At 71.4% G+C, this 50,509-nt stretch carries 51 protein-coding genes and 1 pseudogene; 37 read left to right on the forward strand and 15 right to left on the reverse strand.

From position 1 onward, the window contains the following. Positions 1-91: 91 nt before the first annotated feature. The 7 genes from BMZ92_RS33820 to BMZ92_RS33850 form a co-directional block, all read right to left on the reverse strand. Entirely contained in the window at positions 92-1,006 is a 915-nt protein-coding gene (locus tag BMZ92_RS33820) for a formyltetrahydrofolate deformylase (RefSeq protein WP_091516204.1), read from the reverse strand. Between the two features lie 24 nt (positions 1,007-1,030). After that, positions 1,031-1,660 carry a maleylpyruvate isomerase family mycothiol-dependent enzyme gene (locus BMZ92_RS33825; protein ID WP_245783413.1) on the reverse strand — a complete coding sequence of 210 codons (630 nt, stop codon included), beginning with the start codon at positions 1,658-1,660 and terminating at the stop codon, positions 1,031-1,033. Next, on the reverse strand, positions 1,632-2,348 hold the full coding sequence (locus BMZ92_RS33830) for a DedA family protein (RefSeq protein ID WP_143250012.1): 717 nt from the start codon (positions 2,346-2,348) through the stop codon (positions 1,632-1,634). The genes BMZ92_RS33825 and BMZ92_RS33830 overlap by 29 nt, the downstream gene beginning before the upstream one ends. After that, entirely contained in the window at positions 2,341-3,039 is a 699-nt protein-coding gene (locus tag BMZ92_RS33835) for a lysophospholipid acyltransferase family protein (RefSeq protein ID WP_177228991.1), read from the reverse strand. Before BMZ92_RS33835 ends, BMZ92_RS33830 begins: the two co-directional genes overlap by 8 nt. A gap of 68 nt (positions 3,040-3,107) precedes the next feature. Beyond that, positions 3,108-3,815, reverse strand: coding sequence for a GNAT family N-acetyltransferase (locus BMZ92_RS33840; protein ID WP_091516209.1), 708 nt, complete (start codon positions 3,813-3,815; stop codon positions 3,108-3,110). Between the two features lie 118 nt (positions 3,816-3,933). After that, complete coding sequence (locus tag BMZ92_RS33845) at positions 3,934-4,725, reverse strand: SAM-dependent methyltransferase (RefSeq protein WP_091516212.1); 792 nt, start codon at positions 4,723-4,725, stop codon at positions 3,934-3,936. Further along, positions 4,704-5,204, reverse strand: a complete 501-nt coding sequence (locus tag BMZ92_RS33850) for a DUF2505 domain-containing protein (protein ID WP_091516213.1) — start codon at positions 5,202-5,204, stop codon at positions 4,704-4,706. Before BMZ92_RS33850 ends, BMZ92_RS33845 begins: the two co-directional genes overlap by 22 nt. Positions 5,205-5,230: 26 nt before the next feature. On the opposite strand from BMZ92_RS33850, the gene BMZ92_RS33855 reads away from it, so the two are divergent. Then, positions 5,231-6,241, forward strand: coding sequence for a UDP-N-acetylmuramate dehydrogenase (locus BMZ92_RS33855; protein WP_091516216.1), 1,011 nt, complete (start codon positions 5,231-5,233; stop codon positions 6,239-6,241). On the opposite strand, the gene BMZ92_RS33860 is transcribed toward BMZ92_RS33855, so the two are convergent. Beyond that, positions 6,233-6,967, reverse strand: coding sequence for an SDR family oxidoreductase (locus tag BMZ92_RS33860; protein ID WP_091516217.1), 735 nt, complete (start codon positions 6,965-6,967; stop codon positions 6,233-6,235). The two genes, BMZ92_RS33855 and BMZ92_RS33860, sit on opposite strands and share 9 nt — an antisense overlap. Before the next feature lie 56 nt (positions 6,968-7,023). On the opposite strand from BMZ92_RS33860, the gene BMZ92_RS33865 reads away from it, so the two are divergent. The 4 genes from BMZ92_RS33865 to BMZ92_RS33880 all read left to right on the forward strand — a co-directional run bounded on the left by BMZ92_RS33865 (position 7,024) and on the right by BMZ92_RS33880 (position 11,472). Further along, positions 7,024-8,193 (forward strand): L,D-transpeptidase, encoded by a 1,170-nt coding sequence (locus BMZ92_RS33865; protein ID WP_091516220.1) that lies wholly within the window; start codon positions 7,024-7,026, stop codon positions 8,191-8,193. Between the two features lie 114 nt (positions 8,194-8,307). Then, the gene (mshA, locus tag BMZ92_RS33870) at positions 8,308-9,606 is read left to right on the forward strand and encodes a D-inositol-3-phosphate glycosyltransferase (RefSeq protein WP_425425896.1); all 1,299 of its coding nucleotides are present in this window, start codon (positions 8,308-8,310) and stop codon (positions 9,604-9,606) included. After that, positions 9,603-10,115, forward strand: coding sequence for a type III secretion system chaperone family protein (locus BMZ92_RS33875; protein ID WP_091516223.1), 513 nt, complete (start codon positions 9,603-9,605; stop codon positions 10,113-10,115). Before mshA ends, BMZ92_RS33875 begins: the two co-directional genes overlap by 4 nt. 616 nt (positions 10,116-10,731) lie before the next feature. Then, positions 10,732-11,472: a phosphoglyceromutase gene (locus BMZ92_RS33880; RefSeq protein ID WP_091516226.1), complete on the forward strand. Its 741-nt coding sequence runs from the start codon at positions 10,732-10,734 to the stop codon at positions 11,470-11,472. 37 nt (positions 11,473-11,509) lie between these two features. Here the strand turns inward: BMZ92_RS33880 and BMZ92_RS33885 are convergent, their stop codons facing one another. After that, positions 11,510-12,133 carry a helix-turn-helix domain-containing protein gene (locus BMZ92_RS33885; protein ID WP_091516228.1) on the reverse strand — a complete coding sequence of 208 codons (624 nt, stop codon included), beginning with the start codon at positions 12,131-12,133 and terminating at the stop codon, positions 11,510-11,512. Between the two features lie 66 nt (positions 12,134-12,199). Here BMZ92_RS33885 and BMZ92_RS33890 point away from each other — a divergent pair, with 66 nt between their 5' ends. From BMZ92_RS33890 to BMZ92_RS33950, 13 genes are all read left to right on the forward strand, one after another. Then, entirely contained in the window at positions 12,200-13,066 is an 867-nt protein-coding gene (locus BMZ92_RS33890) for an oxidoreductase (protein ID WP_091516231.1), read from the forward strand. 133 nt (positions 13,067-13,199) lie between these two features. Continuing rightward, complete coding sequence (locus BMZ92_RS33895; RefSeq protein ID WP_091516233.1) at positions 13,200-14,399, forward strand: sensor histidine kinase; 1,200 nt, start codon at positions 13,200-13,202, stop codon at positions 14,397-14,399. Then, positions 14,396-15,085, forward strand: coding sequence for a response regulator transcription factor (locus tag BMZ92_RS33900; RefSeq protein ID WP_091516236.1), 690 nt, complete (start codon positions 14,396-14,398; stop codon positions 15,083-15,085). The genes BMZ92_RS33895 and BMZ92_RS33900 overlap by 4 nt, the downstream gene beginning before the upstream one ends. A gap of 27 nt (positions 15,086-15,112) precedes the next feature. Continuing rightward, positions 15,113-16,120, forward strand: a complete 1,008-nt coding sequence (locus BMZ92_RS33905; protein ID WP_091516240.1) for a Ppx/GppA phosphatase family protein — start codon at positions 15,113-15,115, stop codon at positions 16,118-16,120. A gap of 121 nt (positions 16,121-16,241) precedes the next feature. Continuing rightward, positions 16,242-18,056 carry a hypothetical protein gene (locus BMZ92_RS37700; protein WP_177228993.1) on the forward strand — a complete coding sequence of 605 codons (1,815 nt, stop codon included), beginning with the start codon at positions 16,242-16,244 and terminating at the stop codon, positions 18,054-18,056. Next, positions 18,053-18,841 carry a sugar phosphate isomerase/epimerase family protein gene (locus BMZ92_RS33915; protein WP_281245249.1) on the forward strand — a complete coding sequence of 263 codons (789 nt, stop codon included), beginning with the start codon at positions 18,053-18,055 and terminating at the stop codon, positions 18,839-18,841. The genes BMZ92_RS37700 and BMZ92_RS33915 overlap by 4 nt, the downstream gene beginning before the upstream one ends. An 81-nt stretch (positions 18,842-18,922) precedes the next feature. Continuing rightward, the gene (locus BMZ92_RS33920) at positions 18,923-19,849 is read left to right on the forward strand and encodes a proline dehydrogenase family protein (protein WP_091516242.1); all 927 of its coding nucleotides are present in this window, start codon (positions 18,923-18,925) and stop codon (positions 19,847-19,849) included. Continuing rightward, entirely contained in the window at positions 19,846-20,673 is an 828-nt protein-coding gene (locus BMZ92_RS33925; protein ID WP_177228994.1) for a thioesterase family protein, read from the forward strand. Before BMZ92_RS33920 ends, BMZ92_RS33925 begins: the two co-directional genes overlap by 4 nt. Positions 20,674-20,682: 9 nt before the next feature. Further along, complete coding sequence (proC, locus tag BMZ92_RS33930) at positions 20,683-21,480, forward strand: pyrroline-5-carboxylate reductase (protein ID WP_091516248.1); 798 nt, start codon at positions 20,683-20,685, stop codon at positions 21,478-21,480. A gap of 235 nt (positions 21,481-21,715) precedes the next feature. Then, positions 21,716-21,928 carry a helix-turn-helix domain-containing protein gene (locus BMZ92_RS33935; RefSeq protein ID WP_091516249.1) on the forward strand — a complete coding sequence of 71 codons (213 nt, stop codon included), beginning with the start codon at positions 21,716-21,718 and terminating at the stop codon, positions 21,926-21,928. 125 nt (positions 21,929-22,053) lie between these two features. Beyond that, positions 22,054-22,155: a 30S ribosomal protein bS22 gene (locus BMZ92_RS33940; protein WP_017986394.1), complete on the forward strand. Its 102-nt coding sequence runs from the start codon at positions 22,054-22,056 to the stop codon at positions 22,153-22,155. Between the two features lie 176 nt (positions 22,156-22,331). Further along, positions 22,332-23,375, forward strand: a complete 1,044-nt coding sequence (locus BMZ92_RS33945; RefSeq protein ID WP_091516252.1) for an NAD-dependent epimerase/dehydratase family protein — start codon at positions 22,332-22,334, stop codon at positions 23,373-23,375. Between the two features lie 25 nt (positions 23,376-23,400). Next, complete coding sequence (locus BMZ92_RS33950) at positions 23,401-24,336, forward strand: lysophospholipid acyltransferase family protein (protein WP_177228995.1); 936 nt, start codon at positions 23,401-23,403, stop codon at positions 24,334-24,336. A gap of 3 nt (positions 24,337-24,339) precedes the next feature. Here the strand turns inward: BMZ92_RS33950 and BMZ92_RS33955 are convergent, their stop codons facing one another. Next, positions 24,340-24,903, reverse strand: coding sequence for a TetR/AcrR family transcriptional regulator (locus tag BMZ92_RS33955; RefSeq protein WP_091516258.1), 564 nt, complete (start codon positions 24,901-24,903; stop codon positions 24,340-24,342). Positions 24,904-24,940: 37 nt separating this feature from the next. Between BMZ92_RS33955 and BMZ92_RS33960 the strand changes: the two genes are divergently transcribed. Next, positions 24,941-25,999, forward strand: a complete 1,059-nt coding sequence (locus tag BMZ92_RS33960) for an epoxide hydrolase family protein (protein ID WP_091516259.1) — start codon at positions 24,941-24,943, stop codon at positions 25,997-25,999. Here BMZ92_RS33960 and BMZ92_RS33965 read toward each other — a convergent pair. Genes BMZ92_RS33965 through BMZ92_RS33980 form a run of 4 tightly spaced genes read right to left on the reverse strand, consistent with a single transcriptional unit; the run spans position 25,952 to position 29,850 of the window. Next, the gene (locus BMZ92_RS33965; protein WP_091516262.1) at positions 25,952-27,142 is read right to left on the reverse strand and encodes an MFS transporter; all 1,191 of its coding nucleotides are present in this window, start codon (positions 27,140-27,142) and stop codon (positions 25,952-25,954) included. The genes BMZ92_RS33960 and BMZ92_RS33965 overlap by 48 nt on opposite strands. Before the next feature lie 46 nt (positions 27,143-27,188). Continuing rightward, complete coding sequence (locus tag BMZ92_RS33970) at positions 27,189-28,091, reverse strand: HAD family hydrolase (RefSeq protein ID WP_091516264.1); 903 nt, start codon at positions 28,089-28,091, stop codon at positions 27,189-27,191. Between the two features lie 53 nt (positions 28,092-28,144). Next, positions 28,145-29,164, reverse strand: a complete 1,020-nt coding sequence (locus tag BMZ92_RS33975) for a DUF5667 domain-containing protein (protein WP_091516266.1) — start codon at positions 29,162-29,164, stop codon at positions 28,145-28,147. Between the two features lie 38 nt (positions 29,165-29,202). After that, entirely contained in the window at positions 29,203-29,850 is a 648-nt protein-coding gene (locus tag BMZ92_RS33980; protein ID WP_346055552.1) for a sigma-70 family RNA polymerase sigma factor, read from the reverse strand. Positions 29,851-30,005: 155 nt separating this feature from the next. On the opposite strand from BMZ92_RS33980, the gene BMZ92_RS33985 reads away from it, so the two are divergent. From BMZ92_RS33985 to BMZ92_RS34015, 7 genes and pseudogenes are all read left to right on the forward strand, one after another. Next, positions 30,006-31,469, forward strand: a complete 1,464-nt coding sequence (locus BMZ92_RS33985; RefSeq protein ID WP_091516271.1) for an AMP-binding protein — start codon at positions 30,006-30,008, stop codon at positions 31,467-31,469. Then, complete coding sequence (locus BMZ92_RS33990) at positions 31,466-31,714, forward strand: glutaredoxin family protein (RefSeq protein WP_091516274.1); 249 nt, start codon at positions 31,466-31,468, stop codon at positions 31,712-31,714. Before BMZ92_RS33985 ends, BMZ92_RS33990 begins: the two co-directional genes overlap by 4 nt. A gap of 41 nt (positions 31,715-31,755) precedes the next feature. Beyond that, positions 31,756-33,260: pseudogene (locus BMZ92_RS33995) on the forward strand (molybdopterin-dependent oxidoreductase). 185 nt (positions 33,261-33,445) lie between these two features. Then, on the forward strand, positions 33,446-34,222 hold the full coding sequence (locus BMZ92_RS34000; protein WP_091516313.1) for a redox-sensing transcriptional repressor Rex: 777 nt from the start codon (positions 33,446-33,448) through the stop codon (positions 34,220-34,222). Further along, on the forward strand, positions 34,223-35,542 hold the full coding sequence (locus BMZ92_RS34005) for a glutamyl-tRNA reductase (RefSeq protein ID WP_091516275.1): 1,320 nt from the start codon (positions 34,223-34,225) through the stop codon (positions 35,540-35,542). It begins immediately after the preceding gene. After that, positions 35,539-36,495, forward strand: coding sequence for a hydroxymethylbilane synthase (gene hemC, locus BMZ92_RS34010; protein ID WP_177228996.1), 957 nt, complete (start codon positions 35,539-35,541; stop codon positions 36,493-36,495). The genes BMZ92_RS34005 and hemC overlap by 4 nt, the downstream gene beginning before the upstream one ends. Before the next feature lie 31 nt (positions 36,496-36,526). After that, complete coding sequence (locus tag BMZ92_RS34015) at positions 36,527-38,059, forward strand: bifunctional uroporphyrinogen-III C-methyltransferase/uroporphyrinogen-III synthase (protein WP_091516277.1); 1,533 nt, start codon at positions 36,527-36,529, stop codon at positions 38,057-38,059. Positions 38,060-38,121: 62 nt separating this feature from the next. Here BMZ92_RS34015 and BMZ92_RS34020 read toward each other — a convergent pair whose 3' ends face one another. Further along, positions 38,122-40,926 carry an alpha-L-rhamnosidase gene (locus BMZ92_RS34020; protein WP_091516280.1) on the reverse strand — a complete coding sequence of 935 codons (2,805 nt, stop codon included), beginning with the start codon at positions 40,924-40,926 and terminating at the stop codon, positions 38,122-38,124. 177 nt (positions 40,927-41,103) lie between these two features. Here BMZ92_RS34020 and hemB point away from each other — a divergent pair, with 177 nt between their 5' ends. Genes hemB through BMZ92_RS34075 form a run of 11 tightly spaced genes read left to right on the forward strand, consistent with a single transcriptional unit; the run spans position 41,104 to position 50,328 of the window. Beyond that, a complete protein-coding gene (gene hemB, locus BMZ92_RS34025; RefSeq protein ID WP_091516281.1) occupies positions 41,104-42,075 on the forward strand; it encodes a porphobilinogen synthase in 972 nt (323 codons plus the stop codon). 9 nt (positions 42,076-42,084) lie between these two features. Next, positions 42,085-42,600 (forward strand): hypothetical protein, encoded by a 516-nt coding sequence (locus BMZ92_RS34030; protein ID WP_245783415.1) that lies wholly within the window; start codon positions 42,085-42,087, stop codon positions 42,598-42,600. Continuing rightward, positions 42,597-43,016, forward strand: a complete 420-nt coding sequence (locus BMZ92_RS34035) for a DUF3093 family protein (protein ID WP_091516283.1) — start codon at positions 42,597-42,599, stop codon at positions 43,014-43,016. The genes BMZ92_RS34030 and BMZ92_RS34035 overlap by 4 nt, the downstream gene beginning before the upstream one ends. Before the next feature lie 13 nt (positions 43,017-43,029). Further along, on the forward strand, positions 43,030-43,350 hold the full coding sequence (locus tag BMZ92_RS34040; protein ID WP_143250011.1) for a hypothetical protein: 321 nt from the start codon (positions 43,030-43,032) through the stop codon (positions 43,348-43,350). An 11-nt stretch (positions 43,351-43,361) separates the two neighbouring features. Beyond that, positions 43,362-44,663, forward strand: coding sequence for a glutamate-1-semialdehyde 2,1-aminomutase (gene hemL, locus BMZ92_RS34045; RefSeq protein ID WP_091516287.1), 1,302 nt, complete (start codon positions 43,362-43,364; stop codon positions 44,661-44,663). Beyond that, a complete protein-coding gene (locus BMZ92_RS34050) occupies positions 44,660-45,286 on the forward strand; it encodes a histidine phosphatase family protein (protein ID WP_091516289.1) in 627 nt (208 codons plus the stop codon). The genes hemL and BMZ92_RS34050 overlap by 4 nt, the downstream gene beginning before the upstream one ends. Beyond that, the gene (locus tag BMZ92_RS34055; RefSeq protein ID WP_091516292.1) at positions 45,283-45,855 is read left to right on the forward strand and encodes a TlpA disulfide reductase family protein; all 573 of its coding nucleotides are present in this window, start codon (positions 45,283-45,285) and stop codon (positions 45,853-45,855) included. The genes BMZ92_RS34050 and BMZ92_RS34055 overlap by 4 nt, the downstream gene beginning before the upstream one ends. A 48-nt stretch (positions 45,856-45,903) precedes the next feature. Continuing rightward, positions 45,904-46,677, forward strand: coding sequence for a cytochrome c biogenesis CcdA family protein (locus tag BMZ92_RS34060; RefSeq protein ID WP_091516293.1), 774 nt, complete (start codon positions 45,904-45,906; stop codon positions 46,675-46,677). Beyond that, positions 46,674-48,281, forward strand: a complete 1,608-nt coding sequence (resB, locus tag BMZ92_RS34065) for a cytochrome c biogenesis protein ResB (protein ID WP_091516296.1) — start codon at positions 46,674-46,676, stop codon at positions 48,279-48,281. The genes BMZ92_RS34060 and resB overlap by 4 nt, the downstream gene beginning before the upstream one ends. A gap of 2 nt (positions 48,282-48,283) precedes the next feature. After that, the gene (gene ccsB, locus BMZ92_RS34070) at positions 48,284-49,255 is read left to right on the forward strand and encodes a c-type cytochrome biogenesis protein CcsB (RefSeq protein WP_091516299.1); all 972 of its coding nucleotides are present in this window, start codon (positions 48,284-48,286) and stop codon (positions 49,253-49,255) included. Beyond that, positions 49,255-50,328, forward strand: a complete 1,074-nt coding sequence (locus BMZ92_RS34075; protein ID WP_091516301.1) for a MinD/ParA family ATP-binding protein — start codon at positions 49,255-49,257, stop codon at positions 50,326-50,328. Before ccsB ends, BMZ92_RS34075 begins: the two co-directional genes overlap by 1 nt. The last annotated feature ends 181 nt before the right edge of the window (positions 50,329-50,509 follow it).

Here is a 50,509-nt window from a genome sequence, read left to right on the forward strand (position 1 = left end):
GCTCCACTTCACAACCGGAGGCCTTCACCTGTCAGCACGACAGGCCACCAACGGTCACCTCAACCCGGGACAACGTCCCTGAACATCACACCTAGAAGACGACCGTGCGGTTGCCGTGCACCAGGACGCGGTCCTCCAGGTGCCAGCGCAGCCCGCGGGCCAGGGTGATCTTCTCGATGTCACGGCCCTTGCGCACCAGGTCGGGCACCGTGTCGCCGTGGTCGACTCGGATGACGTCCTGCTCGATGATGGGGCCCGCGTCGAGGTCGGCGGTCACGTAGTGGCACGTCGCGCCGATCAGCTTCACCCCGCGCCGGTGCGCCTGGTGGTAGGGCCGCGCCCCGATGAACGACGGCAGGAAGCTGTGGTGGATGTTGATCGCCCGGCCCGCCCACGCCGCGCACAACTCCGGCGGCAGGATCTGCATGAACCGCGCCAGGACGATCGCATGCGGGTCGTGCTCCTCGACGAGCTTGCGCACCTCCGCGAAGGCCGCGGCCTTATGGCCAGCCCCTCGCCCACCACCACCCTCAACGGAGGCGCTCCGCGCCGCAGGGTCCTCTCGAGGAAAGGGCACATGATGGAACGGGATTCCATGGGCGCGGGTGATGTCCGCCAGCGTCTCGTGGTTGCCGATCACCGCGCGCACGTCGACGTCCAGCTCGCCGGACGCGACGCGGCCGAGCAGGTCGTACAGGCAGTGCCCGTCCTTCGACACCAGGATCACGACGCGGCGGCGCACCGCCGTGTCCTCGACCCGCCAGTTCGACTCCGCCGACAACGACGACGCGACCTCGCCGAAGCGCGCACGCAGCTGGTCCACGTCGTAGGGCAGCGAGTCCGCGCGCACCTCCTGCCGCGTGAAGAACCAGCCGGTGTCCGGGTCGGTGTGGTAGGCCGCCTCGACGATCCAGCCGCCCGCGTCGGCGAGGAAGGAGGAGATGCGGGCGACGATGCCGGTGCGGTCGGGACAGCCGAAGGTGATCACATAACGTCGTTCGGACACCCGGTCATCATCCCCCGCCGCAGCTCACGGCGCCGCGAGGGGCTCCAACAGCTCGGTGCTCCCGGTGACGACGGCACTGCTCGGCCGCCCCCACACCCGGCGGTACACGGCGTCCGCGGGTCCGGCGATCGTCACGTCACCGGCGACGACCTCCGCCGTGATCTCCGGTGGCATGCCTGAAGACAACCGGACCGCCCACGCACGGTCCACATCGGTCGCATGCACTACGGCGACGCCCGAATGCGCCGACTTCGACCAGTCCCGGCGCGTCGGCACCATCCAGGCGATCAGCTCGTCGACCCCGTCCGCCGCGAATTCGGGGTCGAAGACCAGCGGCGGCTCGGCGGTGAGCGCGTGCTCGGCGTCCAGCCGGTGGATCGCCGCCTCGTGCGCCTGCCGCCGCGCCCACGAGCGCGCGACCTGCGGGTACCGGGTGAACGGCAGCCAGGCCGGGGTCTCCGGGTCGGCGAGGCCGGTGAGCATCTCCTCGCGCCGCTCGTCCCACCAGGGCAGCAGCTCCTCCCAGTCGCGGGGCGGCCGGTCGGCCTCGACCTGCCGTCCGCTCGGGTCGGCCAGTGCGTTGACCACCCACGACTGCACACGGGCGAGGTGCGCGACGAGCCTGCTAACGGTCCACCCCGGGCAGGTGGGCACGGGCGCGTCCGGGCCCGCTGCCGACGCGGCCGATCGCAGTGCGTCGCAGTGGACCCGGATCGTCTTCAGGTAGTCGTCGTGCTGCATACCGGGAGCGTATTCGGCGGGCGACCTCCAGCACAGCCACCAGCAGCAGGCCGATGCCGAACGACAGCAGCAGCCCCTTGGCGGGCTCGTCGGCGAACTTCGTGCCGCCCACCGCGCCAATACACACGCTGTATACAGCCCAAATACCGGTTCCGAGCGCGTCGTATGCGATGAAGCGCGCCCAGGAAACCCCCATGCTGCCGGTCGCCAGCCCACTTGCCACGCGGCCTCCGGGCAGGTAGCGCGCGGCGACGATCAACAGGGCGCCGCGCCGCTCCACCTGGCTCCGGGCCCACTCGTACCGCGCCTGCCCGCGCTCGCCCCGCTGCAGCCGGGCCAGCATGCGCGGACCCGCGCGGCGGCCGATCCAGTGCGACAGGCAGTCCCCGGCGAACGCCCCCACCGCCGCCATCGCGACCAGCAGTGCCAACCTCGGCACGTCCGGCCCCAGCAGCACCGCGACCGTCACCACCGTCGTCTCGCTCGGCATGAACGGCAGCAGCGCGTCCAGCGCCGCCACCGCGAACACCAGCACCCACAGCCAGGGGGAGCTGAGCGTGTCCCGCAGCAGCTCGGTGATGTGGTTCAGCGCCTCAAGCATGGACGACCTGCCGGGTGGTGGCCTCCGCTCGGGCGGCCAGCTCACGCCGGGTGCCGTCGGGTTCGAAGGGTTCGTGGGCGATCAGCCGCACCGTGAGGTCGTCGGTGTGCACCACGCGGCGCAGCGACGCCAGCAACGTGTCCTCGCCGACGAACGCCGCGACCGTGCTCGGTTCACCGTCCTGCCGGTACTCGAAGGTCACCGGCCGGATCGGCGCCCCCGCGTCGATCGCGGCCTGGAACGCGGCCCGCCGGAACGTGCCGCCCCCGCAGCGCCCGCACCACGTCGTGCCCTCGGGGAACACCAGCACCGACCGGCCGGAGCGCAGCGTGTCGGCCAGGCTCGCCACCACCTGCGGCAGCCGGCGCAGCTCGTCGCGGGCCACGAACGCGGTGCCCGAGCGCCGCGCGAGGTCCCCGATGACCGGCCAGCCCGCGATCTCCGCCTTCGCCAGGAACCCCGGGGGTTCCACGGCGAGCGCGGCCACGATGTCCAGCCACGACACGTGGTTGCCGACGATGAGCGTGCCGCGCCCGCCGGGCGCGCTGAGCCGGTCGGTGTCCGTGGCCAAGTCGACCCCCAGTTCCGTGAGCAGCCGGCGCGCGGTCGCACGCAGCTCACCCCGGCGGACGGCGGAGGGGAGCCCCGCCAGCGTGGAACCGACGCCCCGCCACCGTCGCACCGCTTGCATTGTGGTCACCCCAGGTCGCGTGGAGGTGACGCAGCGCGGTGTACACGGTGAACACACGGCCCACGCGTTCACCTGCCGTCTCCGAAGAAGTAACGCCGGTAGCGCTCGCCGACCTGGTCGAACGACAGCAGCGTGAAGAAGTCGGCGACGCCGAACTCCGCGTCGTGCGCGGGCGGGCCGCAGACCCACGCGCCCAGCCGCAGGTAGCCGCGCAGCAACGGCGGCACGTCCGCGTAGGTGGGCCGATTCCCGTTGCGGGGCAACGGCAACCACGGGTGGTGTGGTTCGACACGCAGTTCCGGCGGCGGGAGGTGCCGCGCCCGTGCCAGCTCCCACGTGCCGGCCGCCGTGGCACCGCCGTCCGCGAGGGACACAGACGCGCAGCCGGCCAGGTGGCGGTAGCCCTCCGCCATCGCGTACCGGCCGAGCGTCGCCCACATCAGGTTGATCACCGCGCCGGTCCGGTGCGCGGGGTGCACGCAGGAGCGGCCGATCTCGACGAGGTCCGGCCGCAGCGGCCGCAGCGCGTCAAGGGCGAATTCGCTTTGCGAATAAAGGGTTTCACTGCGTCCCGGGGGGAGGAGCCGGTAGGTGCCCACCACTTCGCCCCGGTGCGAGACCGCGAGGTGCTCGCAGATCTCGTCGAACTCGTCGCGGTCCTCGGCGACCCCGAACTCGGCCGAGAACACCTTCCGCCGCAGTTCCTGGCAGCCTGCCACCAAGGCCGGGTCCCTGGTCACGACTGCTTCGTACCCCGTGTCGATGAGCGTCGTCATGCGGCGATCGTGTCGGAGCCGCACGACTCGTGAACAGCGTTTTGCCCGATGTTCGGGGTAACTTCCGGGTTCGCCCGTACTGGCTGCCCGCTGGGAAAGAGTAGGGCTTTCCCCCTTTTTACCGCGGCGCGACCGTGTGCCAGGGCACCGTCAGTTCGCCGAGGCGCCAGCGCTTCGGGCCGTCGAGCACCGGCCAGCCGCGTGCGCGGAGCATGCGCACGGTCTCCAGCCAGCGGAACCGCGCGCCGAACGCGCCGTGCGGGGCGGCCGCGGCCCAGCAACTGTCCACAAGCGACAGAAAGTCGTGCACGGGTTCGCCGGGAACGTTGCGGTGGATGAGCGCCTTGGGCAGACGTTCGGCCACTGTGGACGGACGGTCGAGCGAACCCAGCCGCACGGACAACGTCAGGGTCACCGGCCCGTCCGCCGACAGTGTCACCCACGAGCACAGCCGCCCGATCTCGTCGCACGTGCCCTCGACGAGCAGGCCGCCCGGGGCGAGCCGGTCGAGGACCAGCTTCCACGCGCCGGGCACCTCTTCCTCGGCGTACTGGCGCAGCACGTTGAAGGCCCGCACGACGACCGGCCTGGTGCCGGCCAGTTCGAACCCACCCTGCCGGAAGTCCAGCCACGGCGGGTCGGCGGCCGGCAGGGCGGCGGCCACCCGCTCCGGATCGAGTTCCAGCCCCAGCACGCGCACCCGCGGGTGGACGGCCCGCAACCGCGTGGCGAGTTCGACCGTCGTCACTCCGTACGCGCCGTACCCGAGGTCCACCACCAACGGGTCGTCCGCGTGCCGCAGCAGGGTGGACACGCGTGGCGAAGCGGTGAGCCAGCGGTCGACCCGGCGCAGGCGGTTGGGGTTGGTGGTGCCTCGGGTGGGGTTGCCTAGGGGTTTCTCTCGAGCCACTGCGCGGACAGCTCGACCTCGCGCCGCAGCAGCTTGGTGATCTGATCCGCGACGAAGCCCTCCAGCTTGCCCCCGACCAGCGGGATGCGGATCTTCACCTCCCCGGTCGCGCGCAGCACGGTCTTCCCGCCCTCGGCACCGATCTCGGTGCGGACGTTGATCTCGCCGGGCACGCCGCTCACCGTGCCCCTGGCCGTCCCGGTGTAGCTGCCGCCCGAGCGGGTCCAGGTCTCCTGCCGGTCCACGGCCAGGTCCCCGCTGTGCAGGTTGCGCACGATCGACGGCAGCTTGTCGGCCGCCACGCCCTGGCGCAGCGTGAACCGCACCCCGTCGGCGGTGGGGGCGTAGTCGAGCAGCGCGGCGTTCTGCCCGCCGATCTCGGCCAGCCGCGCCCGCAGCGCGGGCTCGCTGGTCTGGGCGGCGTACACCTCGTCCACGCCCTGCGAGAACTCGGCGTGGTGCTCGATACGGGAGGCCATGACCGCAGACAGTACCGTTTGGAGCCGTGACCCGAGTCGAAACCCGGACCGCCCTGGCCGAGCACACGACCCTGCGGCTGGGCGGCCCCGCCCGCGAGTTCGTCGTCGCCGAGACCACGGAAGACCTGCTGAGCGCGGTGCGCGGGACGCGAGGGCCCGTGCTGCTGCTCGGCGGCGGCTCGAACCTGGTGATCGGCGACGCCGGGTTCGACGGCACTGTCGTGAAGATCGCGACGAGCGGCTGGCGGGTCGACGGCACCGAGGTCGAGGTGGCCGCGGGGCAGAACTGGGACGAGTTCGTGGCCGCGATGGTCGACGCGGGGCTCGGCGGGCTGGAGTGCCTGTCCGGCATCCCGGGCTCGGTGGGCGCGACGCCGATCCAGAACGTCGGCGCCTACGGCTGCGAGGTCGCGGACCTGCTGACCTCGATCGAGTGCTACGACCGGCGCGTCGGCGAGGTCCGCACGATGACCGCGGACGAGCTGGGCTTCGCCTACCGCACGAGCGTGCTCAAGGGCACCGACGCCGGGATCGTGCTGAGCGTGCGGTTCGCCCTGCGCGAGGACGGCCTGTCCGCCCCGATCCGCTACGCCGAGCTGGCGCGCAAGCTCGGCGTGGAGCTCGGGGCGCGGGTGCCCGCCGCGCAGGCCCGCGAGGCCGTGCTGGAGCTGCGCCGTGGCAAGGGCATGGTGCTCGACGCCGGCGACCACGACACGTGGAGCGCCGGCTCGTTCTTCACGAACCCCATCGTCGCCGAGGACGTGCTCGCCGACGTCGAGATGCCGCGCTACCCGGCCGACGGCGGCGTGAAGCTGTCCGCCGCCTGGCTCATCGAGCACGCCGGCTTCGGCAAGGGCTACGCCGGGCCCGGCGGCCGCGTGTCGCTGTCGTCGAAGCACACGCTGGCGCTGACCAACCGCGGCGGCGCGACCACCGCCGACCTGCTGGCGCTGGCCCGCGAGGTGCGGGACGGGGTCCGGGCGCGGTTCGGGGTGACCCTGCACCCGGAGCCCCTGCTGATCAACTGCTCACTCTGAGCGGTAGGAGCGCGAACCGTCGAGCTGCGCCCGCGGCTTGAGCACGATCGAGTCCAGGTTCACGTGCGACGGCCGGGTCGCGGCGAACGCGATGACCTCCGCCACGTCCTGCGCGGTCAACGGCGTCAGGCCCTGGTAGACCTTCGCGGCGCGCTCGGTGTCGCCGTCGAACCGGTTGGCCGAGAAGTCGGTCTCGACCATGCCGGGGATGATCTCCGTGAACCGCACCGGCTGGCCGAGGTGCTCCGAGCGCAGCGTGCGGTGCAGCGCCGACTGCGCGTGCTTCGCCGACGTGTAGCCGGAGCCGCCGTCGTACACCTCGTGGCCCGCGATCGACGTGACGGTGACCACGTGCCCGTCGCCGGATTCGACGAGCTTGGGCAGCAGCGCCTTGGTCATCCGCAGCGTGCCCAGCACGTTCGTCTCCCACATCCACCGCCAGTGGTCCTCGTCGGCGTCGACCACGCGCTCCAGGCCCTTGGCGCCGCCCGCGTTGTTGACGAGGAGGTGGCATTCTGGGATCAGCTGGACAAAAGCGGCAACCGAGGCGGGATCCGTGACGTCCAGTTGGTGTGCGGTACCGGACAGCTCCGCGGCCACCTTCTCCAGGCGGTCGAGGCGGCGGGCACCGAGCACGACGTGGAACCCGGCTTCGGCCAGTGCGCGGGCGGTGGCTTCGCCGATGCCCGCGCTGGCCCCGGTGACGACTGCGGTTCGTTGGCTCATGCCGCCATCCTCGCAAGCGGGGGGTCCGGCTCTGGGAGTGCGGGAGGTTGTGCGAAGTGGTGGACAGGCGTGCGGTGGTCAAGGCGGCACTGGCGGCGAGCGCTGCGGCGTTCGCCGCGGCGTGCAGCGGGGGCTCCGGCGGCGGGGGGAACACCGACGGCGGCGGGCGGGCGAGCGAGGCCGCGCCCGTGGCCAAGCTCACGGCGGAACCGGCGGCCGACGCCAAGGAGGTGCCCGTCCGCCAGCCGGTCACGGTCCGCGTCACCGGCGGCTCGCTGACCGAGGTCGTGCTCACCAACGCCGACGGCAAAGCGGTCGCGGGGTCCTTCAACCCCGACCGCACGGTGTGGACCAGCAGCGAGGTGCTGGGTTACGGCAAGACCTACCGCTACGCGGCGAAGGCGACCGGGAGCGACGGCAAGACCGCCGAGCTCTCGGGCGGCTTCACCACGATCAACCCGGCGCAGCAGATCCGGGTCACCGTGAACCCCACCGACAACGCCGAGGTCGGCGTCGCGATGCCGGTGAGCGTGAAGTTCAGCGGTGACGTGACGAACAAGGCCGAGGTCGAGAAGGCGCTCAAGATCCGGACGAGCAAGGACGTCGAGGGCTCGTGGGGCTGGCTGTCCGACCGGCAGGTCGACTTCCGGCCGAAGGAGTACTGGCCTGCGAACACGCAGGTCACCGTGGCGGCGGAGCTGTACGGCATGGACCTCGGCGGCGGCCGGTACGCGCGCGCCGACGTGACGACGGAGTTCAGGATCGGGCGCAACCAGGTCGTGAAGATCCACACCCCCGACCACGTGATGAACGTCTACCGCAACGGGGCCAAGGTCAAGAGCTACCCGTGCAGCAACGGGCTCGACTCGGACGTGAACCTCAACACGCCCAACGGCACGTTCATCATCATGACCAAGGAACCGTCGGCGATCTTCGACAACGCCCGCTACGGCTACACCAACGTCAACAAGAAGTGGGCGTGCCGGATCTCCAACCACGGCGAGTTCATCCACGAGAACCAGGACAACGCGGCCAACATCGGCAGGCGGAACACCTCGCACGGCTGCGTCAACCTGCTGGAGGCCGACGCGAAGGACTACTTCGACTCGGCGCTGATCGGCGACCCCGTGGAGATCACCGGCTCCCGGCTCGCCGGCCCCGTCACCTCGGACGTCATGGACTGGCTGGTGTCCTGGCCGGCCTGGCGGGCGAAGTCCGCGCTGTAGCCGCGTTGCCCGTTGGGGAAGATGGCGGGGGCATGCCGTGTTGCGTCCAGGGGCGGCCTCCGCCCCGTGGCGGACAGCAGGACACAACGGGAGTGAACCAGGGTGACGATCTCGCTGCGCGGGTCTCGGCGGAACTCGGCGATCTGGCCGCGCAGGGTCGCGGTGCTGTCGGTGCACACCTCGCCGTTGGAGCAACCGGGCACGGGCGACGCGGGCGGGATGAACGTATACATCACGCATACAGCCGTTGAAATGGCCAATCGCGGCATTTCGGTCGAGGTGTTCACGCGGGCCACGTCGTCGGACCAGCCGCCGGCCGCGGAGCTGGCGCCCGGCGTGCTGGTGCGGCACATCCCCGCGGGCCCGTTCGAACCGCTGGGCCGTGACGAGCTGCCGGCGCAGCTGTGCGCGTTCACGTCGGGTGTGCTGCGGGCCGAGGCGTTCCACGAGCCCGGCTACTACGACGTGATCCACTCGCACTACTGGTTGTCCGGGCAGGTCGGCTGGCTCGCGCGGGACCGCTGGGGCGTACCGCTCGTGCACACCGCGCACACGCTCGCGAAGGTCAAGAACGCCGCGCTCGCCGAGGGCGACAAACCGGAGCCGCGGACGCGCGTGTTCGGCGAGGAGCAGGTGGTCGCCGAGGCGGACTGCCTCGTGGCGAACACGCCCGTCGAGGCGCGCCAGCTGGTCAGCCTGTACGACGCCGATCCGCACTCCGTGCACATCGTGGCGCCCGGGGTGGACCTGGAGCGCTTCACACCGGGCTCGCGGGACGCGGCGCGCGACCGCTTCGGGCTGCCGCGCGACGCCGTGGTGCTCGCGTTCGCAGGTCGTATACAACCGCTGAAAGCGCCGGACGTGCTGTTGCACGCGGCCGCGCACCTGCTCCAGCGGCGGCCGGGGCTGCGGGACCGGCTGGTCGTGCTCGTCGTCGGCGGTCCGTCGGGGACGGGTCTGGAACAGCCGCAGGCACTGCGGGAACTGGCGGTGGCGCTGGGCATCGAGGGGCAGACGCGGTTCCTGCCGCCGCAGCCGGGGGAGCGGCTGGCCGAGGTTTACCGCGCGGCGGACGTGGTAGCTGTGCCCAGTTACAACGAGTCGTTCGGCCTGGTGGCGCTGGAGGCGCAGGCTTGCGGCACCCCGGTGGTCGCCGCGGAGGTCGGCGGGTTGCCGGTGGCCGTGGCACACGGGGTTTCCGGGCTGCTGGTGCCGTCGCACGCGGCGCAGGACTGGGCGGCCGCGCTCGCGAGCGTCGCGCTGCGGCCGGACCGGCGGGCCGAGCTGGGCGCCAACGCCGTGCAGCACGCGCGGCGGTTCTCGTGGCAGCGCACCACGGACGCGCTGCTGGACACCTACGCCGCGGCGGCACACTCGTTCCGGAACGCGGTACGTGCGGAGGTTGCGGTTTGAGCATCGACGAGGTGATCCGGTCCACGCTGGACAAGGCGGACCTGAAGTACGACCGGAAGGGCGAGGGCCGGTACTTCGTGACGCTGCCGGGCACGAAGAAGCTGCAGACGAACTGCTGGCTGCTGGTGCGTGAGCACGCGTTCGCGATCGAGGCGTTCGTGTGCCGCCGTCCTGACGAGGAGCACGAGGCGGTGTATCGCTTCCTGCTGCGCCGCAACGCGAAGCTCTACGGCGTGCACTACACGGTCGACGCGCTCGGCGACATCTACCTCGTCGGCAGGCTGGGCCTGAGCACCGTGACGGAGGAGGAGCTGGACAAGCTCCTCGGCCAGGTGCTGGAGGCCGCCGACAACGACTTCAACACCATCCTGGAACTGGGCTTCGCCACCAGCATCAAGCGCGAGTGGAACTGGCGGGTCTCCCGGGGCGAGTCCCTGGCCAACCTCCAAGCCTTCAAACACCTGGTAACCCCGGAAACCCCCCACGAACCCGGCACCCTCACCCAGTAACCCCGGCAACGGAAGTAACCGCGTAAGCCGAGGAGTCCCCCGGAAGCCGACCACGACAGGCGAGGGCCCTCCCGAAGCCGACCCACCGCGATGGGGGTCCAGGGGGCGAGCCCCCTGGCGGGGGTCTGGGGGTTCGACCCCCAGAAAGCAATGAGGAACCGCCTCCCGCAGGCGAGCGCGCCAGCGCGAGCATGCGGAGAGGAGGCGGGACGGCTCGAGGGAGGGGGAGTCGCGAACTCGAGCCGCCCCGCTGAACGCTCCCGCCGCTGTGGACCCGGTGGCGAGGGGGAGTGCCAACGGGGCCGGCGGGGCCGCAGCTCGGCAGGGGGGAGACGAGCTGCGGTCGCTTCCCGCCGCCGCTGGGGAGTGCGTGGAATCCAGCGGTGCGGGACGTAAGTCAACTTGTCAGATATCCACCAGTAATCACAAGACTACTGGATACTCCATTCGAGTGAAATTTATAACGGCTGTTAACGCAACGCAGCAAGTGTCACTTTCCGCGCTGGCCGTTCGAGCCCGTTCCTGCTCCCGGGCGATCGCGTTACCGAGCAGTAACGCACTGTGCGTAGACCCTGGTCCATCACGGGAAGGTTCGGGCCGCGGTTAGATTCGACGCATGGCCGAACTTGGAACGTTGGTGCTCCTCCGCCACGGGCAGAGCACCTGGAACGCGGAGAACCTGTTCACCGGCTGGGTCGACGTGCCCCTGTCCGAGCAGGGGCAGGAGGAGGCCCGCAAGGGTGGGCAGCTGCTCGCCGAGACGGGGCTGCTGCCGGACGTCGTGCACACGTCGCTCCTGCGCCGCGCCATCTCGACCGCGAACATCGCGCTCGACGTGGCCGACCGGCACTGGATCGACGTGCGGCGCAGCTGGCGGCTCAACGAGCGGCACTACGGCGCGCTGCAGGGCAAGAACAAGAAGCAGGTGCGTGACGAGTTCGGCGAGGAGCAGTTCATGCTGTGGCGCCGTTCGTACGACGTGCCGCCGCCGCCCATCGAGCGCGGCAGCGAGTTCAGCCAGGACACCGATCCGCGCTACGCCGACGACGCGCCGCTCACGGAGTGCCTGAAGGACGTCGTGGCGCGGCTGCTGCCGTACTGGGAGTCGGCCATCGTGCCGGACCTGCGCGCCGGGAAGACCGTGCTGGTCGCCGCGCACGGCAACTCGCTGCGGGCGCTGGTCAAGCACCTCGACGGCATCTCCGACGAGGCCATCGCCGGGCTCAACATCCCGACCGGGATCCCGCTGCGTTACGACCTGACCGAGGACCTCAAGCCGGTCACCGCGGGCGGCACGTACCTGGACCCTGAGGCCGCGGCGGAGGCTGCCGCCGCCGTCGCCGCGCAGGGCCGCTGATCCTCGTCGAGCGCGGGGGCCCGGCGGGCTCCCGCGCTCAGACGAGCCCGAAGTCGCGTGCCCGCACCCCGGCCTGGAAGCGGGACTCCGCGCCCAGCACGGCCATCAGCTCCGCGACGCGGCGCCGGTAGGTGCGCAGGCTGAGCCCGAGCGTCTTGGCCGCCGTCTCGTCCTTGCAGCCGGACGCGAGCATGTCGAGTATCCGCGGCGCGAGCGGCCGCACCTCGGCGAACCGCGCCTCGAACACGGCGAGGTCCGTCGCCGAGCGCCAGGCCGCGTCGAACAGCGACGTCACCCCGCGCACCACGTCGGGACGGGTGACGACGCTGTAGCTGCGCTCGCCGCTCGACCGGTCCCCGGCGAGGATCGCCGCCCGCTCGCCGAAGATCAACGTCTCGCTGATCTCCGACGGGGTGATCCGCACCCGCGCGCCCATCCGGGCGAGCTCCCGCACGTGCCGCGCCTGCACCGGGTCCAGCAGCACGGCGGGCCGGTACAGCTTGCGCACCGGGAAGTCGACCGGCGTCGGCCGGCTCACCTGCCGGGCCACCGCCCACGCGTACAGGTCGTGTGCGGCGCAGGCGACGGGCTCACCCGCCGTGAACAGGTGCGCCGCGCGCTCGAACAGCTCGGCCTCGCCGAACACCACCGAGACATCCACCCCTCCAGTGTGGCAGGAAAGTGCCAACCGGAGGCGTCGCTCGCGCCCGCGAAGCACGCTCGGAGCATGAGCACTGGAACCACCACCGCCGACGTGGCGGGCACCTGGACCCTCGGCGACCGCACCGTCAACCGCCTGGGCTTCGGCTCGATGCGGCTGCCCGGGATGCCCGACGCCCCCGGCGACCACGACCGCGCCATCGCGGTGCTGCGCCGCGCCGTCGAACTCGGCGTGAACCACATCGACACCGCCGCCTTCTACTTCACCTCGGTCCTGTCGTCGAACGACCTGATCAGGGAGGCGCTGCACCCCTACCCCGGGGAGCTGGTGATCACCACCAAGGTCGGCCCAGGGCGGCACCCGTGGGGCGAGTTCTACTACGCCCGGCCGGACCAGCTGCGCGGGCAGGTCGAGGAGAACCTGCGCCAGCTGGGCAGGGACCACCTCGACGTGGCGAACCTGCGCCTCGGGGACACCCTCGACCGCGGCAGCGGCTCGCTCGCCGAGCACTTCGGCGCGCTGGCCGAACTGCGGGAGGCCGGCCTGGTCCGGCACCTCGGGATCTCGAACGTCACCGCCGCGCACCTGGCGGAGGCCCAGCAGATCGCCCCCGTCGTGTGCGTGCAGAACATGTACGGCCTGTCCACCAGGCGCGAAGACGACGAACTCGTGCGGCTGTGCGGCGAACAGGGCGTCGCGTTCGTGCCGTTCTTCGCGATCCACTCCGGACAGGAGGACCCGGAGGTCGAGGCCGTCGCCGAGGCCCACGACGCGACGCCCGCGCAGGTCCGGCTCGCCTGGACGCTGCACCAGGGCCCGCACGTGCTCGCGATCCCCGGCACGAGCGACCCGGCGCACCTCGAGCAGAACCTCGCGGCCGGCGCGCTGCGACTGTCCGAAGAGGAACTGCGCCGGATCGACCCGATCCGGTGAATCACGGCCGGGCGGCGGTCCCGTGAACAGGGCCTGAACCAGCGGCCAACACTTTCCGTGGAGGTGTCACAGGCGTCACGACAAGGCCGTCAAGGCTAGGTCAAATGGTCAGCTTCGTGCTTACGATTCAGCCGTGAGCGTGAGTGCCGCACTCGCCCTGGCCGTCGGCTGCCTGCTGGTCGGCGGGCTCGCTGGTTCCCTGGTCAGCCGGTCCCGCCGGCGCCGGGCCGACCGCCGGCCGGCTGGTCCCACCGTCGCCGAGCTGCTGTTGCGGCTCGTACGTTCCTCCCACAACGGTGTCGTGGTGCTGAACCGCTTCGGCGACATGGTGCTGCACAACGACCGCGCGGAGACGCTCGGGCTCATCCGCGACAACCGCGCCGACGCCCGCGCCCGCAAGGCCGCCGAGCAGGTGGTCGAGACCGACGAGCCGGTCGAGGTCGACCTGTCGCCGCTGGAGGCGCGGGGCCGCCAGCCCGAGGCCGTCGTCGGGCACGTCCGCCCGCTCGGCGACGGCTTCACCGTGATCGAGGCGGTGGACCACTCCGAGGCCGCGCGCCTGGAGGCGGTCCGCCGCGACTTCGTGGCCAACGTCAGCCACGAGCTCAAGACCCCGGTCGGGGCGATCGCCCTGCTCGCCGAGGCCGTCCTCGACGCCGCCGAGGACGTCGAGGAGGTGCGCCGCTTCGGCGGCAAGATCCTGCACGAGTCGACCCGGCTGGGGCGTCTGGTCACCGAGCTGATCGCGCTGTCCCGGCTGCAGGGCGCCGAGCGGCTGCCCGACCTGAACGTGGTCGAGGTGGACGCCGTCGTCCGCGAGGCGCTGGGCCGCACGAAGCTCTCCGCCGAGTCCGCCGACATCGAGGTGACCGCCGACCCGGACAGCGACCTGCTCATCGAGGGCGACCGCACCCTGCTCGTCACCGCGCTGTCCAACCTGCTGGAGAACGCCGTCGCGTACTCGCCGCCGGGCAGCCCCGTCTCGGTGAGCAGGCGGCTGGTGGACGGCATGGTCGAGATCGCGGTCACCGACCGCGGCATCGGCATCGCCGAGGAGGACCAGCAGCGCGTCTTCGAGCGCTTCTACCGCGCCGACAAGGCGCGTTCGCGCGCCACCGGCGGCACGGGGCTGGGGCTCGCGATCGTCAAGCACGTCGCCGCCAACCACGGTGGCGAGGTCAAGCTGTGGAGCATGCCGGGCACGGGGTCGACCTTCACCCTGCGGCTGCCGGCGTACCAGGGCGCGGCACCGAACGGCGCCGCGGCCGACAAGACCCCCGACCGGGTACCCCGGCTCGTGGGGACCAGTCAGGAACAGGGAGGAAAGCAGTGACGAGGGTGCTCATCGTCGAGGACGAGGAGTCGTTCGCCGACCCGTTGGCCTTCCTGCTGCGCAAGGAGGGCTTCACCGCCGCGGTGGCCACCACCGGCCAGCAGGCGCTGGAGGAGTTCGACCGCAACGGCGCCGACATCGTGCTGCTGGACCTCATGCTGCCCGGCATGAGCGGCACGGACGTGTGCAAGCAGCTGCGGCAGCGTTCCGCCGTGCCGGTGATCATGGTGACCGCGCGGGACAGCGAGATCGACAAGGTCGTCGGCCTGGAACTGGGCGCCGACGACTACGTGACCAAGCCCTACTCCGCGCGCGAGCTGATCGCCCGCGTGCGTGCCGTGCTGCGGCGCGGCGGCGAGAACGGCGGCGAGGGCGAGCTGGCGCCGCCGGTGCTCGCGGCCGGCCCGGTGCGGATGGACGTCGAGCGGCACGTCGTGACCGTCGACGGCAGCGAGGTCTCGCTGCCGCTGAAGGAGTTCGACCTGCTGGAGTACCTGCTGCGCAACGTCGGCAGGGTGCTCACCCGCGGCCAGCTGATCGACCGGGTGTGGGGCGCGGACTACGTGGGCGACACGAAGACGCTGGACGTGCACGTCAAGCGGCTGCGGTCGAAGATCGAGCCCGACCCCGGCTCCCCGCGGCACCTCGTGACGGTGCGCGGTCTTGGTTACAAGTTCGAGACTTAAGCCGCCTTCCGGGTACGGTAGGGCTTTGTGCGCCTAGGGGTACTCGACGTCGGGTCCAACACCGTGCATCTGCTGGTGGTGGACGCCCATCGTGGTGCCCACCCGACGCCCATGCACTCCGAGAAGATCGTGCTGCGCCTCGCCGAGCAGATCACCAAGCACGGCGAGCTGAGCAAGGCCGGTGCGCAGGGCCTGGTCGACGCGGTCGCCACCGCGAAGAAGTCGGCCACCGAGCTGGGCTGCGAGGAGGTCATGGCGTTCGCGACGTCGGCGGTGCGCGAGGCGACGAACTCGGCCAAGGTGCTGCGCAAGGTCCGGGACGAGACCGGCATCGAGCTGAGAGCGCTTTCCGGGCCGGACGAGGCGCGGATGACGTTCCTCGCGGTGCGCCGGTGGTTCGGCTGGTCCGCCGGGCGGCTGCTGGTGCTGGACATCGGTGGCGGCTCGCTCGAGGTCGCGATGGGCATCGACGAGGAACCCGAGCTCGCGGAGTCGCTGCCGCTGGGCGCCGGGCGCATCACCCGCACCCGGTTCGAGCACGACCCGCCCAGCCGGTCGGAGCTCGTGGCCACGTCCGCGTGGCTCGACGAGCAGCTCGCGCCGCTGGCGGGGAAGGTGGCCGCGCTCGGCGCGCCCGACCGGGTGGTGGCCACGTCGAAGACGTTCCGTTCGCTGGCCAGGCTGGCGGGGGCGGCGCCCTCCGCCGCGGGCCCGCGGGTACGCCGTACCCTGTCCGACACCGCACTGCGGCAGCTGATCGCCTTCGTCTCCCGGATGACGGCGGCCGACCTGGCCGAGCTGGAGGGGGTCAGCGCGAGCAGGTCGCACCAGCTCGTGGCCGGCGCGCTGGTGGCGCAGGCCGCGATGCGGGCGCTGTCGGTGCACGAACTGGAGATCTGCCCGTGGGCTCTGCGAGAGGGGCTGATCCTGCGGCGACTGGACCGCTCGAACGGTGCGGACGACACTGCACCGGAGGCGTGGCGCAGTTCGTCGCGCGAACGGACCGGTGACAGCACGCCCGGTGGACGGGAGTGACGCGGTGAGGGCACGGTGGAAAGGTGGAAGGGATGCGTGAGGCGGTGCTGCACGTGTGCCGTGCCCGGACCCGGGCTCGCAGGCTACGCGACGACCAACGTGCGGTGGGGGTGAAACGCTGATGAGTCGGGAAAGCGGTCAGGACCGTTCGCAGAAGACGGTCGCCGAGCTGCTCGCCCTGCACGGCGGGAACGTCGAAGGCCGTCGTCGGCACCGGCGGGCCGCCGACGAGGAGGAAGAGCAGCAGCCCGGCGGTGCCGCGCCGAACGGCACCGACGCGCCCCGGCGCGCGCGTGGTGCCACGGACACCGGCCCGCAGGCGATCATCGAACGCGTCCGCGGGGACAACCCGCTGCCGCCGAACGGCCGCCGCAACGGCGGCAGGCGCGCCCTGCCCGACGACGAGCAGCCCGCTCCGCAGGACTCCGGCCTGTTCCGTCCCCAGGAGCCCGTCCCGCCCAGGGCACCGCAGGACGCGGGCCCGGCCCGGGCTCCGGAAGCCGCCCCGCTGAGGCCGCAGGACAACGGCTCGCTCCGCCCGCCGGACGCCCCGCCGCTGCGTCCCCAGGAGACCGGCGCGCCTCGGCGCCCCCAGGACTCCGCCGCGCTGCCCCGTCCCCAGGAGGGTTCGCTGCGGCCGCCGGACGCGGGTTCGCTCCGTCCGCAGGACGGCTCGTTGCGGCCCCCGGACGCCGGTCCGCTCCGTCCGCAGGACAACGGGTCGTTGAGGCCCCCGGACGCCCCGCCGCTGCGCCCGCAGGACTCCGCGACGCTGCCGCGGCCCAACGGCGCCCCGCCTTCGGGCGCGTTCCCCCGCCCGAACGGCCCCGTCAACGGCGCGGTCCCGCCCGCTTCGGGTGCCTTCCCGCAGCCGGGCGCCGGGCAGCCGGAGTCCGGCGCGTTCCCCCGGCCCCCGCAGGAGTCGGGCACCTTCGGTCGTCCGGACCCGACCCCGCCCCCGCGGAACGTCCCGCCCGAGTCGGGTGCGTTCCCGAGGCCCTCCGGTGGTCCCGACTCGATGCCGGGCCGCCGGCCGCGCCTGCCTCAGCGGCCGCCGCAGGAGTCCGGCGCGCTGCCCCTGCCGGAGCAGGATGAGCCGAGGGCTGCCCGCGCCGCCGAGGAGACCAGGCAGGTGCAGCCGCTGCGCCGCCCGCCCGCGGGCGCGCCCGGCAACGGGCTGGCCGCGCGGCTCGACGGTCTCGACGCCCCGGCGCCCGAGGACACCCCCGATCCCGGGCCGCCGCCCAGCGGCGCGTTCCCGGTGCCCCCGCGCCGTCCGCGCCGGGCCCCCGCCCGGCCGCCGGCCGAGCCGGAACCGCACACCGAGCAGTTCCAGGCCGTCAACGGCAGCGAGCCGCCCGAGGCGGTCGTCCCGCCGGACGCCCCGCCCGCGGGGTTGTCGCGCTGGCGCCGCCAGCGTGAGCAGGTGAGCTCGGAGGACACCGAGGTGGGCGTGATGCCCGCCGTGCGCGAGGAGCAGGTGCCCGACGAGCACCTCGAAGCCACCGGCTTCCACGACCCCTTCGCGGAGGACGACGAAGAGGTCGACGAGTTCGGGGAGTTCGGCGAGGCCGAACCGGAGCGCCGCGGCGGCTACGACTACGAGCCCGACGAGGCCGGGCACGCCGAGGACGAGGACTACGCGGAGGAGGCGGAGCCGGAACGCCCCGCCTCCCCGGCGAAGCAGTGGCTGTCGATGGCGGTCCAGCTCGCGCTGGGCGTGATCGGCGGTGCCGCGGTGTGGCTGGGCTTCAACTGGCTGTGGGGCCAGCTGCCCGCCGCCGCGCTCGTCGTCGCGCTCGTGGTGATCGTCGGCCTGGTGTGGATCGTGCGGAAGATCCGCCGCGCGGACGACATCCAGACGATGGTCCTCGCGGTGCTGGTCGGCCTCGTGGTCACGGTCTCGCCCGCGGCACTCCTGCTGCTGTCACGGTGATCCCGGTCGGGCTGTCCACCGCGTCGGTGTGGCCGCTCCGTGCCGGCACCGCGTTCGAGCTGGCCGCGGACCTCGGCTACGACGGGGTCGAGGTCATGGTGTGGGTGGATCCGGTGAGCCAGCACGTGCCCGAGCTGCGCCGCTGGTCGCGGCGCACGGGCGTGCCGGTGCTGTCCGTGCACTCGCCGTCGCTGCTGATCACGCAGCGCGTGTGGTCACCGGATCCGGTGGTCCGGCTGCGGCGCAGTGTCGAGGCCGCGCTCGACCTGGAGGCCAGGACGGTCGTGGTGCACCCGCCGTTCCGCTGGCAGCGCCGCTACGGTGACGCGTTCGAGGACCTGATCGCCGAGCTGGAGGACGAAAGCGGCATCGAGATCGCCGTCGAGAACATGTTCAAGGTGCGCCCGCCCGGCGGCCGCAAGGACACGCGGATGTCGGCGTTCCGGCCCTCGATCGACCCGACCGACGTGGGCTACCGGCACTACACCCTCGACCTGTCGCACTCGGCCGCCGCTCAAATGGACGCACTCGCGCTGGCCGAGCGGATGGGCGAGGGGCTGACCCACGTGCACCTCGCCGACGGCACGGGGGTGCCGAAGGACGAGCACCTCGTGCCCGGCCGCGGCGGTCAGCCGTGCGCGGAGCTGCTCGAAAAGCTCGCCGCGAGCGACTTCGGCGGGCAGGTCGTGCTCGAAGTGAACACGCGCCGCGCGCCGAGCTCCGCGCACCGGATGAAAGACCTGGCGGAGGCGTTGTTGTTCGCGCGGTTCCACCTGGGTGCGTGACGACGGTACAAGATCAACTTCACTCGGTTGCCGCGTTCCGGAGCATGGGCTTCCGATATGTGAACACGTAAAGTTTCCAGCGTGAACCCGTTCCGCTCGCTGATCCTCGCCGCCGCAGGCAGCGACACGGTCCACCGTGTCGTGACCGCAGCCCCAGCCACGAGAGGTGTCGTCGACAGGTTCATCGCCGGTGAGACAGTCGGCGACGCCGTCGCGGCGACGACCGCGCTCGCGGAGGACGGCCTGTACGTGACGCTGGACTATCTCGGAGAGCGCACCGGGGACGCGCGGCAGGCGGAGCAGGTGGTGCAGACGTACCTCGGCCTGCTCGACCGCCTGCACGGCGAGGGGCTCACGGTGCGGGCGGAGGTGAGCCTCAAGCTGTCCGCGGTCGGGCTGCGGTTCGACGAGAAGCTGGCGCTGGACAACGCGTGGCGCGTCTGCGCCGCGGCCGAGCAGTGCGCCACCACCGTCACGCTGGACATGGAGGAGCACGACACCGTCGACGCCACCTTGCGGGTGCTGGCGGAGCTGCGGCACACGTGGCCCTGGGTGGGTGCGGTGCTGCAGTCGTACCTGAAGCGCACGGAGGCCGACGCCGCCGCCCTCGCGCAGGCGGATTCGCGGGTGCGGCTGTGCAAGGGGGCGTACGCGGCGAGCCCGGATGTCGCCCACAAGAGGGACCACGACGTCGATCTGAGTTACGTCCGGGCGGCGAACGTCCTGCTGGCCGGGGATGGTTACCCCATGTTCGCCACGCACGACCCCCGGTTACTGCCCCTGCTGCGGGAGCGCGTGCGCTTCCACGGCCGCAAGCAGGGCACGTACGAGTACCAGATGCTCTACGGCGTCCGGCCCGACGAGCAGCGGCGGCTCGCCGCCGAAGGCGAGACGGTGCGCGTGTACGTGCCGTTCGGGGAGAACTCGTACGCGTACCTGATGCGCAGGCTGGCCGAACGGCCGGCGAACCTGGCCTTCTTCCTCCGCTCCCTGGCCAGCCGTTCGTGAGCACGGTGGAGGCCCAGGACCCCGCGTCCTTCGAGGTGGCATGCGCGGTGAGGTCCCTGGGAGACGGCACGCTGACCGCGGACCTTCGCCCTGAGTGGTCGATCGGTCACCACCCGCACGGGGGATTTCTGCTGTCCCTCCTCGCGAAGGCCGCCGTCGCGGTGCTCGCCGAGCGGGGCGAGCCGACGGCGGAGCCGCTCGTCGTGAGCGCGGAGTTCCTGCGCCCGCCCGCGATCGGGCCCGTGCTGCTGCGCACGGACCTGCGGAAGGTGGGCCGCCGCGCCACGGTCGTCGCGGTGCGGCTGGAGCAGCGGGGGCGCAGCTGCGTCGAGGCGACGGTGACCGCGGGCCGGTTGCCGATCCGTCGTCCGGAGTGGACGGACCTGGCCCCGATGCCCGCCGAACCGCCGCCGCGGGCGATCCCGCTCGGCGGCGACACCGCGGAGGGCGCCTTCAACCTCGCGAAGGGCTGCGACGTGCGGCTCGACCCCGCGACGGCCGGCTACCTCACCGGCCGCACGGGTGAACCGCCGCGGCTGCGGCTGTGGGTGCGGCCGCGGCACGGCGTGCCGGACCCGTACTTCGTGCTGCTGGCGGGGGACGTGAACCCGCCGGTGGTGTTCAACCTCGGCCGCACCGGCTGGGCGCCGACCGTGCAGCTGACCGCGCTCGTGCGCGCCCGGCCCGCGTCGGGCTGGCTGCGCGTGCAGGTGGAGTCCCGCTCGGTGCACGAGGCGTGGTTCGACTCGGACGCCACGGTCATCGACTCGGCGGGACGGCTCGTGTGCCAGGCCCGGCAGTTGGCGTTGTCACCTTCGCCTTAGTCTCGGGGTATGACGACGATCGCGGTGCTGGGTGCGGGCAAGATCGGTGAAGCGCTGCTGGCGGGGCTGCTGAAGGGCGGCCGCAGCGCGGACGAGCTGCTGTTCACCGAGCGGCATCCGGAGCAGGCGGCCAGGATCACCGACCGGTACGGCATCGCGGGTGTCGAGGTCGAGGAGGCGGCGAAGCGGGCCGACGTCCTCGTCGTCGCGGTGAAGCCCCAGGACATCGATCCCGTGCTGACCGCGCTGGCGCCCGCCGTCGGCCCCGGGACGCTGGTCGTTTCGCTGTGCGCGGGGCTGCCGACGTCGCTGTACGAGCGCAGGCTGCCCGACGGCGTGCCGGTGGTGCGGGTCATGCCGAACACGCCGATGGTGGTCGGCGAGGCGATGAGCGCGATCTCGCCCGGCACGCACGCGACGGCCGGGCACGTGGCGCTGGTGAAGGAGCTGCTGTCGTCGGTCGGTCAGGTCATCGAGGTGCCCGAGTCGCAGCAGGACGCCGTGACCGCGCTGTCCGGTTCCGGGCCGGCGTACTTCTTCTACCTGGTCGAGGCCATGATCGACGCCGGCATCCTGCTGGGCCTGCCGCGCGCGGTCGCCGAGAAGCTGATCGTCCAGTCGGCCGTCGGGGCGGCGAAGATGCTGGCGCAGAGCACCGAGCACCCGGTGATCCTGCGGGAGGCCGTCACGTCCCCGGCGGGCACGACCATCAACGCCATCCGCGAACTGGAGAAGCACGGCGTCCGCGCGGCGATGCTGGACGCCATCGAGGCGGCGCGGGACCGGTCGGTCGAACTCGGTAAGTGACGCTGCGTCAACAAGCGCGTCACACCGCGCTGCGCCGAACGGTGCCGGAAGTGGATCTCGGAGGCTCGGAAGTAGCCACGATCCGCAGGTGAACGCGCCCGGTTGGACCAATTACCCCGGCAGACGTCGCACTGGTCCCATCAGTCCCGCTACCCTCATGGGTAAAGCACGTGCGTGTCGAACCGCCGGTGGGGAAGCCGAGCGGCACGACGCGTGTCGAAGGGCACGGTGACGTATGCCGTCGAACAAGAAGGACGTGCCCGCTGTCGGGCAGGTCCAGTTCCTGACGGTCGCCGAGGTGGCCTCGCTGATGCGGGTCTCCAAGATGACCGTCTACCGCCTCGTGCACTCGGGCGAGCTGCCGGCCGTGAGGGTCGGCAAGTCGTTCCGCGTGCCCGAGAAAGCAGTGCACCAATACCTGGAAGGCGCCTATTACGACGTCGGCTAGGTGGGGGGCTGCGCTTGTGTCCAGAGCCCACGGGTAATCTGGGAGACCGCTCGCGCCTGTGCGCTCCAACCGATGGACGCTGCGCCGGGCAGCGTCGGATCGACGGAAAACGTGAAGGAGCACCTGTGGGCTCGGTGATCAAGAAGCGCCGCAAGCGCATGTCCAAGAAGAAGCACCGCAAGCTGCTGCGCCGCACGCGGATGCAGCGTCGCAAGCAGGGTAAGTGACACCCCGCTGACGCTTCTTCGACGCGACCCGTCCGGACAGCCGGGCGGGTCGCGTCCGTTTGGGTGGCGGCGGTGACGGGGCGTGGACCGGGGCTTTCTGGCCCCTGACGCCGTTCGGGTCGCGCGGTAGCATCGCCACCGCCGCCGGAACTCCAGCCCTGTGACCAGGGGGTGCCATGCCGTCCGAAGTCGTGCTCGTCACCGGGGTCGGAGGTGAACTCGGGGGCCGCCTGCTCGCCAGGCTCGGCGCCAGCCCCGCGTTCGCCCGGGTCCTCGGGGTGGACACGACGCCGCCGCGCCCGCACGTGCTGCGGCGGCTGGGCCGTGCCGAGTTCGTCCGTGCCGACATCCGCAACCCGCTGATCGCGAAGATCATCTCGGACGCGCGGGTCGGCACCGTCGTGCACGCCGCGACGACGTGCCACCCCGCCGGGCCCGCCCGCCGCGGCGCGCTCAAGGAGGTCAACGTCATCGGCACGATGCGGTTGCTCGCCGCGTGCCAGCGTTCGGCGTCCGTGCGCAAGCTCGTCGTCAAGTCCACCACCGCGGTCTACGGCGCCGACGCGAGCTCGCCCGCCGTCTTCACCGAGGACTCCGAGCTGATCCCGGCGTCCTCGACGGGCTACGCGAAGGACGCCATCGAGATGGAGGGCTACGTGCGGGGGCTCGCCCGCCGCAGGCCCGACCTGACGATCACGACGCTGCGGTTCGCGAACATCATCGGCCCGGACGTGGACACGGTGCTGGCCCGGTACTTCGCGTTGCCCGTGGTGCCGAGCGTGCTCGGCTACGACGCCCGGCTGCAGCTGCTGCACGCCTCGGACGCGCTCACCGTGCTGGAGCTGGCGACGCTCGAGGACCGGCCGGGGGTGTTCAACGTCGCGGCGGACGGGGTACTCACCCTCGGGCAGGCCCTGCGCAGGGCGGGCAGGGTCGAACTGCCGGTGCCGCGGCCGCTGCTCCCCTCGGTGGCCAAGGTGCTGCGGGGCGCCCGCGTGGTCGACTTCTCGACCGACCAGGTGCGGCTGCTGAACTACGGCCGCGTCGTGGACACCACGCGGCTGAAGCGGACCTTCGGGTACCGCCCGCGGTGGACGACGGCCGCGGCGTTCGAAGACTACGTGCGCGGCCGCGGGCTGCGCCCCGTCGTCCCCGGCGAGCACCTGGCGGCGCTGGCCGACCGGGTCGTGGCCGCAGCGGCGACCGGTCAGGCGAGATGATCCCGGACAGAACCTGGAGCGGGCAGTGACGACGAGCACGGAAGCACAGGTCATCCCCCTGCGGCGGCCCCGGCAGGCCGACGCCCCCGTCCCGCCCGAGCCGGCGCCGGCGCCGGTCGACGAACGGCCCGACGCGGTCACGCGGGTGCTGAAGTTCCTGCGGAACCGCCTCACGGGCGAGTACGAGGTGGACGAGTTCGGGTTCGACCGCGAACTCACCGAAACCCTGCTGCTCCCGCCGTTGCGGCTGCTGTACGAGAAGTGGTTCCGCGTGAGCGCGCACGGCATCGACAACGTGCCGAAGGAGGGCGGCGCGCTGATCGTGTGCAACCACTCCGGCACGGTGCCGCTCGACGCGGTGATGACGGCCGTCGCGGTGCACGACGAGCACCCCGCGCACCGGCACCTGCGCATGCTGGGTGCCGACCTGGTGTTCCGCACCCCGCTGCTGGGCGAGCTGGCGCGCAAGTCGGGGCAAACGCTCGCGTGCCACCCGGACGCCGAGCGGCTGCTGCGGTCCGGCGAGCTGGTCGGGGTGTGGCCGGAGGGCTTCAAGGGCATCGGGAAACCGTTCTCGGCTCGGTACAAGCTGCAGCGCTTCGGGCGGGGCGGCTTCGTGTCCGCGGCCTTGCGCACCGGGGTGCCGATCGTGCCGTGCGCGATCGTCGGCGCCGAGGAGATCTACCCGAAGATCGGCGACCTCAAGCCGCTGGCGCGGTTGCTGGGGCTGCCGTACTTCCCGGTCACGCCGTTCTTCCCGCTGCTGGGGCCGCTCGGTGCGCTCCCGCTGCCGACGAAGTGGACGATCGAGTTCGGCGAGCCGATCCACACCGACCACATCCCCGCCGAGGACCACGACGACCCGATGCTGGTGTTCAGCCTGACCGACCAGGTGCGCGAGTCGATCCAGCAGACCCTCTACGCCCGGCTGGACCAGCGGGAAAGCGTTTTCAAGGGCTGACGCTCACCTGCCGTCGGCGAGACGCTGGATGGTGGTGGCGAGCCAGGACCGGAGCTCGGCGGGGTCGCCGAGTTCGGCGCGCAACACCCGGCGGCGCGTGGAGACGCCGAGGACGAACGCGTCGATCGCCGCTGCGCGGTTGCGGGCCTCGGCGTCGTCCAGGCCGCTCTCGCGCAGGTAGCGGTGCAGCGGCTCCAGCGAGTTCGTGTCCAGGAAGGTGGCCAGCGCCTCCGCCGCCTCCGGGCGTTCCCCGGACGCACGCTGCAGCACGAGCAGCGGGTCCTCGCCCGGCGAGCCGAACCAGCGCTGGACGATGCTCGCCGCCAGGCGGGCGCCGAGCGAGGAGCGGGGGCCGTCGAAGGAGATCTCGACCGGGATTTCCACCTGGGCCGCCGCCAGGAACAGACCGTCCTTCCCGCCGAAGTACCGCGTGATGAGGTTGGGCGACACGCCTGCCGCGTCCGCGACGCCCTTGACGGTGATCGCCGCGAAGCCGTGCCGGGCGAACTGCTGTCGCGCGTGCTTCAGGATCCGCTGCTTGGTCGCGGCCGAGTCGCGGGAATGCATGTGTACGAGGATACACATCGTGTGTATGGTCGTACACATGACTTTCGAACTGCGGGACCGGCTCCGCCGCACGCGCCGCGTCGCGACACCCTGGGCCGAGGACCCGAAGCGCGGCCTCGGCGGCAGCCGCCTCGACGACCTGCTCGAACACTGGGCGAACGGCTACGACTGGGGCACGCACGAGCGCCGCATAGCCGCGTACCCCTGGGTGACCACGGGGTCCGGCGACACCGAACTGGGGATGATCCACCAGCGCTCCGCGAATCCGGCCGCCCCGGTCGTCGTGCTGTTGCACGGGTGGCCGGATTCGGTGTTGCGGTTCGAGCGCGTGCTGCCGTTGCTCGCGGACCTGCACGTGGTCGTCCCGGCGCTGCCCGGCTTCCCGTTCGCGGCCCCGCTCACCACGTCGGGGATGTCGGTGAACCGGATCGCCGGAATCGTCGCCGCCGGGCTCGACGAACTCGGGTACTCGCGGTACACGCTGTCCGGCGGCGACGTCGGTGGCACCGTCGCGGAAATCCTCGCCGCCGAACACCCGGACCGCGTGGCCGCGTTGCACCTCACGAACGTCGCCCCGCAACACGCGCTGACGGCCGACCCGGCGAAGCTCGCGCCCGACGCGGCGGCCTACCTCGGCCGGACCGGACAGTGGTTCCGGGCCGAGGGCGGGTACATCGCGGAGCAGTCGATGCGGCCGAACACGCTCGCCGTCGCCCTCGGCGACTCGCCCGCGGGCCTCGCGGCGTGGATCGCCGAGAAACTCCAGGCGTGGTCCGGCGAATCGGCGTTCACTCGGGACGAGCTGCTCACCTGGATCAGCGCCTACTGGGTCACCGGCACGATCGGCACCTCGTTCGCCACCTACGCCGAACCGGCCGCCGTACCCAGCCGGGTCGAGACGCCGACCGTGCTCTCCGTGTTCCCGCACGACACGAAACCGGAGCCGCGGAGTTACGCCGAGGCGTTTCTCAACGTGCGTGAGTACGTGGAACACGCCGCAGGCGGTCACTTCGCCGCGTGGGAGCAGCCCGAGGCCTACGCCGGCGACCTACGCCGCGCGGTCCGGCTGGGCGAGTCGGCTCCCGGCCACCAGTAGCAGCAGGGCGACGAACGCGCCGAGCGCGGCCGAGCACAGGAACATCGGGCCGAGCCCCACGGCGTCGATCACCGGCTGGGCGAGCAGGGGCGAGAGGAACTGGGCCAGGAACATCGCCGACGTCAGCAGCCCCAGTGCCGCGGTCCTGGCGGCGGGGGCGACCGAGGCGACGACCCAGCCGTTGAACGTCGGGTTCTGCAGGCCCACCCCGAGGCCGACGACGAGGATGCCCAGCCCGGCGACCCACAGCGAACCCGCGAGCCCGAGCACGACGAGACCGGCCGCGTAGGCCGCGAACAGGCTGATGGCCAGCACCCGGAAGCTCCGGCCCTCCCTGAGCCGCCGGAAACTGAGCCCGACCACGGTCATCACCAGGTTGAGCGCGGCCAGCATCGCTCCCGTCAGCGCCGGGCCCGCCCCGCCGATCTGCCCCAGCCAGAACGGCGCCTGCGTCGGCACGACGTAGAACACCAGGATCCCGAGGAACACGAGGGCGTACAGGCCGAGCAGGCGCGGCTGCCACGCCCCGGTGGTGGCCGTCCGGCCCGTGGTCGCGACCGGGACGTCGGAGACGTACCGCAGCACCAGCACCAGCAGCGGGACGCCCAGCAGGTAGACCGCGAAGGGACCACGCCAGCTGAGCGAGGCGAGCAGTCCGCCCAGCAGCAGCGAGACGACGCCGCCGAAGCCCATGGCCGCGCCCTGCAAGCCGAGCACGCGGCCGTGTTCGGCGGGCGGGTGGTGGTCCGCCAGCGGCGCTGTGGAAGTGGCCATGATCCCGGCGATCCCGACCCCGAGCACCGCACGCCCGGCGAGCAACGCGGGCAGCGAGTTCAGTACCAGGCCCGAACCGCCACCCACGACGTAGAGCACCAGGCACGCCGCGAGCACGCGCACACGCCCGGCCCGCACGCTCACGCGGCCGATGACGGGGGCGGAGAGCAGGATCGCGAGCCCCGGCAGGGTGAGGACGAGGCGCACCAGGACACCGGCGTGCGGGGTCGCCGCGAAGTGCTCGGCCATCCCCGGCAGCGCGGGCGTGATCGTCGCGCTCGCCATGATCGTCATCGTGCTGGCGCCGAGCAGTGCCGCCAGCAGTGCCCGTGGCCCGCGCCGCACGGGTGCCGCCGTCGTGTCCGTCATGGCACCGACGGTAAAAGCTCGAGTAAGGTTCAGGTCAAGGCCTGGCTCACCTGCGCCGGTAGGCCATCCCCACGGCGACCGCGCCCGCGACCGCACCGGCGCCCAGCACCGACGGCACCCCGATCTTCGCCGCCTTGCGGCCGGTGCGGAAGTCGCGGATCTCCCAGCCCCTGGCGCGCGCGATCTCCCGCAGCCCGGCGTCCGGGTTCACCGCCACCGCGGTGCCGACGACCGACAGCATCGGGATGTCGTTGGACGAGTCCGAGTACGCCGTGCAGCGCCGCAGGTTCAGCCCCTCGCGCGCCGCCAGCGCCCGCACCGCGTGCGCCTTCGCGCGGCCGTGCAGCAGGTCCCCGACGAGCCGGCCGGTGTACACGCCGTCGACGTGCTCCGCGACCGTGCCGAGCGCGCCCGTCAGGCCGAGCCGTCGCGAGATGATCGCCGCCAGCTCCACCGGCGTCGCCGTCACGAGCCACACCCGCTGCCCGGCGTCGAGGTGCATCTGGGCCAGCGCGCGCGTGCCCGCCCAGATCTTGTCGGCCATCAGCTCGTCGTAGATCTCCTCGCCGACCTCGGTCATCTCCTGCACGGTCTTGCCCGCCACGAACGACAACGCCTGCTCACGGCTGGCCTTCACGCTGTCCTGCGTCTCGCGCCCGCCCACGCGGAACTTCACCTGCCGCCAGGCGAACCCGGCGAGGTCGGAGGCCGTGAAGTACTTGCGGGCGGCGAGCCCGCGCGCGAAGTGGAAGATCGACGCGCCCATCATCATCGTGTTGTCGACGTCGAAGAACGCGGCCGCGGTGAGGTCGGGCGTGGCGGGCGGCGGTGGCAGCTCGACGCCGTCGAGCTGCGCGGTCTCCATCGCGACGGCGGCATCGGCCGACGCCTCGCCCGCGAGCGTGGCGAGTCGTTCGAGTTCCGGGCCCTTGCCCCTGCCGCGCCACACGCAGACCGCCTCCTGAATCGCGGGTGTCCGGACTGCCAGCGTAGCGATTCCGGTCAGCCGATCCCCACCCCGGGAAGGCCGGGGAGCAGGGGCGGGAGGGAGATCAACGGCGGCTGCGTCGTGGTCGTCGACGGCAGCCTCGGACTGGTCGGCGCGAGCACCGGCGGCTCGACCGCCGAGGGCGCCGAAACCGTCGGCGAGTGCGGCAACGGGGGCGTCGGCAGCTGCGGCGAGGACACCGGCGAGGGCGTGGACGTGGTGGTTTGCCGCGCGGGCGGCGCTTCGCTGCTCGGCGCGGTCGGCGCCGGGACCGGGGGCTGCTGCCCGATGAGCGCGTCCGTCGGCGGCGCGCACGAGCCCGACTCCGGCACCGCGCCGAGGTCGTCCAGCTGGCCGGTGGTGATGCGGAAGCAGTCCAGCCGGGCGAGCAGCGTCTGGGCCCGTGCCTCGATCCGGTCGAGGAGTTCCGCCGAAGAGGTGAACTGGGGCAGCGCGGCGGACGGGACGGCGGACTCCACCGCGTCGAGCTTCCCGCGCTGGTCGCGGGACCACGTGCGCAGCTGGTCGAGCTGCTGCCCGCTGCCCTGCGTGGCCAGCTGCGTGAGGACGGCGGTACCGAGCTTGGCCTCGTACTGGAAGTCCGTGAACGCGGCCCGGTAGGCGCCCGCGTCCGCCCCCGCGTCCGCCCCCGCGAGCGCCTTCAGCTCGTCGAGCCGGTTCGCCGCGAACTCCAGGTGCTTCTGCGCCTTCGCCGAGTCGCCGAACGCGAGCCCCAGCTCGGCCGACTCACCCGCGCGCTTGACGCCGTACAACGGGTCGCCGGGCAACGCGTTCCTCGACAACAGCAGGCCGATCCCGCCGAGTGCGACGACGAGCGCGACCGCGGCCGCGAGCACCTCGGCGAGGATCCGCCGTCGTCGCGAGGGCCGCTGCCGTTCCTGCTCCGCCAGCCGTTCGAGGATGCCGTCCTTGATGCGCTCACGGGTGGCGGCGTCCGGTTTCGCGGCGTCGCCGAGCCGGCGCAGCCCGGAGATGACCTCCAGGTCGCGTCCTGACCACCCGGGCACGTCCACGACTGGTGAACGACCGATACCCCCGGGGTGTTACGGGTTCAGCGCCACGCCGGGGGCAACGATTGCGCCAGCTTCCGCACCGCCCGGTGCTGCAGCGCCTTGATCGCGCCTTCGTTGCGCTTCATGATCTGCGCGGTCTCCGTCAGCGACAGGCCCTGGATGAACCGCAGCACGATGCATTCGCGCTGGTCCTCGCCCAGTTCGGCGATGCACTTGAGCAGTGCCTCCCGGGTCGCGCCGGCGAGCGCCTGCTGTTCGGGGCCGGACCCGTCGGTGGTCTGGCCGACGAACGGCGCCGAGCCGGACTCGCTCACCTCGTCGGTGACGACCTCGAGCTTGTACCGGCTCGACTTGACGTGGTCGAACACGATGTTGCGGGCGATCGTGATGAACCAGGCGCCGACGTCGCGGCCCTGGTAGCTCACGGACGTGATCCGGCGCAGCGCGCGCAGGAACGTCTCGCTGGTGATGTCCTCGGCCAGTTCGCGGTCGCCCAGCCGGAAGTAGACGTACCGGTACACCACGTCGACGTAGCGGTCGTAGAGCGTGCCGAAGGCCGTGCTGTCGCCCTTCTGGGCGGCGTGGACGAGGTCCCACGAGTCGGGTTCGTCGTCCGGCAGGTCCACAGGGCGCGCGAGCGTGCCGACGTGCAGCCCCAGCGGGCGTGCAGCAAGCCAGTTCGTCACGGCGACTCCTCTGTCCCGTCCCGAGTGATCACCACCACTCGGGCGCGAGAGCAGCATACGTGTTGTTACCCGGAAGTAGGTAGTGGTGTCTGTTGCGGAAGTGCGACGATCCGCGAGCCTCCCCCTGACGGGAGGCGGGAGGAGGCACGGGCGACATGGCCAACATCGCCGATCTGCTCACCGCCGCCGCGCGCCGGTGGCCGGACGCACCCGCGCTCGCCGACACCACGGCGGACACGCGTTTCACCTGGTCGGAGCTGGATGCGGCGGTGCACGGACAGGTCCGTGCCCTCCGCGAGCACGGCGTCGCCGAGGGGGACAGGGTGCTCCTGCGGCTGCCGACGTCGGCGGACTTCGCGGTGGCGCTGTTCGCCGCGGCCCGCGCCGGCGCGATCGCGGTCCCGGTCTCCCCGCTGGCCCCCGAACCCGAGTTCCGCGGCATCGTCGAGCACAGCGGCGCGCGGCTCGTCGTCGGGCGCGAGCCGGGTGACGTGCCGCCCCAGGCCGGGCCGGGGGAGCCCGTCGAGGCGGCCGGTGGCGGCGAGGACATCGCCGTGCTGTCGTACACCTCCGGCACCACCGGGCCCTCGCGCGGCGTGATGCTGTCGCACCGCGCGCTCCTGGCGAACGTCGAGCAGGTCGGGGCGGTCCCCGGCACGCCGGAGCACGAGGACCGCGTGCTGCTCGCCATCCCGCTGTTCCACGTCTACGGTCTCGGCCCGGGCCTGCTGCACTCGGCTTCGGTGGGCGCGACCACCGTGTTCGCCGAACGGTTCGACCCGGCCGCCGCGCTGCGGATCTGCGCCGAGCACCAGGTGACCGTGATCGGCGGCGTGCCCGCGATGTACGCCGAGTTCGCCCGGATGGACGCCGACGAGCTGCGTGCGAGCTTCGCCTCCGTGCGGCTGCTGACGTCGGGTGCCGCGCCGTTGCACCCCAAGGTGCTCGCGACCGTGCGGGAGAAGACGGGCCTGGGGATCTTCGAGGGGTACGGGCTCACCGAGACCGCGCCCGTGCTGACGTCGACGCTCGTCACGGGCTACCCCAAGCCGGGCTCCGTCGGGCGGCCACTGCCCGGCGTCGAGCTGCGGCTGGTGGAGTCGGACGGGCTCGCCGAGCCCGTGCCGCTGGACCCCGACGACCTCGACGACGCCTTCGTGGAGGAGGACGCGGGCGCCGGGCTCGTGTCCGTGCGCGGCGCGAACCTGTTCTCCGGCTACTGGCCCGACGGCGCGCACGGCCCAGACGAGGACGGCTGGTACCGCACCGGCGACGTCGGCTACCTCGACACCGACGGCGACCTGCACCTCGTGGACCGCGCGAACGACCTGATGATCGTCAACGGCTTCAACGTGTTCCCGCACGAGGTCGAGGAGGTCATCGCCACGCTGCCGGGCGTCGCGGAGGTCGCCGTCGTCGGCGTGCTCGACGAGCGCAGCGGCGAGTCGGTGAAGGCCTTCGTGGTGCCCGCCGCGGGCGCCGCGCTGTCCGAGCAGCAGGTCGTCGACCACTGCGCGGAGCTGCTCGCCGGGTACAAGGTGCCGCGCACGGTCGAGTTCACCGAGTCCCTGCCGCATTCGCCGACGGGCAAGCTGCGGCGGGTACGTTTGCGGTCATGACACAGGTGACGGTCATGAGCCGCCAGGGCTGCCACGCCTGCGAGCAGGCCGAGCGGGACGTCGAGCGGATCTGCGGCGAGCTGGGCGTCGAATGGGCCACGGCGGACGTGGACTCCGACCCCGAGTGGCGTGCCGAGTACGGCGACCGGGTGCCGGTGATCCTCATCGACGGCGCCGAGCACGGGTACTGGAAGGTCGAGGAAGACCGCTTCCGTAAGGCTCTCGTAACCGCGACCGGACGCTGATCCGACGGGCTCGCGCGAACAATGGCGGCGTGACCACCGTCCTGCGCGAAGCCCCGCCCCGGCTCAACCCTGCGGTTGCGGGGTGGACCGGCGTGCTGTCACTCGCCGCCGCGCTCGGTGCCGGGCACCTCGTGGCCGCGTTCGTCGGCCGCGGCGCCTCGCCGTACCTGGCCGTGGGGAACGCGGCGATCGACCTCACCCCGTCCTGGCTCAAGGACTTCGCGGTCAGCTCGTTCGGCACGCACGACAAGACGGTGCTGCTGGCCGGGATGGCCGTGGTGATGGTCGCGCTGGCGGTCGTGGCGGGGCTGATCTCCCGTGAGCGGGCGCTGCCGGGGCAGGTCGTCATCGCGGTGTTCGGCGTGCTCGGGGAGTCGCGGTCTACGGCCGTCCCGACCTGGGACAGCTCGCGCTCGCCGCCCCGCTGGCGAGCCTCGTCGCCGGGGTGCTGGTGTTCCGCTGGCTGCACGGCGCGGCGTTGTCGCGGGGTGTTTCGGACAGCCGCAGGCGGTTCCTCCTGACCGCGGTGGCGGCCGGTGTCGCCGGTGGGGTGGGGCAGTGGCTCGGTTCGCGCAAGAACGCCGACGCGTCGCGTGCCGCCGTCGGGCCGCTCACCCCGGCCCAGCCCGCGCCACCCGTGCCCGCCGACGCCGACTTCGCGAAGCTCGGCACGCCGACGTTCATCACGCCCAACGCGGACTTCTACCGGATCGACACCGCGCTCGTGCTGCCGCAGGTGCCCGCGGAGGACTGGACCCTGCGCATCCACGGGATGGTCGACCGGGAGCTGACGTTCACCTACGCCGACATCCGGAACCGGCCGCTCGTCGAGCGGATCATCACGTTGTGCTGCGTGTCCAACCCCGTCGGCGGCCCGTACATCTCGACCTCACGGTTCCTGGGCGTCGACCTGGCGGAGCTGCTGCGTGAGGCCGGTGTGCGGGAGGGCGCGGAGCAGCTGTTCTCGACCAGCGCGGACGGCTTCACCGCGGGCACGCCCGTCTCGACGCTCCTCGAACCCGGCCGCGGCGCGATGCTCGCGATCGGGATGAACGGCGAGCCGCTGCCCGTCGAGCACGGCTTCCCGGCGCGGCTCGTGGTGCCGGGGCTGTACGGCTACGTGTCGGCGACGAAGTGGGTCACCGACCTCGAACTGACCACGTGGGACGCGAAGCAGGCGTACTGGCTGCAGCGCGGCTGGGCCGAGCAGGGGCCGATCAAGACCGAATCGCGCATCGACGCCCCGAACGGCCACGTGGCGGCGGGCAAGGTCCGCGTCGCGGGCATCGCGTGGGCGCAGCACACCGGCATCGACAGGGTGGAGGTGCGGCTGGACGGCGGCCCGTGGCAGCAGGCCGTGCTCTCCGCGGAGGTCTCCACCGACACGTGGCGCATGTGGTGGGCGGAGGTGGACGCGCCGGCGGGCAGCCACAGCGTGGCCGTCCGCGCCACCGACCGCGACGGCTACACGCAGACCGACCAGATCGCCGACGTCGTCCCCGACGGCGCGACCGGCTGGCACACGATCACCTTCTCGGCCCGCTGAGCCGCCGGTGTGTCGCTGGTCATGCCCACGACCAGCGACTTTGTGCCTGCGTTCACAAGTGGACTACCGTAGTGCGAGGCCCCGCGTAGCCCCGGCATCGAACCGGACTTCGCTTCCCGGGTCAAGAGGAACTTTCTCCAAGCGGTAGCGAAGCGGTGTTGACGGTGTCTGACGAGGAGGCCAGCGTGGTGGCACGGCGTGGCCGGCGGAACGGCGCCGAGGTCCCCTTCGACGCCGACAACGCCCCCACCGCCGAGATGCCCGCGGTCACCGACGGCGACCCGGTCCGCGTCCGGTCCATCCCCGAAGCCGCGGTCGCGCGCCTCGCCGTCTACCTGCGGGTGCTGTCCGCGATGGCCGAGCAGGGCTCGACCACGGTGGCGAGCGAGGAGCTGGCGACCGCCGCGGGCGTGAACTCCGCGAAGCTGCGCAAGGACCTGTCGTACCTGGGGTCCTACGGCACTCGTGGCGTGGGTTACGACGTGCGAGTCTTGGTGGGCCAGATCGAGCGCACACTCGGTCTGACCAGGCAGCACAAGGTCGCCGTGGTGGGAATCGGCAACCTCGGTCACGCGTTGGCCAACTACGGCGGGTTCCCCGGCAGGGGCTTTCCCGTCGAAGCGCTGTTCGACGTCGACCCCGACCTGATCGGGGTGCCCGTCGGCGGGATCCCGGTGTCGCACCTGGACGACATCCCGGAGGTGTGTGCCGAGCGCGGCATCTCCATCGGGGTCATCGCGACACCGCCGACCGCCGCGCAGTCGGTGTGCGACCGCTTGGTCGCCGGCGGCGTGCAGTGCATCCTGAACTTCGCGCCCGTGGTGCTGCAGGTACCGGAACACATCGAGGTGCGGAAGGTGGATCTCGCGGTGGAGCTGCAGATCCTGTCCTTCCACGTGGCCCGGTGCGCTGACGAGAAGAAGGGGTCCCACGCGGTGGGCAACGGAATGGTGGTGCCGTAAGTGTCTGTCTTGGCCGTGGGGCTGTCGTACCGGACCGCCGACCTGCGGACGCTGGAGCGGGCCGCGATCGGCGCCGACGAGCTGGAGAAGGTGCTGCACCAGCTGCAGCAGTCCGAGCACGTCGACGAGGCGATGCTCGTGTCCACCTGCAACCGCATCGAGGTCTACGCGGTCGTCGAGACCTTCCACGGCGGCCTCGCCGACGTGTCCGAGGTGCTGGCGCAGCAGGCCGGGTGCACCCCGGCCGACCTGTACGACCACCTGTACGTGCACTACGCGGGTGCCGCCGTCGAGCACATCTTCTCGGTGGCCTCGGGCCTGGACTCGATGGTCGTCGGCGAGACGCAGATCCTCGGCCAGGTCCGCAACGCCTACGCCACCGCGCGCGAGGCCGGCACGGTCGGCCGCACGCTGCACGAGCTGATCCAGACCACCCTGCGCGTCGGTAAGCGCGTGCACAGCGAGACCGGGCTGGACGCCCTCGGCGCCTCCGTCGTGTCGGAGGCGCTGGGCGAGGCGCCGGACCTCACGGGCAAGCACGCGGTGATCCTCGGCGCCGGCTCGATGGGCGCGTTGTCGGCGAGCCAGCTGCGCAAGGCGGGCATCGGCCGGATCACGGTGGTCAACCGCACACTGGAGAACGCGCAGCGGCTCGCGGCGAACGTGAGCGAGCTGGGCGTGCCCGCGGTCGCCGCCGGCATGGACGAGCTGGCCGTGCGCCTCGCCGAGGCGGACCTCGCGGTGAGCTGCACCGGTGCGCAGGACGTCGTGCTGGCCGCCGAGCACATCCTGCCGCGCCACGGCCGTGAGCTGGTGATCTGCGACCTCGGCCTGCCCCGCGACGTGGACCCGGCGGTCGCCGCGGTGCCGGACGTGCGCGTGGTGGACCTGGAGACCGTGCGGCGCCGGATGGACGACACCGGAGGCCGCTCGTCCGCGAAGCAGATCGCCCGTGCCACCGGCATCGTGCTCGACGAGGTGCGCGAGTACCTGGCGGGCCAGCGCAGCGCCGCGGTCACCCCGACCGTGACGGCGCTGCGCAAGCGGGCCGCCGAGGTGGTCGACGCGGAGCTGCTGCGGCTCGACCACCGCCTGCCCGGCCTCGAACCCGGCGTGCGCGACGAGTTCGCGCGCACCGTGCGCCGCGTCGTGGACAAGCTGCTGCACGCACCGACCGTGCGGGTCAAGCAGCTCGCGGCCGACGCGCAGGGGACCGATTACGCGAGCGCGTTGCGGGAACTCTTCGAGCTCGACCCCGCTTCGCCCGCCGTCGTCGCGAGCCCCTCTCCCCAACCCAACACAGACGGTGAAAGCCAGTGACACGAACCATCAGGATCGGTACCCGGGGCAGCGCGCTCGCCCTCGCCCAGACCGGGACCATCGCCGACGCGTTGCGCCGCGCGGGCGAGAACGTCGAGATCGTCAAGGTCTCCACCCCCGGTGACCGGTCGCACGCGCCGATCGCCGAGATCGGGGTCGGCGTGTTCACGTCGGCGCTGCGTGAGGCCCTGCTGAACAAGCAGGTCGACGTCGCGATCCACTCGTACAAGGACCTGCCGACCGCGCCCGAGCCCGGCATCGTGCTGGCGGCGGTGCCGCTGCGCGAGGACCCGCGTGACGCGTTGATCGCCCGCGACGGGCTGACGCTGGGCGAGCTGCCGCGCGGCGCGAAGGTCGGCACGGGCTCGCCGCGGCGGTCGGCGCAGCTGCAGGCGCTCGGGCTCGGTTTGGAGATCGTGCCGATCCGGGGCAACATAGACACCCGGCTGCGGAAGGTCACCGACGGTGAGCTGGACGCGGTCGTGCTGGCCAGGGCAGGCCTCGCGCGCCTCGGCCGGGCGGGCGAGATCACCGAGACCCTGGACCCGATCCAGATGCTGCCCGCGCCCGCTCAGGGGGCGCTGGCGGTGGAGTGCCGCGTCGACGACGTGGACATCGAACACCTGCTTCGGTCCACTGTGGACGACGAGGCGACGCGGGTCGCCGCGACGGCGGAGCGCGCCATGCTGGCGGCGCTCGAAGCCGGTTGCAGCGCGCCCGTGGGTGCACTGGCAGAGGTGGTGGAGGACCTCGACGCGGACGGCTCGGTGGTCGAGCGCGTCTCGCTGCGGGGGGTCGCCGCCGCCGGACTCGACGGGGAGTCCGTGGAACTGATCCGCGCGTCGGCCGTCGCGGACAAGAGCGAAGCGGAGCGACTCGGCCGGGACCTGGCCGCGGAGCTGCTCGACCTGGGCGCCGGTGCGCTGTCCGGCCCTGGCCGCAACTCACGTTGACAGAGAAATTCGTACTGGAGAAAGAAAGCTGATGACCCCCGCGCGGAACACCGCTGGGCGCGTCGCGTTCGTGGGCTCGGGCCCCGGCGACGCCGGATTGCTGACCGTTCGTGCCCAGGAACTGCTGGCCAAGGCCGAGGTCGTGGTGACCGACCCCGACGTGCCCGCCGGTGTGCTCGCCGCGGCCAGCGCGGACGCCGAGGTGCGTCCCGCTGTCGGGGAGCCCGCCGAGGTGGCGAAGGACCTCGCCGGAGAGGCGAAGGCGGGGCGGCTCGTGCTGCGCCTCGTCGCCGGTGACCCGCTGACGCTGGCCGCCGGTGTGGCCGAGGTGCAGGCGGTGGCCAAGACGAGCGCCGTGTTCGAGGTCGTGCCGGGTGTGTCGCCCGGGGTCGCGGTGCCCGCGTACGCGGGGATCGCGCTGGGCGGCAGCCACGCCGAGGTCGACGTCCGCGGCGAGGTCGACTGGGCGGGGCTGGCGCGCACGCCGGGCCCGATCGTGCTGCACGCGACATCGGCCCACCTGGCCGAGGCCGCGGGCGCGCTGGTCGAGCACGGGCTGCCCTCGCAGACCCCCGTCGCGGTGACGTCGAACGGCACCATCAACACGCAGCGCACGCTGGACAGCACGCTCGCCACGCTGGCGCAGGACGCCGGTGAGCTGGTCGGCCCGCTCGTCGTGACCGTCGGTGAGGTCGCGGGGCAGCGGTCGAAGCTGTCGTGGTGGGAGTCGCGGGCGCTGTACGGCTGGAAGGTGCTGGTGCCGCGGACGAAGGAGCAGGCCGGCGAGATGGCCGAGCGGCTCCGCCAGCACGGTGCCACGTCGCACGAGGTGCCCACGATCTCGGTGGAGCCGCCGCGGAGCCCGGCGCAGATGGAGCGCTCGGTGAAGGGGCTCGTGGACGGCCGGTACCAGTGGATCGTGTTCACGTCGGCGAACGCGGTGCGCGCGGTGTGGGAGAAGTTCGAGGAGTTCGGGCTGGACGCCAGGGCGTTCTCGGGTGTGAAGATCGCCTGCGTCGGTGAGGCCACGGCCGACCGCGTGCGGGCGTTCGGGATCAACCCGGAGCTGATCCCGAAGGGCGAGCAGTCCAGCGAGGGTCTGCTGGCGGAGTTCCCGCCGTACGACGATGTGCTGGACCCGGTGAACCGGGTGCTGCTGCCGCGGGCCGACATCGCGACGGAGACACTGTCGGCGGGCCTGGTGGAGCGCGGCTGGGAGGTCGACGACGTGACGGCCTACCGCACGGTGCGCGCCGCCCCGCCGCCCGCGGAGACCCGCGAGATGATCAAGACGGGCGGTTTCGACGCGGTGTGCTTCACGTCGTCGTCGACGGTCCGGAACCTGGTCGGTATCGCGGGGAAGCCGCACACCCGGACGCTCGTGGCGTGCATCGGCCCGAAGACGGCGGAGACGGCGGTGGAGTTCGGCCTGCGCGTGGACGTCCAGCCGGAGAAGGCGGACATCCCCAGCCTGGTCGACGCACTGGCCGCCCACGCGGCGAAGCTGCGGGCGGAGGGTGCGTTGCCGCCGCCGAGGAAGGCGAAGCGGACGCGCCGTTCGTGAGGTCGTGACGGAAGGGGGCTCCCGGCCTGGTGCCGGGAGCCCCCTTTCGTTTGGGTGTCGAATCAATCCATCATGGGCTCTACGTTGCGATTTGAACGAACTCTGGCCGAAACCCTCGCTTGCGGAGTTTTGGGCTCAGGCACCGCATGTGCTTCCTCCCTGATCCGCCAGATCAACTCCTCTGCTGGGAATTCCAGATAGCGCGTGAGCTGCCGGGCGAAAGTCGCGGGATCGTCTCCCAGACCCTCTGCGGCGAAGCGTGCGATCGTGTCGGCCCACAGATCCGGATCGTCGATCACGTCGCGTATCGTGCGAACTGGGCGTTGGGGCTCTGGCGGAACCCGGACAGTCCACCGGTAGCTGCCGTGACCGACTGAAGCCCGGGAACCATCTGGTAGCTCGACCGTAGCGCGGCTTCCAACCGGCACTACTGCGTGCAAGTAAAAACGCCCGTTGTTACAGCTCCAAGATACGGATATCTCGCCGAAGGGCGTGTGGCGCACTGCCTTCGCGCTAGTCAAGTCCCGGTGGGGGATTGGTTTGACGGTGAACTCCCGGTAGCCCGGTGCGGTCGGCGTGATACCTGCGACTGTCCGATGTACCCAGTCCGTCACCGCGCCCAGTGCGTACAGATTGAATGACGTGTACTTGTTGGGGTTGAGACTTCCGTCGGGACGAATCGCATCCCACCGCTCCCAGGACGCGGTGGCTCCCATCGTTACAGGGTACAACCACGAGGGGCAACCCTTTTCGAGCATCAAGCGGTAGGCGAGATCGGGACGGCCTGCTGTGCAGAGAGCGTCCGTTATCAACGGAGTGCCGATGAAGCCGGTGGAGATGCGGAATCCGCTGGAACGGACCAAGTCGGCCAGCCTTGCGCCTGCCCTTTCTCGCTGGTGCGCCGTGGGTAGCAGCTTCCACTCGAGGGCGAGTGCGTAAACCGTTGGCACATCCGATAACACTCGTCCAGCCGGGGTCACGTAATGACGTGCGAACGCGGTGCGGGTTTCGTCGGCCAGCTTCAAATATTTCGTCACGTCTTCGTCATGTCCGAGCAATCGTGCGGCTTCCGCCATGATGTCGGCGGACCGAATGAGGTAGGCGGTTGCGATGACATCTGGGTTGGCCCTGACGTCGTACGGGGCGTCTGGAGGAGCAGTCGGATCAAGCCAATCGCCGAACTGAAATCCTCCGGCCCACACTCCGTCTGTGGTCAGCGATGCTGCCCTGTCCACCCAAGACCGCATGCTTTCATACTGTCGTCGGAGAACATCCAGGTCGCCGTAACGCTGGTAGAGCACCCAGGGGATGATTGTTGCCGCGTCACTCCAACCGGCAGCCGCCGACACGGTGACTCCGCCAACATCGGGGACGATGTAGGGAACGAGACCGTCTGGATACTGCTCGGCGGCTAGATCGGTCAACCAGGACGAGAGAAACCCCGCAACATCGAGAATCGAGGCGGCGGCGGGTGAGAAGATTTGTATGTCTCCGGTCCACCCGAGTCGCTCACTGCGATGGGCGCAGTCGGTGGGAACATGAAGCAGGTTGCTCCGGGCCGACCAGACCACGTTCTCGTGGAACTTGGTCAAGTCGGGATCCGAGCACTCGAACCACCCCGTGCGGCGAAGATCTGATCCGACGACCACAGCTTGAACGTCTTCGATGGAGAGATCGTCGATTCCGGTGATTTCCGCGTAACGGAAACCATGGTAGGTAAAGTTCGGTTCCAAGTGTGAGATACCGTCTGGAAGTATGTAGGTGTCCGTGGCTTCCGCTGTGACGAGGAACCGTGTAGCCAGTTCGCCGTGTTCCAGTATTTCGGCGTGCCGGACCGTAACCTGCTGCCCTTCCACGCCGTCCACGCTGATCCGTACCCAGCCGGCGATGTTCTGTCCGAAGTCGACCAGTGTCTTGCCGGAGGGTGACCGCCAGACGCGCCTCGCGGGAAGGTATTCGGTCGCCCGGACTGGAGGTCCCTCGGGAGCGACCAGACGTCCGAGATCTTCTTCCAGGACCTCGACGGGGTGGGCATCTTCCGAGCGCTTGCGCAGATCCATTCGCTGACCGTCGTACAGATCGTTCGCGAGGACGTTGCTGTTGCGCGCCGACCAATCGTGACCGGTCGAGAAGCTCTCCTTCGAGCCGTCCGAATAGGTCACCTCGAGTTGAGCGAGTAGGGCCAGACGGTCGCCGTAGACGGCACGCCAGCTGATTCGCCCGCGGTACCAACCGTTACCGAGCAGAACGTCGAGTTCGTTCTGGCCCTCATGCAGGAGATGGGTCACATCATAGGTTTGATACTGCAGGCGATGTTGATAGGCGGTCCAGCCGGGCGCGAGGAGTTCGTCGCCTGCCGGCATGCCGTTGATCGTCGCGTGGTGGAGGCCATGGGCGGTTATATACAAACGCGCGTTAGTGACGTCCGAGCGCAATGAGAATGTCTGCGCGAGGATTGGGGCAGGGTCCTCCCAGCGGCCGATGCCGACCGGCGAGATGAAGCGTGCCGTCCAGTCCTCCGGCTTCAGCAGCGCCACCTCGACGGTTGCGGGCTCGCTCCACGTCGACCACTTTTCGCCCGACGCTACGCGAACCCGCACGGCTACCCGCTCACGCGACCGCAGTGGTTCGAACGGCCAAGGGACGAGGATCTGCTCGTCCGACTCAACTCGAACGCTCTTGCCTTCGGCTTCGATCTCGTACGCGGTCTGTGACCAAGCCGGGTCATCGGTCGTCACCTGCCAAGACAGGCGGGGAGTGGGTGTGCCTATCCCCAGGGCCAAGTCGCGGTGTTCGAACCGGACCGGGCTCACGGAGGTGCCCCTCGTCGGTGCGGCAGGAGGGTTGACTACTTCTCGCACGATCATGAAGTCTCCAGCTCGCTGCGGCGATACTTGAAATAGAAAAACCATACAGTGAAACTCGAAGCCGAGGAAGTATCGCCGTCGGGACTGTTGGACGAATGGCGAGGCGACTCACGCAGCAGCGGCAGCCATTGCGGTCGGCTGAGCGGTCATCAACCACCCCGGAGTACCGTCGTAACCGTGTTTCCCGAGCATCGTCCCCGCCGGTTGCGTACCACTCCCGCCATGCGGCGGCTCGTCAGTGAGACCACGCTCCGGCCGCGCCAGTTGATCCTGCCGCTCTTCGTCGCCGAGGGGATTGACCAGCCGCGGCCCATCGCGAGCATGCCGGGCGTCGTGCAGCACACGCGTGACACGCTGCGCAAGGCCGCCGTCGACGCGGTGCGGGCCGGGGTCGGCGGCCTGATGCTCTTCGGCATCCCCGCCACCCGGGATGCCGTCGGCTCCGGGGCCATCGACGAGAACGGCATCCTCAACGTCGCGCTGCGGGACCTGCGCAGCGAGCTCGGCGACGACACCGTCCTGATGGCCGACACGTGCCTCGACGAGTTCACCGACCACGGTCACTGCGGCGTGCTCGACGCCGACGGCAACGTCGACAACGACGCCACCCTCAAGTTGTACGCGGAGATGGGCGTCGCGCAGGCCCAGGCCGGTGCGCACATGCTCGGGCCCAGCGGGATGATGGACGGCCAGGTCGGCGTGATCCGCCAGGCCCTGGACGACGCCGGCCTCACCAACACCGGCATCCTCGCCTACTCGGCCAAGTACGCCAGCGCCTTCTACGGCCCCTTCCGCGAGGCCGTCGACTCGCAGCTCAAGGGTGACCGCAAGACCTACCAGCAGGACCCGGGCAACGCCCGCGAAGCGCTGCGCGAGATCGAGCTGGACGTCGCCGAGGGCGCGGACGCCGTCATGATCAAGCCGGCGCTGTCGTACCTCGACATCCTGCGCGCGGCCGCCGAGGGCTCGCCCGTGCCGGTCGCGGCCTACAACATCTCCGGCGAGTACGCGATGGTCGAGGCGGCCGCGGCGAACGGCTGGCTCGACCGCGAGCGCACGATCCTCGAGGTGCTCACGTCGATCCGCCGCGCCGGTGCCGACATGATCCTCACGTACTGGGCCACCGAAGCCGCCGCCTGGCTGGACTAGTCTGTCCGCGTGACCGAATCGGACGACGAGCGCCGGGCCAAGGGGCTGCCACCCGCGCCCCTGCTGCCCGGCGACGAGCCCGTGCCCGTGGACCCGCCGAAGCCGGTCAAGGCGTCGTTCTGGCTGTGGGTCTCGTCCGCGGTCGTGTTCGTCATCGGGTACGCGGTGATCTTCTTCGCCCGCGGCAGGTTCATGGACGACATCGTCAAGGCGAACCGGAACCCCGCCGTGAGCGCCGAGCAGATCCGCTCCGGCACCACGGTGCTCCTCGCCGTGCTGCTGGTCGGCGCGATCTCCTTCGCGGTCCTCTACACGCTCTTCGCGTACAAGGCCCGGCAGGGGACCCGCTCCGCGCGCACGGTGCTCACCGTCCTGATGGCGGTCACCGTCGTCTTCCAGCTGGTCCAGCCGTTCGCGAACGTCATCACGCTGCTCGCGACGCTCCTCGGCCTCATCGCGCTCCTCCTGATGTACCTGCCGCAGTCCAACCCGTACTTCCCGAAGGTCAACCGCAGGGCCCCGTGAGCGAGCCGCGGTACGTCGAACACGGGGCGAGGTGGACGGCCCTGCTCTACGGGCCCCTGTTCGCCCTGCTGGGGTACCTCGCCGAACTCGCCACGGGCACGACGCACGCGATCGCGTGGGTGCTCGTCGGGCTGGGGCTCGCCGTGATCACCGCGCCCTGGGTGCACGCGCGCCGCCGCTTCCTCACCGTCAAGGTCACCGACACCGAGCTCTGGCAGGGGCGCGAATCCCTGCCACTGGCCGAGATCGCCGAGGTCGACGACGTCGGCGCCCCCGCCGGGGCACGCGTGCTGGGCGGCGGCTGGAGCACCCCGCGCAAGTACGACGAGCTGCCCATCCGCCTCACCGACGGCACCGTCGTCCTCGCCTGGGCGCGGGACGCGCGAGCACTGCGTGCCGCGCTCGGCCGGGCGTGAGAGTCTGGCTCCCGTGAACACTCAGCCGAAGCTGCATCAGCCGCGGCGGGCCCTGGTCGCGGTGGTCGAGGTGGTGCTGGCTGCCGTCGCCGTCTGGGCGGCCTTCCCCGTGTGGCACCACGGCGTGAAGACGCTCACGGTGCACCTGTCCGACGGTGTGGTCCTCACCTCGACCCGCCTGCTCGGCAGCTGGGTGGCGGGTGCGATCGGCCTCGGCCTCGTCGCCGCGCTGTTGCTCGTCGACGCCGTCCGCGAGGTGCTGCTCGCCACCCGCGCCAAGCACCGCGAACCGAAGCCCGAAGGGCGGTTCGCGGGCACGCTCGACGAGGTGTGAGACTGGCAGTCGTGACGCACGGAGTCGATCAGTCCAAGGCATGGTTCGCACGCGCATCGGCCGCGACACCGGGTGGCGTGAACTCGCCGGTGCGCGCGTTCAACTCGGTCGGTGGCACGCCGCGGTTCATGGTCAAGGGCGAGGGCGCGTACCTGTGGGACGTCGACGGGAACCGCTACGTCGACCTCGTGTCCTCGTGGGGGCCGATGATCCTCGGGCACGCGCACCCCGCGGTCGTGGAGGCCGCGCGCACGGCCGCGACGGGCGGCCTGTCCTTCGGCACCCCGACCACCGGTGAGGTCGAGCTCGCGGAGGAGATCATCTCCCGCGTCGACCCGGTGCACCAGGTGCGGCTCGTCAACTCCGGCACCGAGGCGACGATGAGCGCCATCCGGCTCGCCAGGGGCTTCACCGGGCGCAGCAAGATCATCAAGTTCGCCGGCTGCTACCACGGGCACGTGGACGCGCTGCTCGCGCAGGCCGGCTCGGGCGTCGCGACGCTGGGCCTGCCGACCTCCCCCGGCGTCACCGGTGCGCAGGCCGCCGACACGATCGTCCTGCCCTACAACGACCTCGGCGCCGTGCGGAAGTCCTTCGAGGACAACCCCGGCGAGATCGCGGCGATCATTACCGAGGCCGCGGCGGGCAACATGGGCGCGGTCGCCCCGGTGGACGACTTCAACGCGGGCCTGCTCGAACTCGCCCACGCCCACGGCGCGCTGCTGATCATGGACGAGGTCATGACCGGCTTCCGCGTCTCGCGCTCCGGCTGGTTCGGCCTGGAGGCCGTGCCCGGTGACCTGTACACCTTCGGCAAGGTCATGTCCGGCGGGCTGCCTGCGGCGGCGTTCGGTGGCCGCTCCGACGTGATGAGCAAGCTCGCCCCCGGCGGCCCCGTCTACCAGGCCGGCACGCTCTCCGGGAACCCCGTCGCGGTCGCGGCGGGCCTGGCGACACTGCGCGCGGCGGACGACGACGTGTACCGCGCCCTCGACGCGAACTCGCAGCGCCTGGGCGCCCTGTTCACCGAAGCGCTCAACGCGGCCGGGGTCGCGCATCACGTCGCGTACGCGGGCAACCTGCTCAGTGTGTTCTTCACCGAGGAACCGGTGCGCAACTACCACGACGCGACCAGCGCCGAGACCTGGCGTTTCCCGCCGTTCTTCCACGCCCTGCTCGAACGCGGCGTGTACGGGCCCCCGAGCCCGTACGAGGCGTGGTTCGTGAACGCGGCGATGGACGACGCCGCGTTCGAGGTCATCGAAGCCGCGCTGCCCGCCGCAGCCGCCGCCGCGGCGGAGGCGGGCCGGTGACGACCGTCGTCCACCTGCTCCGGCACGGCGAAGTGCACAACCCGGACAACATCCTCTACGGCCGCCTGCCCGGGTTCCGGTTGTCCGAGCGCGGGCAGCGGCAGGCGCTCACGGTCGCGGAAGCCTTGGCGGGCCACGACATCACGCACGTCGTCGCGTCGCCGCTGCAGCGTGCGCAGGAGACCGGCGCGCCCATCGCCGCCGCGCACCGGCTGGACGTGCACACCGACGAGCGGCTCATCGAGGCCGGGAACCAGTTCGAGGGCAAGCGGGTCGCCGTCGGTGACGGGGCCCTGCGCAACCCGCGGCACTGGCCGATCCTGCGCAACCCGTTCGTCCCGTCCTGGGGCGAGCCGTACCTGCACATCGCGCGCCGGATGCTCGGCGCGGTGTACCGGGCCCGCGCGGCGGCGGAGGGGCACGAGGCGTTGTGCGTCTCACACCAGCTGCCGATCTGGACGCTCCGCCGGTACCTCGAAGCGAAGCCGCTGTGGCACGACCCGCGTCGCCGCCAGTGCTCTCTCGCGTCGCTGACCAGCCTCGTCTTCGACGGTGAAGAGCTGGTGGACATCGTGTACAGCGAACCGGCCGGCGCCACCGACCCGAAGGTCACCGGCGCATGAAACGGCTGTTCGTGGGATTGCTCACGCTCGCGCTGCTGGCCGGTTGCTCCACGGGCAAGGACGCGGTGTCCCAGGGCGACACGTTCGAGTTCGTCGCTCCCGGTGGCAAGACGGACATCGTCTACGACGTCGGCGACCGCAAGCACGTGCCGAACCTCTCCGGCGACGACCTGATGAACGAGGGCAAGCAGCTCTCGCTCGCCGACTTCACCGGCAAGGTCGTGGTGGTCAACATCTGGGGCCAGTGGTGCGCGCCGTGCCGCACGGAGTCGCCCGAGATGGAGAAGCTCTACCAGGCCAACCAGGCCAAGGGCGTGCAGGTGCTGGGCTACGACGTGCGCGACTACGACCGCTCCGCGCCGCAGGACTTCATGCGTGACCGCGGCCTGACGTACCCGTCGCTCTACGATCCGGCCGGGCGCGGGCTGCTGAAGCTGTCCGGCTACCCGCTGAACGCCGTGCCGTCGACCATCGTGATCGACAAGCAACAGCGCGTCGCCGCCGTCTACCTGCGCACTCTGCTCGCGAGCGACCTCCAGCCCCTCGTGCAGCAGCTGGCCGCGGAGTAGCCCGGCCCCGAAGAGTTCACACCGAACTCACTGCTTACTCTCAGCAGGGTGAACTCCGTGACCGAGCTGGCGACCTCCGGGCCGCTGCTCCTCGCCGCCGGAGTCGCCCTCGTCGCCGGCGCGATCTCGTTCGCCTCGCCGTGCGTCGTCCCGCTCGTGCCCGGGTACCTCGCATACCTCGCCGCGCTCGTCGGCGCGGACGCACCCGCCGTCACCGCGGACGAGGAGCGCAAGAAGGGCCGGTACGCCGTCGTCGGCGCGGCCGCGTTGTTCGTCCTCGGGTTCACCGTTGTGTTCGTCGCCGGGCTCGGCACGCTGGTCTGGCTGGCCGACGCGGTGCTCGGCAACCAGGAGCTGCTGCAGCGGATCGGCGGCGTCGTGACGATCGCCATGGGCCTGGTGTTCCTGGGCCTGATCCCCGCGCTGCAGAAGGACATCCGCTCGCACCGGGTCCCGCGCGGCGGCCTGCTCGGGGCGCCGCTGCTGGGTGCGGTGTTCGGCCTGGGCTGGACGCCGTGCATCGGCCCGACGCTGTCCGGCGTGCTCGCCATCGCGACCGCGAGCGGCAGCACGGGCGCACGCGGGTTCCTGCTGGTCCTCGTCTACTGCCTCGGCCTCGGCCTGCCGTTCCTGCTGATCGCGTTCGGCGCCCGGTGGGCCGTCCGCGCCACGGACTGGCTGCGCCGCAATGGCCGCCGCGTGCAGCTGTTCGGCGGCGGGCTGCTGCTGGTCGTCGGGGTCCTGCTGGTCACCGGGCTGTGGGGTGAGCTGGTGAGCTGGCTGCGCGACGCCTTCGTCACGGACACGGTGCTTCCGCTGTGACCGCCACCGAGGCCCGGCCGACGCCGCAGTACCGCCCGACGCCCGCGAAGCGGGTGCTGGGCTTCCTGCGCAACACCTGGCGCGGCCTGACCGCGATGCGCACCGCGCTGATCCTGCTGTTCCTGCTCGCGCTGGCCGCCATGCCGGGCGCGTTGTTGCCGCAGCGCTCGCTCAACCCGACCAAGACCAGCCAGTACATCACCGCCCACGGCTGGTGGGGCACCCTGCTGGACCGGCTCCAGTTCTTCGACGTCTACTCCAGCGTCTGGTTCTCGGCGATCTACCTGCTGCTCATGGTGTCGCTCGTCGGCTGCCTGACGCCCCGCAGCTTCGAGTACGTGAAGCAGATGCGCGCGAAGCCGGTGCTGACGCCGCGGAACCTCGCGCGCATGCCGCACTTCCGCGAGGCCACCGTCGAGCGCTCGATCGACGACGTGCTGGCCGGGGCGCGGACGCGGTTCCGCGGCTGGCGCACCGACGAGCGCGAGGAGGCCGACGGCGCCCGCAGCATCAGCGCCGAGCGCGGGTACCTGCGGGAGACCGGCAACCTGGTCTTCCACTTCGCGATGCTCGGGCTGATCGTCGCGCTGGCGCTGGGCAAGATGTACACCTACGAAGGCCAGGTGATCGTCCAGGCGACCGGCGGCACGGACTCGCAGTTCTGCAACTCCGGCATCTACGCCTACGACTCGTTCAACCCCGGCCTGCGGGTCGACGGCACCGACCTGGAACCGTTCTGCATCAAGGTGAACGACTTCACCGCGCAGTACACCGAGTCGGGCGAGCCGATCCACTACTCGTCGAACATCGAGTACCAGTCGGGCGGCGACCTCACGACCGGCACCTGGCGGCCGTACCTGCTGGAGGTCAACTCGCCGCTGCGCACCGCGGGTGACCGCGTCTACCTGCTCAACCACGGGTACTCGCCGCAGTTCACCGTCACCTACCCGGACGGCGAGGTGCGCAAGCAGGCGATCCAGTGGGTGCCCGAGGACACCAAGACGTTCCTGTCCCAGGGTGCGGTCAAGTTCGACCCGCCCGGCGTCACCGACGCGGCGGAGCGCCGGAAGCGGCAGCTCGCGATCACCGGCGTCTTCGCGCCGACGTCCTTCGTCCACGGCGGGGTGCTCACCTCGACCGCGCCCGTGCTGAACAACCCGATGGTGGCGGTCGACGTCCTGCGGGGCGACCTCGGCCTCGACTCCGGGCAGACCCAGTCGATCTTCAGCGTCGACCAGTCCATGATCGACGACGGCAGGCTCCAGCGGGTCGCCCGCCAGAACCTCGCCGTCGGGCAGTCGATCACCCTCGACGACGGTACGAAGATCAGCTTCGACGGGGTCCAGCAGTGGGTCGCGCTGCAGGTCTCCCACGACCCGACGCAGGTGTACGTGCTGGTCTTCGCGGTCGCGATGCTGCTCGGCCTGGGTGGTTCGCTGCTGGTCAAGCGGCGGCGGGTGTGGCTGCGGGTCCGGCCTGCGGATGGGGACGGAAACGGTACCGTTGTCCAGGTGGGCGGACTCGCCCGCACCGACCAGGCGGGCTACGGCGAGGAGTTCACCCGGCTAGCGGATGAGCTGCTCACTGGCGGAAAGAGGAAGTAGAAGTGCCTGTCAACGAGACGTTGTCCCAGTACAGCGACTGGTCCTACACCACCGCGACCGCGATCTACGTCCTGGCGCTGGTCTTCTTCCTCATCGAACAGTCCTTCGGCGCCAAGGGCCGCCGCGCGGCCGAGCGCACCAAGACCCGGCAGCTCGTCGGCGCCGGCGCCCCGGTCTCCGGGACGACCGCCGACGTGCCCGAGCCGCCCGCGCCCCGCGGCCGCGCCGAGCGGATCGGCCGGATGGGTGCCTCGCTGACCGTGCTGGGCGTGCTGCTGCACTTCGCCGCCCTGCTCCTGCGCGGCCTCGCGACGCACCGCGTGCCGTGGGGCAACATGTACGAATACATCATGGCGGTGACGTTCATCGCCGTGGTGACGTGGCTGTGGGCGATCCGCAAGTTCCCGGTGCGCCACCTGTCCGGCTTCATGCTGCTGCCGATCGTGATCCTGATGTTCATCGGCGGCACGATGCTGTACACCGTCGCGGCCCCGGTGGTGCCCGCGCTGCAGTCGTACTGGCTCGTCATCCACGTGTCCGCCGCGGCGACGTCGTCGGGCATCTTCCTGGTGCCGGGCGTGGCGAGCGTCCTCTACCTGGTCCGCAACGCCTACGACCGCAACCCGCGCCGCTTCGCGCGGTTCGGCCCGAAGCTGCCCGCCGCGGACGTGCTGGACCGCGTCGCGTACCGCACCACGGTGTTCGCGTTCCCGCTGTTCACCTTCGGCGTGCTGTGCGGGGCGGTCTGGGCCGAGTCGGCGTGGGGTCGGTTCTGGGGCTGGGACCCCAAGGAGACCACCGCGTTCGTCGCCTGGGTGGTCTACGCCGCGTACCTGCACTCGCGGGCCACGGCCGGCTGGCGCGGCACCCGCGCGGCGGTGATCAACACGCTGGGCTTCGCGGTCACCGTGTTCAACCTGTTCTTCGTCAACCTGGTCACGACGGGCTTGCATTCCTACGCCGGGGTCGGCTGATGACGGATCCTCGCGAGTTCTCCGAGGAGCGCACGGACTCCACGGCCCATCCGGGACGGCAGCCGCAGCTGCCGCCGTTCCCGCCGGGCTACGACCCGAACCTGCCGCCCCTGCAGCCGAACTCGCCGTATCCGCCGCTGCCCCAGCCGTCCCGGCCCCGGCCGGAGATGTCCAGTCACGTCGTGCGGCCGCCCAAGCGCCCGCCCCGGTCCGGCTGGCGCAAGGCGGTGTACGTCGGCAGCGGGAAGCTGATCAACCCGGGGGAGAGCCCGGCGGAGCGGCGGCAGCGGGAGCTGGTGGCGCGCGTCAACCAGCCGCTGCGGGGCTGCTTCCGGATCGCGATGATGAGCCTCAAGGGCGGCGTCGGCAAGACCACGATCACCACCACGCTGGGCGCGACGTTCGCGTCCCTGCGCGGGGACCGCGTGATCGCCGTGGACGCCAACCCGGACCGCGGCACGCTGTCGCAGAAGATCCCGATCGAGACCACCGCGACCGTGCGGCACCTGCTGCGGGACGCCGACAAGATCACCCGGTACAGCGACGTGCGGGCGTACACGTCGCAGGGTGAATCGCGGCTGGAGATCCTCGCGAGCGAGCAGGACCCGGCGGTGTCGGAGGCGTTCTCCGAGACCGACTACCTGCGGGTCGTGAGCCTGCTGGAGCACTACTACAACATCGTGCTGACCGACTGCGGCACGGGCTTGATGCACTCCGCGATGAAGGGCGTGCTGGACTCGGCGGACGCACTGGTCGTGGTGTCGACGGGCTCGGTGGACGGCGCCACGAGCGCCTCGGCGACGATCGACTGGCTGGAGGCGCACGGCTACGGGGACCTGGTGAAACGGTCCATCGTGGCGATCAACTCGGTGCGCCCGAAGGCGGGCTCGGTGGACCTCGACAAGCTCGCCGCGCACTTCGGGGCGCGGGCGCGGTCGGTGTGCCGGATCCCGTTCGACCCGCACCTCGAAGAAGGCGCCGAGATCGAACTCGAGCGCCTGCAGCCGGCGACCCGGCTGGCACTGCTGGAACTGGCCGCCGCGATGGCGGACGCGTTCCCGCTGAAGGGCTAGTTCTTGCGGGTCGTGACGTTGGTGACGCGGGTGAGGGCCTGAGGTGAGGGGACGGGTCTTTCGGCGGCAGGATGAGAAGTACCACTAACTCGTCCGTCACGACTGAAAGACCCGTCCATGCTCCACCGTAATGCCCCGCTGTCGGTCGAAGGCCGGCGGCGGTTGGTCCAGCGTTGTCAGA

It is taken from the genome of Amycolatopsis sacchari (assembly GCF_900114035.1).
GTDB classification, from domain to species: domain Bacteria; phylum Actinomycetota; class Actinomycetes; order Mycobacteriales; family Pseudonocardiaceae; genus Amycolatopsis_E; species Amycolatopsis_E sacchari.

Excerpts from the sequence above, each read along its gene's own strand:
- BMZ92_RS33960 (WP_091516259.1), top strand. The coding sequence starts at position 24,941 with ATGACTTTCGAACTGCGGGACCGGCTCCGCCGCACGCGCCGCGTCGCG.
- BMZ92_RS34015 (WP_091516277.1), top strand. The coding sequence starts at position 36,527 with ATGACCCCCGCGCGGAACACCGCTGGGCGCGTCGCGTTCGTGGGCTCG.
- BMZ92_RS37700 (WP_177228993.1), top strand. The coding sequence starts at position 16,242 with ATGAGTCGGGAAAGCGGTCAGGACCGTTCGCAGAAGACGGTCGCCGAG.
- BMZ92_RS34020 (WP_091516280.1), bottom strand. The coding sequence starts at position 40,926 with ATGATCGTGCGAGAAGTAGTCAACCCTCCTGCCGCACCGACGAGGGGC.
- BMZ92_RS34075 (WP_091516301.1), top strand. The coding sequence starts at position 49,255 with ATGACGGATCCTCGCGAGTTCTCCGAGGAGCGCACGGACTCCACGGCC.
- BMZ92_RS33945 (WP_091516252.1), top strand. The coding sequence starts at position 22,332 with ATGCCGTCCGAAGTCGTGCTCGTCACCGGGGTCGGAGGTGAACTCGGG.
- BMZ92_RS33985 (WP_091516271.1), top strand. The coding sequence starts at position 30,006 with ATGGCCAACATCGCCGATCTGCTCACCGCCGCCGCGCGCCGGTGGCCG.
- BMZ92_RS33860 (WP_091516217.1), bottom strand. The coding sequence starts at position 6,967 with ATGAGCCAACGAACCGCAGTCGTCACCGGGGCCAGCGCGGGCATCGGC.
- BMZ92_RS33835 (WP_177228991.1), bottom strand. The coding sequence starts at position 3,039 with ATGCAAGCGGTGCGACGGTGGCGGGGCGTCGGTTCCACGCTGGCGGGG.
- BMZ92_RS33880 (WP_091516226.1), top strand. The coding sequence starts at position 10,732 with ATGGCCGAACTTGGAACGTTGGTGCTCCTCCGCCACGGGCAGAGCACC.
- BMZ92_RS33830 (WP_143250012.1), bottom strand. The coding sequence starts at position 2,348 with ATGCTTGAGGCGCTGAACCACATCACCGAGCTGCTGCGGGACACGCTC.
- proC (WP_091516248.1), top strand. The coding sequence starts at position 20,683 with ATGACGACGATCGCGGTGCTGGGTGCGGGCAAGATCGGTGAAGCGCTG.
- BMZ92_RS33850 (WP_091516213.1), bottom strand. The coding sequence starts at position 5,204 with ATGGCCTCCCGTATCGAGCACCACGCCGAGTTCTCGCAGGGCGTGGAC.
- BMZ92_RS33965 (WP_091516262.1), bottom strand. The coding sequence starts at position 27,142 with ATGACGGACACGACGGCGGCACCCGTGCGGCGCGGGCCACGGGCACTG.
- BMZ92_RS33955 (WP_091516258.1), bottom strand. The coding sequence starts at position 24,903 with ATGCATTCCCGCGACTCGGCCGCGACCAAGCAGCGGATCCTGAAGCAC.
- BMZ92_RS33890 (WP_091516231.1), top strand. The coding sequence starts at position 12,200 with ATGAGCACTGGAACCACCACCGCCGACGTGGCGGGCACCTGGACCCTC.
- BMZ92_RS33840 (WP_091516209.1), bottom strand. The coding sequence starts at position 3,815 with ATGACGACGCTCATCGACACGGGGTACGAAGCAGTCGTGACCAGGGAC.
- BMZ92_RS34055 (WP_091516292.1), top strand. The coding sequence starts at position 45,283 with ATGAAACGGCTGTTCGTGGGATTGCTCACGCTCGCGCTGCTGGCCGGT.
- BMZ92_RS33935 (WP_091516249.1), top strand. The coding sequence starts at position 21,716 with ATGCCGTCGAACAAGAAGGACGTGCCCGCTGTCGGGCAGGTCCAGTTC.
- BMZ92_RS33990 (WP_091516274.1), top strand. The coding sequence starts at position 31,466 with ATGACACAGGTGACGGTCATGAGCCGCCAGGGCTGCCACGCCTGCGAG.